Origin of the sequence: Micromonospora sp. NPDC048894 (assembly GCF_040649765.1) — a bacterium.
In the GTDB taxonomy this organism is placed as follows: domain Bacteria; phylum Actinomycetota; class Actinomycetes; order Mycobacteriales; family Micromonosporaceae; genus Micromonospora; species Micromonospora antibiotica.
The window spans coordinates 57672-115342 of sequence record NZ_JBEZFY010000010.1 but is presented as its reverse complement, the minus strand read 5'-3'; the positions used below and the strand labels follow the sequence as shown (position 1 = coordinate 115342).

The following is a 57671-nucleotide window of genomic DNA, read 5'->3' as shown; positions in this document are numbered from 1 at the left end:
GAGCCCGAGGAGGTCGTGATGAGGACATGGCAGGTGGACGACGTGATGACCCGGGAGGTCGCCACGGTGGGGGAGGAGACCCCCTACCGGGCGATCGTCGACGTGCTGATCCGGCGCGGCATCAGCGCGGTGCCGGTGGTGGACGGCTTCCGGCGGGTGCTGGGGGTGGTGTCCGAGGCGGACCTGCTGCACAAGGTGGAGCACTCCGGGGTGCAGGAGGAACGGCGGGTCTTCGCCGGGCGACGTCGTCGGGTGTCCCGGGAGAAGGCCGAGGCGCTGCTGGCGAAGGAGCTGATGACCGCGCCGGCCGTCACCACCCACCCCGGGGCGTCGCTGCCGGCGGCGGCCCGGCTGATGGACCGGGAGGCGGTCAAGCGGCTACCGGTCCTCGACGACCTGGGCCGGCTGGTCGGCATCGTCACCCGCGGCGACCTGCTGCGGGTGCACCTGCGCACCGACGCCGAGATCCGCGAGGACGTGGTGCAGGAGGTGCTGCGGCGGGTGCTGGCCGTGCGGGACGGGCTGGTCACCGTACAGGTCCGCGACGGCGCGGTGCGGTTGGACGGCCGGCTGGACCGGCGGACCGACGCCGAGCTGGCGGAGAAACTCGCCGGCCAGGTCAGCGGCGTGGTCCAGGTCACCAGCACCATCGGGTACGACGTCGACGACGCCGGCCTGGTGGAGCGGGGGATCACCCCGGTGGCCTGACCGCCACCCGAGCACCCACCCGGGACGGATGGTCAGACCGGGGTGGCGAGTTGGGCGGTGAGCAGGGCGGGCGCCTCGGCCAGCGACGGGCCGTACCAGGTGAGGTGCCGGCCGGACACCAGCGCGCAGTCGATGCCGGGGAAGGCGTCCGGCCCGTCGTCGGCGGTGAACGCGTAGGGCTCGTCGGGCAGGACCACCAGGTCGGGCCGGCGGGCCCGCAGCGCGTCGAGGTCGGGGCGCGGATAGCGCTCGGGGTCGTCGTCGTAGAGGTTGACCACGCCGAGCCGGCGCAGTACGTCCCCGGCGAAGGTGTCCCCGCCGAGCACCACCCACGGCCGTCGCCACACCGGCACCACGGCCCGGCGTGCCCCGGCCCCGACGGCGGGTGCGGCCCAGGCCCGGCGGGCGTCGGTCAGCCAGCCCGGCTCCCCGGTCACCCCCAGCGCGGCGAGCACCCCGGCCAACTCGTCCAGGGCCTGCGGCACGGTACGCGGGTAGGTGACCAGCACCGGCACCCCGGCCGCGCTGAGCGCGTCGGCGTCGGCCCGCCGGTTCTCCTCCACGTTGAGCAGCACCAGGTCCGGCCGCAGCGCCCGGACCCGATCCAGGTCGGGGTACTTGCTGCCGCCGACCCGGGCCACGTCCAGACCCGACGGGTGCACACACCAGTCGGTCGCCCCTACCAGCAGTTCCGGCACTGTCACCGCCACCGCCTCGGTCAGCGACGGCACCAGCGAGACGACCCGCATCGTGTCCCCTGCCGCGCTCAGTGGGCGGCGCTCGCGACGGTCTCCCGGGACACCGTAGCCATCGGTACGCCCTCCCGGGCCGCCCACTCGACGGCGTGCCGGACCTCGGCCACCGGCATCGGCCGCCGGTCGGTCACGGTGACCGCCGTGTGCACCGCGAAGGACACGAACGGGTACGACCGGGCCAGCCCGGCGACCGAGGTGTGCACCTGACCGGCCACCGCCAGCGCCTCCTCCCGGCTCAACGCGGGCAGGACCAGCAGGTACTCGTCGGGGGCGAGGCGGATCGCCCGGTCGAGCGGGCGCAGTGGGGCGGTCAGCGCGGCGATCACGGCCTGCGCCTCGCGGGCGGTGCTGCGGCGTCCGAAGCGTTCGGCGGCGCGGGCCGGGTCACCGATCCGGACCCCGATCAGGGCCACCGGCAGGGTGCCGGCGGCGGTCACCCCGTCCATTCCGGTCCAGCGGCGCAGGGTCGGCTCGTCCACCAGGCCCGGTGGTCCCGCGACCGGTTCGGCGGATCGTCCCGGCCCGCCACGGGGGGCCCGGTCGACGCGCTCGGCCATCAGCCGCAACGCCGCCTCCGCCCGGCTCTCACCGGGGGTCGCCGGCAGGTCCCTGACCCGGCGCAGCACCTGATCGATAGCGGTCAGCGCGGCCGGGGGGAGCCGGTCGCCGAGGTGCGCCCGCAGCCGGATCACCTCGTGCAGCGCCTCGTCCCGGCGGAACCCCCAGCGGCCGGCGAAGAGCCGGCCCTCCTCCAGCGTGTCGGCGGCCACCACCTCCCGCCGGTCCCGGGCCACCAGGCTGGCCCCGAAGCGGGGGGTCAGGGCCACCACGCTCCACTCCCGGGCCAGCTCCTCGGTCTCCTCCAGCGCCACCGGGTACGCCCCGTCGGGCAGCTCCGGCGGTGTCTGCCCGACCAGTCCGACCACGGTGACCGCCGCACCCGCGGCGATGCGTGTGTAGCGGGCCCGTTCCCGCTGGAAGTACGGCATCCGCTGGAACAGGGCGATCACCACCAGCGGGCCGTCCTCGGCGGTGGCCAGCGCCGACCGCTCGATGGCGTGGGAGACCGTGACGAGACTCCGCTTGGTCAACAGTTCCGGGGCCGGTCCGTCGTGCAGCACCCCGTGAGCGTAGAGATCCCGGTCGGGGCACACCAACCGCCTGGTGCGGGACCCGCCGCCCGCATCGACGGCCCGGATGCCGGGCTCATCGTCCGCTTCGACGGCCCAGTGCCGGCCCACCGCCCGGATCGACCGCTCGGTGCCGGGTCCACCGGCCGCACCGACGAGGCGGGCACGGGGGTCGACGTCCTAGACTCGGCCGGTCACCTCTCCTGCCACGGACGGACCGACCCGACGATGACGCGTACCGCCACCGACGACGGGGCCCGGCTGCGGCCGGTTCCGGCCGGGGCCGCGCCGCTGTTCGTCCGGGCCGGCCAGGCGGTGTACCCCGCCCGTCGGCTCGGCGACCTGGTGTCGCGGCGGCCGGCCGGGGTCACCGGGCACCAGTGGAGTTCGGCGTTGCGCGCGGAGTTCGACCACGTCGTCTGCGCTGCCGACACCGGCGTGCCGCTGTTCGCCCTGACCGTCGGCCCGACCGCGCCGGCCGGGTCGGCGGGGCAGCGGACCGAGCGGATGGTCTCGGCGGTCTGCGCCGCCGTGGGCCTGCCGGTGCTGCGGATCGGCTCGCCGACGCTGCGGGCCGCCGACCACGGCCGACGGATCATCACGTACGTCATCGACGCCCGCGCCTACGCCGCCGGTGCCGGTGGCGACGACCCGGACGACAACCCGGTCGGTTACCGGGACATCGTCGGCCGGTTGCCCGACGGGCGCACCGGAGCGGTGAACGACCTCGGCGCGCTGTCCCGGGCGGCGGCCGTCGAGGCGTACGTGTCGCGGCGGCTCAGTGATCCGATCGTGCGCGGGCTGCACGTGCGGTGGCGCGACGGGACGGCCGAGGGGTGGAGCTGGGTCGAGGTGCGGCCCGGCCGCTGCCTGGTGGAGCGGGTCACCGTGTCCGAGGCGCGGTGGCACTGCGGGGTGGACCCCGCCCGACTGGCCGAGGACCTCGCGGCGGTGGCGGTGGGCGACCGGTTGCCGGTGGGTGACCGGCCGGCGGTGGCTGTGGCCGACGAATCGGCCCTGCTCGACCGGGACGAGCTGCGCCGGCAGATCTGCGTGCTGCGGGACCGGCGCGACGAGTTGGCCACGCCGTTCGCCTTCGGTCACCTCTGCGGGGACTGACCCCTCCGGGAACGACCCGCCGTCATTTTCCGGCGACGTGTGGTGACAATCCGGCCCGGCCGAAAAATGGTCCCGGATTCCTCGATCCGCTTTGAACCTTCGTCCGGGCCGGCCCGTACCTAAGCGGGAATGGACAGGATCTTCCCAGCCGCGCCACCCGACGCGGCGGACGGTGCGGAAAGGCATCGTCGGCCATCGACGTGCGACCGGAACGTCGCAGTGACCCCGGTGGGGGAGACCGACCCGAAGGTCGTCTCCTCGTCGGGGACACGAGTCAGGTACCGGATCGAGAAGGAGAGCAATTCGATGCGCAGGTCCACAGGGGCACGCCGGTCGTCCGGTAACGCGCGGAGCAAGCGGCTGCTGGCGGCGGTCGGTGCGCTCGTCGTCTTCGGCGGCATCGCCGCCGTCACCCAGATCTCATCGGCCGGGGACAAGCCGAGGCAGCAGGCCCGCAACGTCTCGTCGGCCTGTGTCGCACCGAGCCCCGGCGCCACCTCGCCGAGCGGGCGGGGCAGCACCACCCAGACCTGGCAGAACGGCCGGTGGGTCCGCAACCACTGGGGTGACGGCCAGATGTCCGTCGCCGAGTGCCAGGCCGTCAAGGCCGGCAACGCGCCGGTGACCACGCTGGCCTCGACGGTGGCCTGCCCGGAGGTCACCCCCCGGTTGCCGCAGATCCCGGCCCAGGCCAAGGCCGAGGTGGACAAGGAACTCGCCCTACTGAAGACCCAGATCGACGACGCCAACAAGCGGCTGGCGGCCGAGGGGCGCAACGGCAAGGCGTTCATCGACAACGCGATCCTCGGCCCGCTGGCCGACAAGCGGCGGTCCGCCCTCAACCGGATCGCCACCGCGATCGGCCGGTTCGCCCAGCGTCCGCAGGGCCTGGAGCAGCTCGCCGGCTGCCAGGTCGCCGCCGCCGCCAACAACGGCGGCCAGAACGGTGGCAACAACAACGGCGGCCAGAACGGCAACAACGGCGGCCAGAACAACAACGGCGGCAACAACGGCAACAACGGCGGCCAGAACGGCGGCAACAACAACGGCGGCCAGAACGGCAACAACGGCAACGCCCTGGGCGTGCTCGCCAAGGACTGCGCCAACAGCCGGTTGCAGCCGCACGACGGCTTCCAGAACGGCAACCGCTGCGTCAGCACCGCGTTCGGCGAGGTCGGAGCGGCGGCCAACAACCCGTCGCTGCTGATCACGCAGTTCCCCAACCAGGTGCAGCGCAACCAGGCCTTCAGCCTGAAGGTCTCCACCCGCAACCTGGTCCGTGACCGGTTCCTGGCGGCCGGGCAGGGTGGCTACTACCTGGAGAGCTCGGTGCTCAACGGTCAGGGCCTCACGCGTGGTCACTTCCACACCGCCTGCCGGATGCTGCAGAACACCAACCAGGCCCCGTCGAACCCGCAGGACGTCCCGGCGTTCTTCGTGGCCACCGAGGACGGCAAGGGCGGCAACCAGTCCGACGACGTGACCATCCAGATCCCGGGCCTGCCGCAGTCGGGTACGGCGCAGTGCGCGGTCTGGGCCGGTGACGGTTCGCACCGGGTTCCGATGATGGAGCGGGCCAACCAGACCCCCGCCTTCGACGTGGTGCGCATCCGGGTCAACTGACCGGACAGACGACAACGGCCACGGGCCGCCCCGGGGAACTCCCCGGGGCGGCCCGTGGCCTTTCGGGTGGGTCCACTTCTCCGGAGGCCGACGCTGAGGTCCGGTGCGGCCGGCGGGTGGCGATCCTGTTTCGGAGGCCCCGCGTTCCGGGCGGCAAGCGAAGCGACGCATTCCACGGCCCGCGGTGCGGTGTGTTCCGGGCGGCCCGCGGTGCGGTGCGTTCCGGGCGGCCAGGGCCGGGCGGGCCGGCAAGGGTTTTCGGTGACGGCGCAGCGGGTGGAAATTGTGGACACGGCGAAAAGCGCCGGGGTCGCCGCTGTTATCTCAGCGTGACCCCGGCGCGTCCGTTCGTGACCTGACCGCCCTCAGCGGCTCTTCCACGCCTCCACGACCGAGACCGGGATGCGGCCACGCTCGGAAATCTCGTGGCCGTTCTTGGTCGCCCATTCCCGGATGGCGCGGTTCTGCTCGCGGTCCATTCCCGAGACTCCGGCGCGAGCGGGGCGGCGAGCCGGCCGACCGGTCTCGACCGCGCCCCGCCCCATTCGGCGGCCAGCGGTGATGTACGCGTCGAGCGTCTTGCGCAGCACCCCCGCGTTCTCGTCGGAGAGATCGATGGTGTACGCCGCCCCGTCCAGGCTGAACTCGACGGTCCGATCGGCCTTTCCGCCGTCGAGGTCGTCGGTCAGAACGGTGATTACTTTCCTTGCCATCGCCATTACTCCCTGTGTTGAGCGGGGTGTGCTAAGAGTTTGACGTATCTGACGGCAAATCCGCAACAATACGCCTCTCTTTCATTTGACGGGTCGGGTCAATCCTGGGAAATCCGGGTCTGGCCAATGCTGGCCGAGGGTGGAGGTGCGGGCGGGATGTGTCCTGGGTCACATCCCGGAACACGGGGCACGGTTTGTGACTTGAGTGAGACACGCTCAACCTCAAGTGATGGCAGGTGTCCGATGGCAACCCTCGCGGTACTTCCCCTGACCGACGTCGTCCTGCTCCCCGGCATGGTCATCCCGGTGACCCTCGACCCGACCACCCAGGCCGCCGTCGACGCCGCCCGGGCCGGCGGCGACAACACCCTGCTCGCCGTACCCCGTATCGACGGCGAGTACGGCCCCGTCGGCACGATCGCCACCATCGAGAAGGTGGGCCGCCTCCCCGACGGCGAACCCGCCGCCGTGGTGCGTGGCCTGGCCCGTGCCCGGATCGGCTCCGGCGTCCCCGGACCCGGCGCCGCCCTCTGGGTGGAGGCCACCCGACTCGACGAACCCGCCCCCGCCGGCCGCGCCCGCGACCTGGCCCGCGAGTACCGCGCCCTGATGACCTCGGTCCTCCAGCAGCGGGGCGCCTGGCAGGTCATCGACGCGATGGAAAGGATGACCGACCTGTCCGAGCTGGCCGACGCGGCCGGCTACGCGCCGTGGCTCAGCCTGGCGCAGAAGACCGAACTGCTCGCCGCTCAGGACGTCACCGCCCGGCTGGAGCTGCTCGTCGGCTGGGTGAAGGACCACCTGGCCGAACAGGAGGTCACCGAACAGATCACCAGTGACGTCCGGGAGGGGCTGGAGAAGTCCCAGCGGGAGTTCCTGCTCCGCCAGCAGCTCGCCGCGATCCGCAAGGAACTGGGCGAGGACGAGCCGGACGGCTCCGCCGACTACCGCTCCCGGGTGGAGACCGCCGACCTGCCGGACAAGGTCCGCGAGGCGGCGCTGCGTGAGGTCGGCAAGTTGGAACGGGCCAGCGACGCCTCACCCGAGGCGGGGTGGATCCGCACCTGGCTGGACACGGTGCTGGAGATGCCGTGGAGCACCCGTACCGAGGACAACACCGACCTGGCGACGGCGCGGGCGGTGCTCGACGCCGACCACGCCGGCCTGGCCGACGTCAAGGACCGCATCCTGGAATACCTGGCGGTGCGCAACCGCCGTGCCGAGCGCAACCTCGGCGTGGTAGGCGGGCGCGGCTCCGGCGCGGTGCTCGCCCTCGCCGGCCCGCCCGGAGTCGGCAAGACCAGCCTCGGCGAGTCGGTGGCCCGCGCGCTGGGCCGCAACTTCGTCCGGGTCTCCCTCGGCGGCGTCCGCGACGAGGCCGAGATCCGTGGGCACCGGCGCACCTACGTCGGTGCGCTGCCCGGCCGGATCGTCCGCGCGCTGCGCGAGGCCGGCTCGATGAACCCGGTGGTGCTCCTCGACGAGGTCGACAAGCTCGCCGCCGGGTACGCCGGTGACCCGGCCGCCGCCCTGCTGGAGGTGCTCGACCCGGCCCAGAACCACACCTTCCGCGACCACTACCTCGAAGTCGACCTCGACCTGTCCGACGTGCTCTTCCTGGCCACCGCCAACGTGGTGGAGGCCATCCCCGGCCCGCTGCTGGACCGGATGGAACTGGTCACCCTGGACGGCTACACCGAGGACGAGAAGGTCGCCATCGCCCGCGACCACCTGCTGCCCCGGCAGCTCCAGCGGGCCGGCCTGACCGCCGACGAGGTGACCGTCACCGACGAGGTGCTGGCGCTGATCGCCGGCGAGTACACCCGGGAGGCCGGCGTCCGGCAGCTCGAACGGGCCCTGGCGAAGATCCTGCGCAAGGTCGCCGTGACCCTGACGACCGACCCGACCCCGGTCCGGGTGGACACCGACACCCTGGCCGGCTACCTGGGCCGGCCGAAGTTCACCCCGGAGTCGGCGGAGCGCACGGCGGTACCCGGCGTGGCCACCGGCCTGGCCGTCACCGGCGCCGGCGGTGACGTGCTCTTCATCGAGGCCACCAGCATGGACGGTGAGCCCGGGTTGACCCTCACCGGGCAACTCGGCGACGTGATGAAGGAGTCCGCCCACATCGCGCTGTCCTACCTGCGCGCCAACGGGCGGCGCTACGGCCTCGACCCGAACGTCCTGGCCGGACGCCGGATCCACCTGCACGTGCCGGCGGGCGCGGTGCCCAAGGACGGCCCGAGCGCCGGCATCACCATGGTCACCGCGCTGGCGTCCCTGGTGACCGGCCGGCCGGTACGGCCCGAGTTCGGGATGACCGGCGAGGTGACGCTGTCCGGGCGGGTGCTGCCCATCGGCGGGGTGAAGCAGAAGCTGCTCGCCGCGCACCGGGCCGGCCTGACCGAGGTGATCATCCCGGCCCGCAACGAGCCGGACCTCGACGACCTGCCCACCGAGGTACGCGAGGCGTTGACCGTGCACACCCTGGCCGACGTGGCCGACGTGCTCGCCCTGGCGTTGCGCCCGGCCGAGATCGACGCGGAGACGCTCGGCGGCCGGCCGGTCGGGGCCGCCTGACCGGCCTCGCCCGACCGCTTCCACGGCCCTCGGCGTCCCACCGGGCGTCGGGGGCCGTCAGGGCCGTAGCCTGACCATCCCCGTTACCGCATCCGCCACCACGGTGGCACCCCCCGGAGGCGACCGCCGATGAACCTGTTCCTGTGGATCCTGCAGATCCTGCTCGCCGCGCTCTTCGCCGGCGCGGGGCTGACCAAGCTGACCCAGCCCAAGGAGAAGTTGCGCGACCGGATGGGCTGGGTGGAGAACGTCCCGCCCACCCAGGTCAAGGCGCTCGGCGCGGTCGAGGTGCTGGCCGCGCTGGGACTGGTCCTGCCCGGCCTCACCGGCATCGCCACCGTGCTCACCCCGCTGGCCGCCGTCGGGCTGGTGATCGTGATGATCGGCGCGATCGTGGTGCACGCCCGCGCCAAGGAGCACCCCGGCACCGCGATGACCGTGGTGCTGCTGATCCTGGCGGCGATCGTCGCCTGGGGCCGCTTCGGGCCGTACCCGCTCTGACGAACGCGACCGGCCCGCGCCCCCGTCCTGGGGTGCGGGCCGGTCGCGTGTCGGGTCAGTGCCCCTCGCCGCCACGGTCGCGCCGTACGGTCGCCTTACGGCCCTTGATGGTGCTGTTGCGCAGCCCCGCGATCACCTCGTCGGCGACGCCCTGCGGCACCTCCACCAGGGAGAACCGGTCGGCGATCTCGATCGAGCCGATGTCGCGGCCACTCACCCGAGTCTCGCCGGTGATCGCACCGACCAGGTCCTGCGGGCGGACCCCGGCGCGGCGGCCCAGGCCGATGAAGACCTGCGCGGTGCCGCCCGTGCGGGGCCGGCCGCCACCGCGCCGGTCCCCGCCCCGGCTGTCGAACCCGGGCCGGGACTCCCGGGGCGGACGGACCGCCACCTGCGGGATCTCCTCGTCGTCGTCGGAGCCGGGCAGGGCCGCCTCGTGGGCCAGCTTGACGGCTGCCAGCGCCACCTCCATCAGGTCGAACTCGTCGGACAGTGACTCGACGATCACCCGGAACGGGTCCAGGTCGTCCTCCAGCAGGCTCTCCCGCAGCGCCGCCTGGGTCAACGCCAGCCGGCGGGTCCGCAGGTCGGCCACCGTCGGGATCTTGTCGATGGTGATCCGCTGGCCGGTGACCCGCTCGATGGTCTTGAGCATCCGGTGTTCCCGGGGCTCGGCGAGGGTGATCGCCACCCCCTCCCGACCGGCCCGGCCCACCCGGCCGATCCGGTGCACGTACGACTCCGGGGCCGACGGCACGTCGTAGTTGACCACGTGGGTGAGCTGCTCGACGTCCAGCCCACGGGCCGCCACGTCGGTGGCCACCAGCAGGTCGGCGGTGCCGGCACGCAGCCGCCCCATCACCCGGTCCCGCTGCTCCTGGCTCATCCCGCCGTGCAGCGCCTCGGCCCGGTAGCCGCGCCCGTTCATCGTCTCGGTGAGCCGGTCCACCTCCTCCCGGCTGCGGCAGAACACGATCGCCGCCGTCGGCGACTCCACGTCCAGCACCCGGCCCAGCACCGCGGGCTTGTGAGCCCGGGTGACGATGTACGCGCTCTGCCGGACCCGGGGCGCCTCCCCGGCGACCGGCTGCTCCCGCCCGATCTGGATCCGCTCCGGGTCGGTCAGGTGCTTGCGGGCCAGGCCGTCGATCCGGGCCGGCATGGTGGCCGAGAAGAGCACCGTCTGGCGCTGCGCGGGCGCGTGCTCCAGGATCGCCTCGATGTCCTCGGCGAAGCCCATGTCGAGCATCTCGTCGGCCTCGTCCAGCACCACCGTGGCCAGCGCGCCCAACCGCAGGGTGCCCCGGGCGATGTGGTCCAGCGCCCGGCCGGGGGTCGCCACCACCACGTCCACGCCCAGGTCCAGGGCGCGCAGTTGACGGCCGATCGGCTGGCCGCCGTAGATCGGCAGCACCCGGGCCCCGAGGTCCTTGCCGTACCGGTGGAACGCCTCGGAGACCTGCACGGCCAGTTCCCGGGTGGGCACCAGCACCAGCGACACCGGGTCCCCGCCGGAGCGGTCGTCCGGCATCCGCTGCAACAGGGGCAGGGCGAACGCGGCGGTCTTGCCCGTACCGGTCGCCGCCTGCCCGAGCAGGTCCCGTCCCGCCAGCAGCAGCGGGATCGCCTCGCGCTGGATGGGGGTGGGCTCCTCGTAGCCGAGCGCGGCGAGCGCGCCCAACAGCTCGGCGCGCAGCCCGAGATCGACGAAGGCGGGTACGCCGTCGGAGTCGTCGGGCGCGGAGAGGTCGGTCGGTGTAGGTGCGGAACTCATGGGCAAAGTTTTCCATCATCCCCGTCGGGCCGTCGCGCCGACCGGCCCCACCGTGCCGACCGGCACAGCCGCGCCCGCCCGCCGGCTAGCCTGACGGGCGTGCGTACGGTGGAACTGCTCTGCTGCCCAGTGCTGGAGGAGACGGTCCGCACCGCGTGGGACAGGCTGGCCGGGGCGGGGCTGCCCAGCCTGGCCCGGCACGGCCACCCGACGAACCGGCCGCACCTGACGCTGGCCGCCGTCGAGGCGTTCCCGCCCGGCGCGGTCGACCGGCTCGCCGGTCTCTTCGATGCCGCGCTGCCCCTGCCGGTCCGGCTGGAACGGGTGGCGGTGCTCGACGGCAGCGCGCCGCTGGTCTGGTTGGTCCGGCCCACGGCGGAGCTGACCGCCCTGCACGGGGCCGTCTGGGCGGCACTGGACGGCGCGGACGGGCAGCGGCCCTGGCACGCCCCGGGGAACTGGGTGCCGCACCTGAGCCTCGCGCTGCGCTTCCGCGACCACGACCGGCGGCGGGCCCGCGCGGTGGTCGGCGGTGACCGGCCGGAGGGCCGGTTCGTGGCGGCACGCAGCTACGACGGCGACACCCGGACCGTCCGGCCGGTGGGCGGTGACTTCCCGGCGGACTGACGGTGGTCTATGGTGGGCGGAGCGCTCCCGTCGACGGTCCATCCGACCGCCCGGCGGGTCACTGCTGCGCCGGTCCGGCCGGGTGGTCACTGCCATCCCCACCGGAAGAGGCCCCATGCCCCACCATGTCCGACGGCGTCCGGTCGCGCTCGCGGCTGCCGCCCTGCTCGCCCTCGGCGGGCTCGCGGCCGTGCCGCAGCTCGCCTCCGCCGCCCCCGACCCCGGCTCACCGGTCAAGGTCAACCAGGTCGCCTACGTGCCGGGGCTGCCCAAGCAGGCCACCGTCGTGAACTCCGCGAACTCCCCGCTCGGCTGGACGCTGCGCAACGCCGGCGGCGCCACGGTCGCCTCCGGGCAGACCACGGTACGGGGCACCGACGCGCTCTCCGGCGACCCGGTGCACATCGCGGACTTCTCGGCCTACGACACCCCGGGCACCGGCTACGTGCTGTCGGTGGGCGGGAGCAACAGCTACCCCTTCGACATCTCGGCCGACCCGGTGCGCCGGCTGCGCGGTGACTCGCTGGCGTTCTTCTACCACCAGCGCAGCGGCACCCCGATCGACGCCCAGTACGTCGGTTCCCGCTACGCCCGCCCGGCCGGGCACGTCAACGTCGCCCCCAACCGGGGGGACAACAACGTGCCGTGCCGCACCTCCTGCGGTTACACCCTGGACGTGCGCGGTGGCTGGTACGACGCCGGTGACCAGGGCAAGTACGTGGTCAACGGCGGCCTGTCCACCTGGCAGCTGCAGAACATCTACGAGCGCACGCTGTACGTGAACGGGGCCGACAAGTCCGCCGTCGCCGACGGCACGCTGGCCATCCCCGAGCGGTCCAACGGGGTGCCGGACGTGCTCGACGAGTCCCGCTGGGAGTTGGAGTTCCTGCTCAAGATGCAGGTGCCGGACGGCCGGACCAACGCCGGCATGGTGCACCACAAGATCCACGACCAGAACTGGACCGCGCTGCCCACCCGTCCGGAGCTGGACAGCGAGCCCCGGCTGCTCTCCCCGGTGAGCACCGCCGCCACCCTCAACATGGCGGCGGTGGCGGCCCAGGCGTCCCGGCTGTGGAAGCCGTTCGACGCCTCCTTCGCCTCCCGGGCCCTGGCCGCCGCCGAGAAGGCGTACGCCGCGGCGAAGGCCAACCCGAACCGGCTCGCCCCCGCCACCGACAACACCGGCGGCGGCGCGTACGAGGACAACACCGTCACCGACGAGTTCTACTGGGCGGCTGCCGAGCTGTACGCCACCACCGGCTCGACGGGCTACCGCAACGACCTGAGCAGCTCCCCACACGCCCGGGGAGCGGGCTTCACCCGGGGCGCGTACGACTGGAGCTGGACGGCCGGGCTGGGTGACACCACCCTCGTGCTGGTGCCGACCGGCCTGGCCAGCGGCGACGTGAGCGCGATCCGGTCGGCGATCGTCGGTTTCGCCGACCGGATGCTCGCCCAGATCGCCAACCAGGGCTACCCGGCCCCGGGCAGCGGCAACGGCACGTACTACTGGGGTTCCAACGGCGCGGTCGCCAACAACGCCAATGTGCTCGCCCTGGCCTACGACCTGACCCGCACGACGCGGTACCGCAACGGCGCCTTCGCCGCCTACGACTACCTGCTCGGCCGCAACCCGCTCAACCAGTCCTACGTGGCCGGGTACGGGGACAAGCCGGTGCGCAACCTGCACCACCGGTTCTGGGCCAACCAGAACGACGGCTCGCTGCCCACCGCGCCGCCCGGCTCGCTCTCCGGCGGCCCGAACAGCGAGTTGCAGGACCCGGTCGTGCAGGCCCAGCTCGGTGGCTGCAAGCCGCAGAAGTGCTTCATCGACGACATCGGCGCGTACTCGGTCAACGAGGTGGCGATCAACTGGAACGCGGCGCTGGCCTGGCTGGTGCACTGGGCGGCCGAGCAGGCCGGCAGCGGCACCGGCCCGGACCCGACGCCGACCCCCACGGTGACGCCGCCGCCGACCACCACGCCGCCCCCGCCGACCACCACGCCCCCGCCGACCACCACGCCGCCGCCGACCACCACGCCGCCGCCGGCCGGCGGGTGCGCGGTGACCTACTCGGCGAACAGCTGGAGCACCGGCTTCACCGGCAGCGTCACGTTGGCCAACACCAGCGCGGCGGCCTGGTCGTCGTGGCGGTTGACGTTCCGGTTCACCGGTAACCAGCAGATCAGCCAGGGCTGGTCGGGCCGGTTCAGCCAGAGCGGCAGCGAGGTCACGGTGACCAACGAGAGCTACAACGGCGCGGTCGCGCCGAACGGCTCGGTCAACCTCGGCTTCAACGCCACCTACAGCGGCACCAACGCGACCCCGACCGGGTTCGCGGTGAACGGGACGGCCTGCACCCTGCGCTGACCCGCGCCCGCACCGGGCCGCCCGTCGCACGTCGACGGGCGGTCCGGTCACGGTCCCGCACGGGCCCCGGCCGGTGCGGGACCGGGCGACGCCGCCGGCCGTGTGTCGCCCTTCGGGGGCTGTGGGAGGAATGCTCGGTCTCCACCGGTTCACCACGGTTACGGTGCCCTCAGGTTCATCCGCACCGTGTCGCACCGGGAGAGGACCGACCATGCGCGTGCCCAGCCGAAGCCCCGGCCCCCAACCCGGCGTCACCCCGCCCGCCCCGGCCCGGCGGACGCCCGCCCCGACCCGTCCCGTGCGGCCGGCCGCCCCCGACCTCGACGCCTATCGGCAGGCGGTCGCCGAGCTGCTGGTCGAGGTCGGCGCGCTCGCGGGGACCGCCGGCACCGCCGCCCGTCAGGTGCTGCTCGACCAGCGGCTGCGCGAGCCGGCGATCGCCGACGTGCTCGACGCCACCGGGCAGGGGGTGCTGGGCGCCCGGGAGACCCTGCTGCTGGAGTTGGCCCGCCACCAGCCCGACCGGCCCGCCCCGGGCCCCGACCTGACCGCCCTGGTCCGGATCTACCTGCTGTCCCGCATCGACCTGATGTGGTGGCGGGACACGACGGCCCTGGCGACCGACGAGCAGGTCGACACGCACCCCGACCTGATCGACCTGGAATGGCTGCGCCGTCGTGGTCTGCTCGGCTTCCGCTACCGGGAACAACCGGGAAGCGTCCTGGGCCGGGGGGTGCGCGCCGTCCGGGGCCGGCTGCTGCCGGAGACCGCCCCGCCCACCGCCGGTGTGCCGTTGCGCCGGACCCGCCGCGAGGTCGTCGCGCTCCTCAACGACCTGGCCCGGGAGTTCGCCCGGTCCGCCCCGCCCGGCACCCCGCCGCTGTGGGTGACCAACCTGGCCCACAGCGCCGAACACCGGTACCGGCTGCGCCGGCTCGGCCAGCCGGCCATGCTGCCCAGCGGCCACTGCCTCGGCTGGGCGGTGGACCTGGAACTGGCCTGGTACGCCCGGTTCGGCGCGCGGGACGTGCTGGCCGAGATCCTGCTGGCCCGGCAGGCCGCCGGTGAGCTGAACGTCATCGACGAGGGTCCCGCCTGGCACGTCTGCCTGGCCCCCGCCGCCCGCGCCCGGCTGCGCTCGGCGTACGAGGCCGAGATGGGGATCTGAACGCCGACCGTGCCCACGCGGGCGGGACACCGCCGCCGGGTCAGCCGACGACCAGCAGGGCGAGCACCGCGGCGACGGTGCCGAGCACCGCGACCACCGCGCTGGTCGCCACGAACCGGCCCAGCGGCACGGTCACCCCGGCGGCGCGGCAACGCTCGAACCACAGCAGGGTCGCCAGCGACGCCCACGGCACCGCCAGCGGGCCGACGTTGGTGCCGATCAGCAGCGCCAGCAGCCGGGTCCCGTCACCGGGTGGGAGCACCGCCTCACCGGCCAGGTAGGCGGGCAGGTTGTTGACCAGGTTGGCCAGTAACGCCCCGGTGCCCCCGGCGCGCAGCGCCCCCACCGTGCCCCCGGCGTCCCCGAGCAGCACGGAGACCAGGTCGTCCAGCCCGTGCCGGCCGAGGGTCTGCACCACCAGGAACAGGCCGGTCACGAAGACCAGCAGCCGCCAGGGCAGCAGCGCCGGGCGCAGGGTCCGCCGGGACCGGACCGCGAAGCCGACCACCACCAGCCCGGCGGCGACGGCGGCGGCCACCCCGATCTCCACCCCGGCCAGGATGCCGGCGACGAGCAGCAGACAGCCGGCGACCGCCGTGCCGAACAGCAGCCGGTCCGCCGGCCGGTGCGGTGGGGGAGGGGTGAACCGGTCGGCGTCGCGCCGCCCCCGCCGCCAGTACCACAGCCACAACCCCGCCATGGTCACCCCGATCGCCGCGACCTGCGGCAACGCCATCCGGGCCGCGTACGCCGCCGGGGTCAGCGCGATCCGGTCGGCGGCGAGCAGGTTGGTCAGGTTCGACACCGGCAACAGCAGGCTGGCGGTGTTGGCCAACCAGACCGTGGTCATCGCCAGCGGCCCCGGGGCGGTGCCCAGCCGGCGGGCCAGCGCGATCATCACGGGGGTGAGCAGGACCGCGGTGGTGTCCAGGTTGAGGGCGATGGTGGTGAGCGAGGCGAACCCGACGCAGAGCAGGAACAGGCCGGCGAAGCTGCCCCGCGCGGCGATCGCCAGCCGGGTGGCCAGCACGTCGAACACCCCGGCGACGGCGGTCAGCTCGGCGAGCACCACGACCGCGCCGAGGAAGAGCAGCAGTGGCAGGATGCGGTGCAGGGTCGCCGCGGCGTCGGCCCGGGGCAGCAGCCCGGTGGCCACCGCGCCGAGGCCCAGCAGGGCCAGCCCGATCGCCACCCGGTCCAGCGGGTGCAGCCTCGGACGGCGGTGCCGTCGGGTCGGTACGGGCGGTGTCCCGCCGGCAGGTGTCACGGCGCACGATCCTCGCACAGCCGGCCCTGCTCCGACGCCGGTTGGCCGCAACTGCCCGCCCGACGACCCCGTACCGGCGGGCCCGACATCGACGTGCGCGGTTCCCGCCACGGTGGACATCCCGGCACGGCTGCCCTAGCGTTCAGGAGATATGCGCAGGATGCTGCTGGGGGCCGGACTGGCCCTGTCGCTCGTCGCCACCGGCTGTGCCCAGGCCACCCCGACGGATCGGGCCACCCCGACCGAATCGGACCGGACCGCCTCGGCATCGGCGTCCGCGAGCCCGCCGGTCGCCTCCCGGCAGGACCCGGAGCAGGCCCGGCGTACGCTGGACAGCCTGCGCAAGGTTGACGACCTGCCGCTCTACGAGATGACCTACGTCGGTGGCTACGACCCGACGGTGGGCACCGACGCCCGGCCGGACACCGGCCCGTTCGGCTGCTCGTTGTTCGCCGCCTCCGGTGACCCGGCCCGGCCGTTGTTCGCCCGCAACTTCGACTGGGACGCCAACCCGGCGATGGTGCTGCGCACCGACCCACCCGAGGGCTACGCCTCGGTCTCCCTGGTCGACCTGTCCTACCTGGGGGTGGGCCCGGACCCGACCGGGGACCGCCGGCTGCTCGACGCGCCGTTGCTGCCCTTCGACGGGATGAACGAGCGGGGGCTGGCCGTCGGGCTGGCCGCCGACGACAATGCCACCGCGAAGCCGGTGCCGGGCCGGCCCACCGTCGGGTCGGTGCGCATCCTGCGGTTGGTGCTGGACCGGGCGGCCACGGTGGACGAGGCGGTGGCGCTGTTCGGCCGGCACAACCTCGACTTCGACGGCGGGCCCCCACTGCACTACCTGCTCGCCGACGCGGGCGGCCGGTCGGCGGTGGTCGAGTTCGTCGACGGGACGATGCGGGTGCAGCGGGGGCAGGGGCGGTGGCAGGCGCTGACCAACGTGCCGGTGGTCGACGTACCCGAGCAGCAGCGTCGCCGCGACCGCCGCTACGGCGTCCTCGCGGCGGCGCTGGACGCGGCCGACGGCCGGGTCGACCCGACGGCGGCGCTGCGCCTGCTGGACCAGGTCCGGCAGGGGCACACCCGCTGGTCGGTGACGTACGGGCTGCGTGACGGTGAGGTCCGGCTGGTCACCGTGGCCGGCGGTGGCACGGAACGCCGTTACCAGTTGCCGATCCGCTGACCCCGCCACCCGCGCGTCCCTGTACGCACGGCGTCCCTGCACCACGAACGGCCCGGCCCCAGCGGGCCGGGCCGTTCGTCGTCGGTTGGTCGGGCTACCAGCTCAGGTAGCCGGCCTGGGTCTGCACGTTCAGCTCGGGCATCCGGACCAGGTCGGCCGTCCAGGTGCGCCAGTCGTTGAGCTTGAGCACGTCCAGCCCTTTCTGGATGTCGCTGGAGTAGATGTGCCCGTTGTAGTAGTAGGTCGACCAGGCGCCGCCGGTGGTGAGCTGGGTGTCCGACAGCGGCCCGCGCTCCCAGAAGCCGATCTCCTTCGGCCGGGTCGAGTCGGTGAAGTCCCAGACCGAGACCCCGCCCTGGTACCACGCCTGCACCATGATGTCCTTGCCGAGTACGGGGATCAGCGAGCCGTTGTGGGCCACGCAGTTCTCGGTGTCGGCGTTGGTGCGGGGGATCTTGTAGTAGCTGCGGAAGACCATCGTGCGGGCGTCGCCCCGACCGGTGATGTCGTAGACGGCGTCCGCGCCCCGGTTCGGGCCGACGATCTCGTTGCAGGTGGCCGCGCCGCCGCCGCCGAGTTCGTCGGTGAACACCACCTTGGTCCCGGCGTTGTTGAACGTCGCGGAGTGCCAGAACGCGAAGTTCGCCGTGTCCCGCACCCGGTTGATCACCCGGGGTGCCTCCCGGTCGCGGATGTCGAGCAGGACGCCGTCGCCCATGCACGCCCCGGCGGCCAGGTCCTTGGCCGGGTAGGCGGTGATGTCGTGGCAGCCGGTGGTGGCCGAGGTCTGCCCGGGGATGCCCTCGTAGCCGCCGTCGGGGAAGAGGTTCGGGGTGGCCACCACCGACGCCTCGGTGGGCTTGTGCACCGGGACCTTCACGATGGAGATCGAGTCGTGCGGCGGCTGGCAGTCGGGGAAGTCGGCCCGGGGGCTGTACGACGACACGTACAGGTAGACGGCCCTGCGGTCCTTACCGGGGACGAGGGTGTGGGTGTGTGAGCCGCAGGCGGTCTCCACCGACTTGACGTAGCGCGGGTTGGCCTTGTCGCTGATGTCGAAGACCTTGATGCCCTCCCAGGACTCCTTCACCGTCGCCGGTTGGCTCGCGCTGGCGCACGAGTCGTCGGTGCGGGACGAATCGGTGGAGAGGAAGAGCAGGTCGCCGTAGACCGAGATGTCGTTCTGCGAGCCGGGGCAGAGCACCTGCGACACGATCTTCGGCGCGCTGGGGCGGCCGATGTCGTAGACGACGAAGCCGTTGTAGTTGCCGACGAAGGCGTACCGGCCCTGGAAGGCCATGTCGGTGCCGAGCGCGCTGGTGGTGTCGAACGGCGCCTGCTTGGGCAGGTTGGCGACCTGGCGCAGGTTGGGGCTGCTGGAGATCTCGTCGACGTCGAGGCCGGGGGGCGCCGGCGTCCCGCTCTCCGTCGCGGTGGCCGGTGCGGCGTTGCCTGCCGGGCTGGTGGCGACGCTCGCCACCAGCAGGCCGGCGGCGACCACGCTGACGATCTTCAACTGCCGTGGTCGGGGCAGGGGGAACCTGATCATCGGCGGAACCCTTCGAAAGGGGACGATGCGTGCCTGACACCTTACCGGCCAGTGATGACAGTTGATGTGATTCGCGCCACATCAATCCGCGGTGATGAATGGATACGATCGCGTCGACCTCGACCGGAGGGGGAGTCGCATGACCGGCCCACGTGGACGCGTCCTGCTCGCCGTCACAGTCGCCGCCGCCGTCCTGGTGTCGGTCGGGGTGGCCCTGCGCCCCGACGACCGGCCGTCCCCGGCGGCCCAGGGCCGCACGGCCACCCCGACGCCGACCCTCCCGACGGACGCTCCGGCGGTGATCGTGCCCGGCCGGCCGGGCGAACCCGCCGTGACCCGGCCCGCACAGGAGGTCCGCGAGCCCGGCACGCCCCGGTACAACACCCTCGACGTCTGGTTCGTGCGGATGATGATCCCGCACCACCAGCAGGCCCTCCAGTTGGCCGCGCTGGCCCCCGACCGCGCCGCCAGCGCCCAGGTCAAGGCGATCGCCGCGCGGATCCGGGGTGCCCAGGCACCCGAGGTCGGGCTGCTGCGCGGCTGGCTCGACGCCCGTGGCCTGGCCGCCGAGGAACCCGGCCACGAGCACGGCCGGATGCCGGGCATGCAGAGCCCCGAGGCGATCCGGCAGCTCACCGACGCCCGGGGCGTCGCCTTCGACCGGCTCTTCGTGCGCCTGATGACCGCCCACCACGAGGGCGCGGTGACGATGGCCACCCAGTTGCTCTCCGCCGGCGCCGACCAGCAACTCAACGAGTTCGCCACCGCCGTGGCGACCGAGCAGACCGTGGAGATGACCCGGCTACGCGAGCTGCTCTGAGCCCCGGCCGGGCCAGGGCCCGCATCGACCCCGAACGGGGCACTACGCTCGGTCACCGTGAGCCGTACCCTCTTCGGTCGCCCGCTGCGCGGCGTCGCCTTCGACGTCTGCGTCAGCGCGCTGGTGGTGCTCTTCACCCTGGTCACGGCGGCAGCCCAACCCGGCCTGTCGGCCCAGCCCGGTGGCTGGCCGTCCGCGCTGGTCGGCCTGTCCATGGCGGTGGCCCTGCTGTTCCGGCGCGGCCACCCGTCGCTGGTCGCGGTGCTCGTCGCCGGGCTGGCGTTGATCCAGGTGGTCGCCGGCTGGGGTCCGCTGGCCTACGACGTCGCCGTGCTGATCGCCCTCTACAGCGTGGTCAAGTACGCCGACCGGCTGCGCGACGGCATGCTGGCCGGTGCCGTCGCCGCCGTCGGGGTGCTGCTGGCCGCCTCGCAGGCCCAGACCAACGTCGCCTGGTGGGCCCCCGCGATCTACTTCGGGCTGATCACCGGCGGGGTGTGGCTGGCCGCGTTGAACGTCCGCACCCGCCGCCTCTACGTGCTCAGCCTGGAGGAACGGGCCGCCACGCTGGAACGCGAGCGGGAGGCCGAGGCCCGCGCGGCGGTGGTCGGCGAACGGGCCCGGATCGCCCGCGAGCTGCACGACGTGGTGGCCCACAGCATGGCGGTGATGATCGTGCAGGCCGACGGGGCCCGCCTGCTGTTCGACCGGGAGCCGGAGACCGCCCGGCAGGCGGTGAAGGTGGTCGCCGACACCGGCCGGCAGGCACTGGAGGAGATGCGGCGGTTGGTCGACGTGCTGCGCGAGCCCAGCCCACCGGAGCCGACCACCGGCCCGGGCGCGGTCACCCCGAGCACCGAACCGGAACGCCGCCGCGCCACCGTCGCCGAGCTGCCCGCACTGGTGGGCCGGTTCCGCGACGCCGGTCTGCGGGTCGAGTACCTTGCCAGGGAGGTGCCGGCCACCCTGCCACCCGGGCTCGACCTCACCGTCTACCGGGTGGTGCAGGAGGCCCTCACCAACGCCCTCAAGCACGCCGGGGTCGGCGCGCACGCCACGGTCGCGCTGGGCGTCGACGACGGGCTGGTGGTCCGGGTGAGCGACGACGGGCGCGGACGCCCGCCGACCCGGCCGGCGCCCTCCGGCGGCCACGGCCTGGTCGGGATGCGCGAGCGGGTCGGCGTGTACGACGGCCGGCTCACCGCCGGACCCCGTACCGGTGGCGGGTGGCAGGTCGAGGTACGGCTGCCGCTACCGTCGACCCCGGACCCGGAGGTGATCGCGGCATGACGGTACGAGTGGTGATCGTGGACGACCAGGCGCTGGTGCGGGCCGGCTTCCGGATGGTGCTGGACTCCCAGCCTGACCTGACGGTCGTCGGCGAGGCGATCGACGGGGCGGACGCGTTGCGGGTGCTGGCCGGGGTCCAGGCCGACGTGGTGGTGATGGACCTGCGGATGCCGACCATGGACGGGGTGGAGGCGACCCGCCGCATCTGTGCCGCCTCCGCCGACGGCCGGCCCCGGGTGCTGGTGCTGACCACCTTCGACACCGAAGCGGACGCGTTCGCCGCGCTGCGCGCCGGGGCCAGCGGGTTCCTGCTCAAGAACGTGCCACCGGAGGAGTTGCTGGCGGCCATCCGGGTGGTCGCCGAGGGCGACTCGGTGGTCGCCCCGTCGATCACCCGCCGGCTGCTCGACCGGTTCGCCGACCGGCTCGGCCCCGCCCCCACCGAGGACCCGCGCCTGGCCCAGCTCACCGACCGGGAGCGGGAGATCCTGCTGCTGGTCGCGCAGGGCCTGGCCAACGCCGAGATCGCCGCCCGGGTGCACGTCGCCGAGGCGACGGTGAAGACCCACGTCGGCCGGATCCTGGCCAAGCTCCAGCTCCGCGACCGGGTCCAGGTGGTGGTCCTGGCCTACGAGAGCGGCCTGGTCACCCCGGGCGGCTGAGCCCGGGTACGACCTGGGGCGTACGGGTGTCCCGGTTCGGGGCGACCTGTGGCGGAGTCGGCCCGAGCGGGCGGGTGGACGCCGGGCGGCGGGCCGCTGCCTAGCGTCGGAGGGGACCGCACCACGCCGACCGGGAGTGCCCATGTCCGTGCCCACCGTCGCCCACCCCGCGCCCCACCCACCCACCGTCGCCGGCCGTCGCCCCACCGGCTGCCGCCCGCCCGTGGGGTCCACCGCCCGCCGTCCGCCCGTGGAGTCCGGGGCCGTGCCGCGCCGGGCCGTCGGCCGGGACCGGCGGTGACCGGGATGTGGCGGCTGACCCTGCGTACGCTGCGCGCCGACGCCCTGCGTCTGCTGCTCTCCTCGGTGGCGATCGTGCTCGGGGTCGCGTTCGTCGCCGGCACGCTGATGCTCACCGACGGCATGCAGGCCGGGGCGTACGAGCGGGCCGGTGCCTTCGACCGGCACACCGACCTGGGCGTCTACGCCGACCGGACCACCCTGCCGCCGTCCCTGGTCGACCGGGTGCGCACGGTCGACGGGGTGGCCGAGGCCGCCGGGGAGCTGACCGCCCTCGTCGGGGTGGTCGGCGTCGACGGCCGGCCGGTGCTCGGCGTCGGGTTGCTCGCCGCGATCCCCACCGGGCCCGCGTTGCGCTCCTACGACGTGATCGCCGGCCGGCTGCCCGACCGGCCCGGCGAGGTGGTCCTCGACGCGCCCACGGTCGCCGCGCAGGGGTTCACGCTCGGTGGCCCGGTCGGCGTCGGCGGCGCGACCGGCCCGGCCCGCCCGTACACCCTGGTCGGCACCGTCGACGTGGCCGGAACCACACGCGACGTCGGCGGCCCGTTCGTCGGGTTGGTCGGCGCGGACGCGCTGGCCGTCAGCGGGCGGCCGGGCTACGACCGGATCATGGTGGCCGCCGCGCCGGAAACGGCGGGGGCAGCCCTGGCCGGCCGGGTGGCCGCCGTGGTCGGTGGGGACGCCATGGTGAAGTCGCGGCAGAGCATCCTCGACGAGGCCGTCGAGGACGGGGTGCGTGACCTGGACCAGTTCCGCCTGGTGCTGCTCGTCTTCGCCGGGGTGGCGGTGGTGGTGGCCGGGTTCGTCATCGCCAACACCTTCGCCATCGTGCTCGCCCAGCGGACCCGGCGGACCGCGCTGCTGCGGCTGGTCGGGGCCCGCCGGGGGCAGGTCTTCCGGGCCGCCGTGCTGGAGGCGGCGGTGCTCGGGCTGGCCGGCTCGGCCCTCGGGGTGGCGCTCGGTGTCGGGCTGGCCGCCGGGGCGGCGGCCCTGACCCCCCGGCTCGACCTGCCGCTGTCCGTCGCCGGTCTGACGGTGACCGCCCGGACGGTCGGGCTCAGCCTGCTGCTCGGCACCCTGGTCACCGTCGGGTCCGCACTGCTGCCCGCCTGGCAGGGCACCCGGGTGCCGCCGATGGCCGCCCTCACCGACGCCGCCGGGCAGCCGGCCCGGGGTGCCGGGCGGGCCCGGCTGACCCTCGGCGCGCTGGTCGGCGTCGCCGGCATCGCCGCGTTGGCCGGGGCCGCCGCCGTCGGGCAGATCGCCCTGGTCGCCGTGGGTGGGGTGCTGTCCTTCTTCGGGATAGTCATGTTCGGTCCGCTGCTGGTGCCGGTGCTGGTCCGGTTGCTCGGCCGGCCGTTGCGACCGGTGTTCGGGGCCACCGCCGCGCTCGCCGTGGCCAACGCGGCCCGCAACCCGCGCCGGGTGTCGGCGACCGCCACCGCCCTGGTGATCGGCATCGGCCTGGTCTCGGCGTTCGTGGTCGGTGCCGGCAGCGTCAAGGTGGGCGTCGAGCGGGCGGTCGACGCTCGCATCGGTGTCGACTTCGTGGTCACCGGCGTCGGTGTCGGGCTGCCCGCCCCGCTCGCCGGGGAACTGGCCGCCCGACCCGAGGTGGGGGTGGTGCACGAGCACCGTAACCGGGTCGTCGACGGCGTCGAGCTGCGGTCGGCGCACCCGGCGCTGGCTCGGCGTACCCTCGACGCGGTCGACGCCGGGGACGTCGCGGACCTGGGGCCGGGGACGGTGCTGGTGCACCGGGAGCTGGCCGCCGCCCGGGGCTGGCGGGTGGGGTCGACGGTCACCGTCGCCGGGCGTCCGTTCCGGGTGGCCGCCGTGGTCACCGCCGACGGCCCGACGTCGCAGGGGGTGCCCGCCGGGCACGTGGTCGACCTGGCCGACGCCGACTTCACCGCGCTCTACCCCGACGAACGCGGCCAGCTGGCCGAGGTCGAGCCGGCCGACGGGGTGTCCGCCGAGCGGGCCCGCGCCGCCATCGGGGCGGTGGTCGCCCGGTACCCGACGGTGAACCTGCTGGACCAGGCCGCCTACAAGAAGACGCTCACCGGCACGGTGGACATGCTGCTCGCCTTCGTCACCGCGCTGCTCGGCCTGGCCGTGGTGATCGCCCTGGTCGGCGTGGCGAACACGCTCAGCCTGTCGGTGGTGGAGCGGAGCCGGGAAAACGCCGTGCTGCGTGCCGTGGGGCTGTCCCGGGGACGGATGCGCCTGCTGCTGGCCGTCGAGGCGGTGCTGACCGCCCTGGTCGGTGCGTTGCTCGGCACCGCGTTGGGCATCGCGGTCAGCGCCGGGACGGTGGCCTTCGTGGCCCGGCTGGGTGGCGGCTTCACGCTGGTGCTGCCCTGGGGGCGGCTCGGGCTGATCCTGGCCGTGGCCGTGCTCGCCGCGCTGGCCGCCTCGGTGCTGCCGGCCCGCCGTGCCCTGGCCCGTCCGGTGGTGGAGGCGCTCGGCGCGGAGTGACCCCGTAGTCGCCCGCCGGCCCCGGCGTCGTCGCCGGCCGGCGGGCCGCTGCGCCCCGGGCGGGGGCGTCGCGCGTCCCGGGGCAGCGGTCAGAGGCGTTCCACCATGTCACCCCGGCACCGGTCCCGGGTGTCGAAGACGTACCGGGCGTGCCGGGTGACCAGGTCGTAGTCGAAGCTGTCGTGGTCGGTCACCAGGACCACCGCGTCGGCTGCGGCGATCTCCCGCGCGGTCAGCTCCACGACCAGCACCCCGCCCGGGATGTGCTGCGGCTCCGCGTACGGCTCGACCGCGCGTACGTCCGCGCCGAGCGCCTGCAACCGCCGGGCCACGTCCACCGCCGGCGAGTCGCGCATGTCCCCGGTGTTCTTCTTGTACGCCAGCCCGAGCAGCAGCAACCGGGCCCCGTTGACCGGCCGGCCGATCCGGTTCAACCCGGCCATCACCCGCTGGGCCACGTGCTCGGGCATCTGGTGGTTGATGTCGTCGGCCAGCTCGATGAACCGGAACGGTCGGCCCAGGGTGCGCTTGACCTGCCAGGACAGGTAGCACGGGTCGATCGGCAGGCAGTGCCCGCCGACCCCTGGGCCGGGGCGGAACGGCATGAACCCGAACGGTTTGGACGACGCGGCCTCGATGGCCTGCCAGGCGTCGATGCCCAGTTGGTGGGAGGCCATCGCCAGTTCGTTGATCAGCGCGATGTTGACCTGGCGGAAGGTGTTCTCGATCAGTTTGGTCAGCTCGGCGACCCGGGTGGAGTCCACCGGCACCGTCCGTTCGACCAACCGCCGGTAGAAGCCGTCCACCCGCGCCAGCGACGCCGCGTCCACCCCGGACACCACCTTCGGGGTGTTCTCCAGCCGCCAGGTGGGGTTGCCCGGGTCGATCCGTTCGGGGCTGTAGCCGAGGTGGAAGTCACCCGGGCTGCGCAGCCCGCTCGCCGCCTCCAGCAACGGCCGGAGCAGGTCCTCGGTGGTCCCCGGGTAGGTGGTCGACTCCAGTACCACCGTGCAGCCGGGCCGGACGTACGGGCCGACGGCGGTGCCGGCCTGCTCGACGTAGCTCAGGTCGGGGGCTCCGTCGCGCAACGGGGTGGGTACGGTGATCACGCAGATGTCGAAACCCTCGGCGTCCGGGTACTCGGTGCTCGGCCGGTACCGGCCACTGGCGAGGGCGCGGCCGAGCCGGTCTGCCCCGATGTCCTCGACGAAGGATTCGCCGGAGGCGAGCCGCTTGACCCGGTCGGCGTCGACGTCCAACCCGACCACGTCCAGTCCGGCTTCGACGGCGCGCATGGCCAGCGGCAGTCCGACGTATCCCTGGCCGATGACGACGAGTTTCTCTGCGTTCACCCGGGCTCCCTGCAAGCGTGTCCTTGCACGGAGCCTAGATGGCGATATAGCGATCTACGCCCGTTTTGGCGTTCCTGGGGTCTCTAGGGGCGTTCCTGCCCAAACGAGAGGATCGTTCAGTTGTCGGCCGGCGGCATGCCGTCGCCGCCCCCGCCACCCGCGTCGGGCGTGGGCGGCGTCGTCTCCGGCGGGGTCGGCCCGGCGGGGGTCGTCGGAGCCGGGGTGGTCCCGGCGGGGGTCGTCGTCTCCACCGGCGTGGCCGGTGCGGACTTGGTGGGCAGCGACTGCGACGAGCCGTTCGGCAGCGGCGTCGGACTGACCGAGGCCGACGGCGACGGCTTCGCAGTCTGGTTGCCCGGCCGGTTCGGCCGCTCCGTCTCCTGGGGGCCGGTCTGCTCAACGACCGCCGGGAGCTCGCTCTGCTCGGTGGGCGCCACCGCCGGACCGGTGCTGCGGATGTTCGGCACGCCGTTGTCGAGCGACTTCGCGGCACCCAGGGCGGCACCGAGCGCGGTCAACGCGACCAGTACCGCGGCCAACGCGCCGACCAGCGAGCCCCGACGGGTCCGTCCCGACCCCGCCCCGACCACCGTCCTGGGCGTCTGCGCCCCGACGAGGCGGGGGGTGTTCGCCCCGGACGGGTCGCGCAGCGGCGGTGTCACCAGGGCGGTCATGGCGGTCGCGGTGCCGTCGCCACTCGCGGCGCGGGCGGCGGCGGCCATCTCGGCGCCGGTGGCGAAGCGGTCCGCGGGGTCCTTCTCCAACGCCCGGGCCACCAGGGCCCGCACCGGAGCCGGGATGTCCGCCGGCAGCTCCGGCGGCTCGTCGTCCAGATGGCGTACGGCCACCTGGAGCGGGTTGTCCCCGGTGAACGGCGGCTGCCCGGTCAGGCAGCAGTGGGCCACCGCGCCCAGGGCGTAGATGTCGGTGGCGGCCGAGACCGGCCGACCGGACGCCTGTTCGGGTGCCATGTAGAGGGCGGTGCCCGGCACCGCGTTCGTGCTGGTGATACTGGTCACATTGGTGGAGCGGGCGACGCCGAAGTCGACCAGCACCACCGTGCCGTCCTCCTGCACCAGCAGGTTGCTCGGCTTGACGTCGCGGTGCACGATCCCCCCGGCGTGCGCCGCGTGCAGGGCCTGGGCGACCTGGGCCACGACCGACATCGTCTCGGTCACGTCTAGGTGGCCGGCCGACTCGATCCGGCGCGACAGCGGCTCGCCCTCGACGAACTCCATGACGAGGTAGTCGGCCCGGGTGCCGTCGGCGAGCCGGTCCTCACCGCAGTCGAAGACCTGGACGATGCCGGGGTTGCGCAGCGCGGCCATGATCCGCGCCTCGGAGCGGAACCGGGCGATGAAATCGGGGTCCGAGACGAGCGCCGGCAGCAGCACCTTCACCGCGACCTGGCGACCGAGAACCAGGTCGGTGGCACGCCAGACATCGCCCATGCCGCCGGTGGCGACACGTTCGTCCAGGCGGTAGCGACCGCTGAGCACGACCTCGGATGACAACACCCCCATACCGTACCCAGGGTCCTCCCGTCCGGCAGACGGCGATATCCCTTCCGGGATTTCGGGGGGCGGCCCAATGGAGGTCACCCCTGACCGGCGGTGACCGGCACCCCACCCAAGGTCACCGGTGACGGGTCGTCGACGTCGTCCGCCCGATGGGATGACCCGGGGTGTCGAGAGCCAGGTGTCCCGGCGGCGATGCGGGCACGGCGACGCGCCACCAGGGAGTTGATCTATCTCACCCTTTCCGGCCCGATGTCCGCTTGCCTCCGCCGCCTCCGGCTCCTAATGTTGCCCACTCTGGCCCGTCCCGGCGCCGGTACCGCGCGCAGACCGACGCCGTACCCCGCGCGGCGGTGGCAGAGAAGTCATCCGGCGTGAGGTGCGATCGGGTCAGCGGGGGGCTGAAGGTGCGCGAGGTGGTCCGCTGGGCTGGCCGGGGCTGCGGCACGCGTCCGCCCGCCACCGGCCCGGGTCGTCCGCTGGGAACGACGCGGCCGTGACCGGTGACCTGACCGAAGCGGTCGTCGCGGCGCAGGCCGGTGACGAGGAGGCGTTCCGCATCCTCTACCGCAGCCTCCAGCCGGGTCTGCTGCGCTACCTCACCGCGCTCGTCGGCCCCGACGCCGAGGACGTGGCCTCCGAGACCTGGTTGCAGATCTCCCGGGACCTGTCCCGGTTCACCGGCGGCGAGTTCCGTGCCTGGGCGGTGACCATCGCCCGGAACCGGGCCATGGACCACCTGCGCCGTCAACGTCGCCGCCCGTCCCTGCCGGTGCCGGTGCAGGAACTCAACGACCTCGCCGGGGACGCCGACACCGCCGAGCGGGCCGGCGAGACGATCGGGACGGAGTCCGCGCTGGCGCTGATCGCCACCCTGCCACCCCGGGAGGCGGAGGCGGTGCTGCTGCGGGCGGTGATCGGGCTCGACGCCGAGACCGCCGGGCGGGTGCTCGGCCGGCGACCGGGTGCGGTCCGTACGGCCGCCCACCGGGGGTTGCGCCGGCTGGCCGCGTTGCTGGACCGTGGCGATGAACCCGAGCCGTCCGACGGCGAGCGGGTCGCCCCGCCCCGCCCCCGCCCGACGCCCCAGGTGTCCCGGGCCGAGCCGGCGGACGGCTGACATGAGGGGAGACTGGATGAACGTCGGCCGGTCGGCCCGAGCCGGCCGGACGGTGGACCGGGCCGAGGCCGAGCGGCTGCTCGACCAGGCCGGTGTCGACGCCCCGCCGGCCACCGCCGAGCCGCTCGCCCGGTTGCTGGCCGCTGCCGCCGCCCCGGCCCGGCCCGGTGAACTCGCCGGCGAGCAGGCGGCGGTCGTGGCCTTCCGGGCCGCGCGGGCCGCCGGGGTTCCCGCCCCCGCCGTGGTCGCCCGCCGGGGCCGCCGGTTGACCACCGGCGTGGTGACGTGGATCGCCGCGCTGGCCGCCACCGCCACCGCCGGGGTGGCCTTCGCCGCCGTCACCCGGGACGGGCCCGCCGAGCGGGTGCCCGGCCCGGCTCCGTCGTCCACCACCGCCACCCCCACCGCCGCCGGGTCGGCACGGCCCACCCCGCAGCGGTCCGGCCCGGTCCGGCAGGACCCGACGCGACGTCCCCCCTCGGGCCCGGGCGGTGCCCCCTCCGCCCCCGGGACGGTCCCCGGCCCCGGAGGTCCGGCCGGGACCGCCAAGGTGACCGGGCAGTGCCGGGCCTACCTGGCCAAGTCGCCCGAGCAGCGGGAGAAGGCGTTGACCAAGCCCGGCTTCGCCGAGGTGGTGGCCGCCGCAGGCGGGGCGGACCGGGTGGAGGCGTACTGCCGCCAACTCGTCCCGGGACGCCCACCGGGGGCACCCTCCGCCGGTCCCGGCGGAGGCCCCGGCCGTAAAAATTAGTCGAAAAGGCTTCACAAAAATTTCTTCCCGTCCGGTCTGCGAGATCGGTCCGGGAGAAAGAGGATGGAGGCACGACAGGGTCGGCCGCCACGGCCGTTCCCGACCGGTCGGCGCGGCCGGATCCCAGCGTCGGAGAGGGGCCGTCTCGTGGTGACATCGCCGGAACTGGACCACACGAGCGTGCTCGGCGAGATCGCCGGTGCCGCCGGCCACCTCGCCCGGATCTGCTTCAAGACCGGGCCACCCACCCTCACCGGCGTCGAACTGGAATGGACCGTCCACGACGCCGCCGACCCCGCCCGACCGTTGAACCGGGCGAGGCTACGAGCGGCACTCGGGCCACACAGCCCACCCACCCTGGACGACACCAGCCCCGCCCACCCCCTGCGGCACGGCAGCACCGTGACCGTCGAGCCGGGTGGGCAGGTGGAGGTGTCCACCGCGCCGCGATCCTCGGTCGCCGCGCTGGTCTCGGCCACCCAGGCAGACATCGACGAACTCGACGCGCTGCTCGCCCGTGCCGGGCTGGTGCTCGGGCGGACCGGCATCGATCCGTGGCGGGCCCCGAGCCCGGTGGTCGACACCCCGCGCTACCGCGCCATGCGCTGCGTCTTCGACCGCCGTGGTCCGGCCGGGCAGACCATGATGTACAGCACCGCCGGCCTCCAGGTCTGCCTCGACATCGGTGAACCCGCCGGACTGGCCGACCGCTGGGCGGCGGTACACGCGGTGGGGCCGGCACTGGTGGCGGCCTTCGCCACCGCCGACCGGCACGCCGGCCGACCCACCGGCTGGGCGTCCGCCCGGATGGCCGCCTGGCTGGACATCGACCCGGCCCGCACCGGTCCCGTCTGGTCGGCCCAGCAGCCCGACCAGGACCCGGTGGCCGCCTGGATCGACTACGTGCTGGCCGCGCCGCTGCTCTGCCTGCGCCACGACGGCCCGGACTGGACACCACCACCGGGGATCACCTTCGCCGACTGGATCGCCGGGGCGCTGCCGCGCCCACCGACCACCGACGACCTGGACTACCACGTCAGCACGCTCTTCCCGCCGGTCCGCCCGCGTGGCTACCTCGAGGTCCGCTACCTCGACGCCCAGCCCGGCCGGGACTGGACCCTCCCGCTGGCCGTGCTGACCGCGCTGCTGCACGACGACCACACGGTCCGGGCGGCCCGGACGATCGCCGCACCGGTGGCCGACCGCTGGCACCCCGCCGCACGGCACGGACTTGCCGACCCGGCCCTGGCCACGGCCGCCGCGGCCCTGCTCGACCTGGCCCGGCAGACGCTGCCGGCGCTGGACCTGCCGACCGAGACCCAGCACGAGATCGACCGCGGAATCCGTCGACGGATCGTCGCCGCACAGAAGGGGGACCGGTGACCACCACCGAAGAACCGGGCACGGGGACCGAGTCGCTGCGCAGCCGGATCGCCGCCGAACTCGCCCGGACCCGGGCCCGCACCGACGCGCTCACCGCCGCCGTCGACGACGACGACCTGGTCCGTCAGCACTCGACGCTGATGTCACCCCTGGTCTGGGACCTCGCCCACGTGGGCAACCAGGAGGAACTCTGGCTCGTGCGCGACGTCGGCGGGCGGGAGCCGGTGCGGCAGGACATCGACGACCTGTACGACGCCTTCAAGCAGCCCCGCAAGGACCGGCCCGCGTTGCCGCTGCTGCCACCGGCCGAGGCGCGGGCCTACGTGGCGACCGTCCGCGACAAGGTCCACGACCTGCTCGACGGGATCCGGTTCACCGACCGGGCGCTGGTCGCCGACGGGTTCGTCTTCGGCATGATCGTGCAGCACGAGCAGCAGCACGACGAGACCATGCTCGCCACCCACCAGCTGCGTTCCGGCCCACCGGTGCTCGACGCGCCCCCGCCCCCCGAGCCACGGGCACGGGTCGCCGCCGAGGTGCTGGTGCCGGCGGGACCGTTCACCATGGGCACCTCCACCGATCCGTGGGCGCTGGACAACGAACGCCCCGCCCACACCGTCGAGCTGCCCGCGTACGTCATCGACGCCACGCCGGTGACCAACGGGGCGTACCGGGAGTTTCTCGCCGACGGCGGGTACGACGACCCGCGCTGGTGGAGCGCGGCCGGCTGGCGGCACCGCACCGAGGCCGGCCTGACCGCGCCGATGCACTGGCGACGCGACGGCGACGGCTGGGCCTACCAGCGGTTCGGCAGGTGGGCGCCGGTCCGTGACGACGAGCCGGTGGTGCACGTCTGCTGGCACGAGGCGCAGGCGTACGCCCGCTGGGCCGGCAAGCGGCTGCCCACCGAGGCGGAGTGGGAGAAGGCGGCCCGGTGGGACCCGTCGACCGGCCGGTCCCGGCGCTGGCCGTGGGGCGACGACGAGCCGACCGCCGAGCACGCCAACCTGGGGCAACGGCACCTGTGGCCGGCACCGGTCGGGGCCTACCCGGCGGGCGCCTCGCCGCTCGGTGTGCACCAGCTGATCGGCGACGTCTGGGAGTGGACGGCCAGCCCCTTCCACGGTCACCCCGGCTTCGCCGTCTTCCCCTACCGGGAGTATTCGGAGGTGTTCTTCGGCGGCGACTACCGGGTGCTGCGTGGCGGCTCGTTCGGCACCGACCGGGCGGCCTGCCGGGGCACCTTCCGCAACTGGGACCACCCGATCCGGCGGCAGATCTTCAGCGGCTTCCGCTGCGCCCGTGACGCCCGGCCCGAGGAGGCCCACGGGTGACCGGCGGTGTCGCCTGATGTGCCGGCACCTGGCGTACCTCGGCCCCCCGGTGACCCTGCGGTCGCTGCTGTACGACCCGCCGCACTCGCTGGTGCGGCAGTCCTGGGCCCCCCGGGACATGCGTGGCGGCGGCACGGTCAACGTCGACGGCTTCGGTGTCGGCTGGTATCCCGGCACCGGCCGGCCGGGCGGGGACGACGGTCGCGGCGGGGATCCGGTGCGGTACCGCCGGGCCGGCCCGATCTGGTCCGACCCGACCCTGCCCGAGCTGGCCGGGGTGACCACCTCCGGCGCGGTGCTGGCGGCGGTGCGCTCCGCCACGGTCGGCATGCCGGTGCAGGAGAGCGCTGCCGCGCCCTTCGCCGAGGGGCGCTGGCTGTTCAGCCACAACGGGGTGGTGCGCGGCTGGCCGGACTCGGTCGTCGAACTGGCCGGGGGACTGCCGGTGCGGGATCTGCTCACCCTCGACGCGCCGACCGACTCGGCGCTGCTGTGGGCGCTGGTCCGGCACCGGTTGCGGGCCGGCGCGTCGCTGGCCGAGGGGGTCACCGCGACCGTCCGGGAGGTGGCCGCCGCAGCCCCGGGATCACGGCTGAACCTGCTGCTCACCGACGGCGTGTCGGTGGTGGCGAGCGTGTGGGGGCACGCGTTGTCGGTGCGCGCCGACGACGGCACGGCGCTGCTGGCCTCCGAGCCGGTGGACGACGCGCCCGGCTGGCGGGAGGTGCCCGACCGGCGGTGGGTCCGGGCGGGACCGGACGGGGTGCACGTCGGCGAGCTGGAGTGACCCGACGGAACAGGACGTTTTCGGTGCAGGAGAGGACGACATGAGCGCGGAACCGCTGGAGATCTACCTGGAGGAGCGGGACCTCGACCGGGCGCTGCGGTCCGATGTGCGGACCGGGCTCGCGGCCGACCCGAAGTGGCTGCCACCGAAGTGGTTCTACGACGCCCGGGGCAGCGAGTTGTTCGAGGAGATCACCCGGCTGCCGGAGTACTACCCGACCCGGGCGGAACGGGCGGTGCTCGCCGAGCGGGCGGCCGACATCGCGGCGTCGACCGGGGCGAAGACGTTGATCGAGCTGGGCTCCGGTTCGTCGGAGAAGACGCGGCTGCTGCTGGACGCGTTCACCCGGCACGGCGGGCTGGGCACCTTCGTGCCGCTGGACGTGTCGGTGAGCGCGCTGCGGCAGTCCACCGCGCAGATCGCCACCGACTATCCGGCGTTGCGGGTCCGCGGCATCGTCGGTGACTTCACCCGGCAGCTGGACCGGTTGCCGACCGGTGGCCGACGGCTGGTGGCCTTCCTGGGCGGCACCATCGGCAACCTGCTGCCGGCCGAGCGGGTCGGCTTCCTGGCCGCCATGCGGGCGGCCCTGGAGCCGGGCGACCACCTGCTGATCGGCACCGACCTGGTGAAGGACCCGGCGGTGATCGTGCCCGCCTACGACGACGCGGCCGGGGTCACCGCCGAGTTCAACCGCAACGTGCTCCGGGTGATCAACCGGGAGTTGGCCGCCGACTTCGATCCGGACGCGTTCGCCCACGTCGCCCACTGGGACCCCACGCAGGAGTGGATCGAGATGCGGCTGCGGGCCCGGCACCCGATGCGGGTACGGATCGGGGCGCTCGATCTGACGGTCGACTTCGCCGCCGACGAGGAGATGCGCACCGAGGTGTCGGCGAAGTTCCGGCCGGCGGGGGTCGCCGCCGAGCTGACGGCGGCCGGTTTCCTGCCCACCCGGTTCTGGACCGACCCGGACAGCCTGTTCGGGGTGACGTTGGCCCAGGCGGCGTGACCCGCCCCGGCCGTTCGGGGTGAGCCGGCCCAGGTGGCCTGACCCGCCCCGGCCGTTCGGGGTGACGTCGGCCCCGCCGGCCTGACCCGCCCCGGCCGTTCGGGGTGACGTCGGCCCCGCCGGCCTGACCCGCCCCGGCCCGTCGGCCGGCGGGGCGTCCGGGTGACGATGTGCACCCGACGTCCCGTCGGCCGGGCCGCTCGGCTAGGCTGGTGGACGCGAAGGGGAGTAGCCCCCAATGTCGTGGTCGACACACTGGTGCGTTCCGCACCCGGCCACGCGGCCCCACCTCACGGTGGGGCGGGCGAGACCTTCGACTCAGGCTGTCACAGCCGGGTCGAGGGCGCCCCACACCTCCTCCCGGCCTGATCGGGAAGGTTCTCATGGACGGTTTCCTCGTCGCGCTGGTGGTCAGCTTCGGCGTCATCTTCGTCGCCGAGCTGGGGGACAAGTCCCAGCTCATGGCGCTCACGTTCGCCACCCGCTTCAAGACGGTCCCGGTGCTGATCGGCATCACCGTCGCCACCGCGATCGTGCACCTGGCCTCGGTGGCCATCGGGGTCGGCCTGAACGCCGCGCTGCCCACCGGGTGGATCTCGCTGGTCGCCGGCCTGGCGTTCCTCGGCTTCGGGGTCTGGACGCTGCGCGGGGACAAGCTCACCGAGGAGGAGAAACGCAAGGCGGAGAAGACCGGCAAGTCCGCCGTCTTCGCCGTCGGTGTCGCCTTCTTCCTGGCCGAGTTGGGCGACAAGACGATGCTGGCCACCATCACCCTGGCCACCAAGTACGGCTGGTTCGGCACCTGGCTCGGCTCGACCCTCGGCATGGTGGCCGCCGACGCCCTGGCCATCCTGGTCGGCCGGTTGCTCGGTCGGCACCTGCCGGAGAAGACCATCCGGTACGGCGCGGCGGTGCTCTTCGCCATCTGCGGCCTGTGGTTGATCCTGGAGGCGGTGCGGGAGCTGTCCTGACCGTGCGGCTGGCCGGGTCCTCCGACTAGCCGGTCCGGGGGCGGGTAACGCCACCCGGTGAGGGTGGACGAGTTGCTGCGCCACGGCGACACGGTCGTGGTGGGCGTGGTGGAGACCTTCGGTGCGACGGTCATCGTCGTCGGCGCGCTCTGGGCGGCGCTGCGGTTCGTGGTCGAGGGGCTGCGACACCGCAGCGCCGCCGTGTTCACCCCGATCCGGCTCTCCCTCGGCCGGTTCCTCACCCTCGGCCTGGAGTTCCAGTTGGCGGCGGACATCCTGCGTACCGCGGTGTCGCCGACCTTCGCCCAGCTCGGTCAGCTGGCCGCGATCGCCACCATCCGGACCGCGTTGAACGTCGTGCTGCGCCGGGAGATCGCCCAGGAGCAGCGGCAGGTGGGCGCCGACGCGGGTGGTCGACCGCACCCCGACCCGCAGCCGACGCCGACCGGGGCCGCAGGTGGCGGGTCGCCCGGATGAGCGGTCTCGCCGCCCCGCTCGCCGCCGTGGTGAGCGCCCTCGCCCTGGGTGTCGGTGGTGTGGTGCTGCTGACGGTGCGGTCCTGGCGGACCGCCCTGGGGGTGCTGCTCGAACTGCTGGTAGCTGCGGGTCTGCTCCGGCTGCCGGGTGGGCGGAGCTGGCCGGCGTTGGCGACGACGGTGGCGGTCATCGTGCTGCGCCGGGTGCTCTGGGCCGGCCTGGGCACGCCGGCCCCCGCCGACCACCAGCCCTCTGGCGGCCCGGGTCCCCCGGGCGGGCCACCGCCCGCTGGCTGACTTCCACCCGCTGGCGGACTACCGACCCGTCGGGACGGGTAAGCCGTGCCACCCCCACCGGGGGTGGCACGGCACGAACCGAAGGTGACGGGAAGGATTCCCCTATGAGCCGGCACGACGAGCCCAACGAGTACGGCTTCGCGGGCGGGGCCACCGCCCCCCAGCCCCAGCCGGGCGGTCGCCCCGACGAGCAGGACCGGGCGGAGGCGGTCGCGGTGCCGGGCGACGACCTGACCGAGGCGGTCGCCGAAGCGTTGGAGGAGACCGAACCGGACGGGCGGGACCGTACGGCGCACCGCGGTCGTTGACCGTCACGACCGTCCGCCCGGTGGTCCCCGGCTGGGGACGGCACCGGGCGGACGGTGGGCTCAGCGGGGGGACGGCAGCGCGGAGAGCCGGGTGGTGTCGCCGAGCCGGGCGAGGTTGTCGTCGCAGCACGCCGCCAGCCGTTTGACCATCTCGTCGGGGTCGCCGTACGGGTCGAGCCCGGCCAGTTCCTCGGGGGCCAGCGCGGGCACCCGGACGTGGGAGATGAGCGGGTGCAGCGGTCGGCTGTCGATCTCGTCGACGCCGAACAGGTCCTCGTGCAGTTTCTCCCCGGGGCGCAGACCGGTGTAGACGATCTCGGGCGGCGGGGACGCCTCGGCGGCCAGCCGTTGGGCCACCTCGGCGATGCGTACCGGCTCGCCCATGTCCAGCACCAGCGCCTCGCCGCCCCGGCCCAGGACGGCGGCCTGGAGCACCAGGTGCACCGCCTCCTGCATGGTCATGAAGTACCGGGTCACGTCCGGGTGGGTCACGGTGATCGGGAGCCCGGCCCGGACCTGGGCCTGGAAGGCGGTGAGCACCGAGCCCCGGCTGCTGAGTACGTTGCCGAAGCGGACGCTGAGGAACTTCGCGCCGTACCGGTCGGCGTAGTGCGCCATCAGCCGCTCGGTGATCCGCTTGGAGTAGCCCAGCACGCTGATCGGGTTGGCCGCCTTGTCGGTGGAGATGTTCACGAACTCGGCGACGTCCCGGCATGCCTCCAGCACGTTGAGGGTGCCCTGGACGTTGGTCTTGACCGCCTCGCCGGGGTGCCGTTGCAGCAGCGTGAGGTGCTTGAGTGCGGCGGCGTGGAAGACGATGTCGGGCCGCCGGTCGGCGATGATCCGGGCGATGCCGTCACCGTCGCGGATGTCGGCGAGGATCAGCTCCGGCCCGTCCAGCAGCGCCCGGCCGTGCAGGGACATCTGCAGGGCGTGCAACGCGGACTCGTCCCGGTCCAGCATCATCAGCTCACCGGGGTCGCAGCGGGCGATCTGCCGGCACAGCTCCGAGCCGATCGACCCTCCGGCCCCGGTGACCAGGACCCGGCGTCCGGCGAGACCGTTGCGTTCCACGGTCAGTTCGGCGACCCGTTGGGCCCGGCCGAGCAGGTCGGTGAGTTGCAGGTCGCGTACGGCGTCGGCGGTGACCGGGCGGTCGAGCAGTTCCCGTACCGGCGGGAGCACCTTGAACGCGGCACCGGCCTGCAGGGTGCGGCTGCGCACGTCGCGCATCAACGCCGCGTCCGAGCCGTTGATCGAGAAGATCACGGTGCTGGCCCGGGTGTCCCGGACCGCCTGGGTGAGCCGGTCCCGACCACCGAGCACCCGCAGCCCGGCCACCCGCAGCCCCTGTTTGTCGGGGTCGTCGTCGAGCAGTCCCACCGGCAGGTATCCGCTGGCCGGGTCGCCGAGCAGCACCCGGACCAGGCGTTCGCTGGCGGCGTCGACACCGTAGATGAGGGTCCGGTCGGCGGAGCGGGCCGGTCGGGCGTCCCGGTCGCGTCGCCACCGGTAGGTGACCCGGCCGGCCCCCATCATCAGCAGCGCCACGGCGGCACCGAGGACCGGCACGCTGGCGGGGACCGGTCGGTCCGTCATCGGCAGCAGCGCGGCCAGGGCCACGGCGGCGGCCAGCACCACGGTGCCACCCAGGTCACGGGCCTCGCCGACGCTGCCGACCGGGTGCCGGCCCCGGGCGGTGAACCGTACCTGTTCGAGGGCGGCGTGGATGACCGCGCACACGCCGGCGGCCCCGAGGGCGAGCGCGCACTGCCGGGGCGTGATGCCGAACTCGTAGCGCGCCCAGGAGGCGATCAGAAAGCCCGCGCACCAGGAAGCGGTGTCGAGCGTTAGCAATGACAGGGCCTTCGCGCGTCGGGTCACCCAATCGCGCCGCTGGATGGGGGCGTCGTCGGGCAGGGGGTCTACGTGGTTCATTGGCGTCCTCTGCGTTTTGTTTCGCTATTGCGAGGATTCGGCACTGCTAAGAGGTTTGCATCGTATACGTTGCTTTTGCCGTCTAACGGACTACATGCAGGGTTTAGATACTCTCACGCTGTTATGGGAACCTAGGGAGACTTCGTGCTTTTTCACCAGCTGACCGTTCCGCCGGAACGGAGGGCGTGATGGACGTCCGCACCTGCCTGCGCCTGGTCCGCCGACACTGGTGGATCGTCCTGGTCACCCTGATGCTCACGGTCGGCTCGGCGGCGCTGGTCACCGTCCGTACGGCGCCCCGGTACGTGGCCTCGGTGACCTTCTTCGTCACCGCCCCCAACCAGGGCGTCAGCAACGCCTACCAGGGCGAGCTGTTCCTCCAGCAACGCGTGAAGTCCTACGCCGACCTGCTGCGCAGTGACCGCCTGGCGCAGGCCATGGTCGCTGAGACCGCCCTCGGCCTGACCGCCGACGACGTCCAGCGGCGGGTCGCCACCTCGACCGAGCCGGGCACCGTGCTGCTGCGTGCCACCGTCACCGACACCGACCAGGCCCGGGCCATGAAGGTCACCGAGGCCCTGTCGGCGAAGTTCGTCGAGCTGGTCAAGAAGATCGAGACCACCTCGGACGGCAAGGCCGGTCCCACCCGGATCGAGGTGGTGGGTGGCCCCCGGGTCAGCGCCAGCCCGGTCTCCCCGCAGCCCAACCGCAATCTCGCCCTCGGTGTCCTGGTCGGGCTCCTGCTCGGCGTGGCGCTCGCGGTGCTGCGCGGCATGGTCGACGTGCGGCTGCGCGACGCCGCCGGGTTGCAGCGGGCCACCGGTAGCCCCCTGCTCGGCGACATCCCCTTCGACCAGGGCGCCAAGGCGGCACCGCTGATCGTCGGGGACGCGGCGACCTCGGCCCGCGCGGAGGCGGTCCGGAAACTGCGGACCAACCTGCGCTTCGTGGACGTGCACGAGCCCGCCCGGGTGATCGCGGTGACCAGCGCGTTGCAGGGGGAGGGCAAGACCACCCTGTCCTGCAACCTGGCGATCGCGTTGGCCGAGGCGGGTTGGCGGGTGCTGCTGGTCGACGCCGACCTGCGTCGCCCGAAGGTCGCCGACTATCTCGGGGTCGACGGCGGCGTGGGCCTCACCGACGTGCTCGTCGGCGACGTCCAGGTGGGCGACGTGGTGCAGCGTTGGGGCGACAAGTCGCTGCTGGTGCTGCCCAGCGGCTCGACCCCCCCGAACCCCAGCGAACTGCTGGGCTCGAAGGCGATGGCGGACCTGCTGCTCGCCCTGCGCGAGTCGGCGGACATCGTGGTGATCGACACCGCACCGCTGCTGGCCGTCACCGACGGCGTGGTGGTGGCCGTGCAGGCCGACGGCGCGTTGCTGGTCACCCAGCAGGGGCGTACCTCGCGTGCCCAGGCCGCCGCGGCGGCCCGCTCCCTGCACTCCGTGTCGGTGCGGCTGCTCGGCTGCGTGCTCAACATGGCCAAGGTGGCCCGGGCGGACGCCTACCAGTACGAGGCGTACCGGATCGCCACCGCGACCGGGGCGTCGGTCCCGGCCGATCGGGCCACCGCCGCCCAGCGCGGCGATCAGGGGCTGCCCCCCGTCGGCGACCGGACGCAGGAACTCACCCGGCTGCCGCGATGAGTGCTGCTCCGGGTCCGGCAGCGCGGGGATGCCCCGGGTCGGGGGCGGCGGTTCGCCGCCGCCCCCCGGCGCCGGCCGACCGCGTGCGCCGGTCGGCCGGCGGCGGTACGGGCGGGGGAGCGCGACGATGAAGGTCGGGATCCTGTCGTACCACTTCCCGCCGGAACCGGCCTTCATCCCCGGCAGCCTCGCCGAGGAGCTGGCCCGGCGCGGACACGAGGTGCGGGTGCTGACCGGCTTTCCGGACTATCCCGGCGGCCAGGTCTATCCGGGCTGGCGGCAACGCTTTCGGCACGTGACCCGCAGCGAGCGGTTGACCGTGCGTCGGGTGCCCCGCTATGCCGGCGGGGACGCCTCGCCCGTCGCCCGGATGGCCGGCTATCTCTCCTTCGCCGGCAGCGCCGCGTTGGCGGGCCGGCGGTACCTGGCCGACGTCGACGTGCTGTACGTCTTCCAGTTTCCCGCGACCACCTTCGCCACCGCCGGGTTGCTGCGGCTGCTCGGCCGGGTGCCCACCGTCCTGCACGTGCAGGACCTGTGGACCGGGGAGGTCGCCCCGGGGCAGGCCGCGCAGGCCCGGCCCGGCCGGATCGCCACCACCATGCGCCGGGTGCTGCGGGAGGCCGACGCGGTGGCGGTCACCGCCCCGTCCATGCGGGAGCTGGTGGTCGCCGACGGGGTGGCCGAGGCGCGGGTGCGCACGGTGCTCAACTGGACCGACGAACGGATCTTCCAGCCGGTGCGACCGGGCCGCGACGCCCAGGCGCTGGTTCGCCGGGACGCCCGCTGCGTGGTCATGCACGCCGGCACGATCGGCGTACGCCAGGGCCTGGAGACCGCGGTACGGGCGGCGGCGGCGCTCGACGACCGGATGGACCTGGTGCTGGTGGGCTCCGGGGCGCAGGAACGGCGGGTCCGGGGGCTCGCCACCGAGTTGGGCGCCGACAACGTGCGCTTCCTCGAGCGGCGGTCTCCGCTGGACATGCCCGAGCTGTACGCCGCCGCCGACTACCAGCTGGTGACCCTGCGCGACCTTCCCGAGCTGAGCGGGACGGTGCCGAGCAAGGTGCAGTCCGCGCTGGCCTGCGCCGCCCCGATGGTGGCCTCGGCCGGTGGGGACACCGCGGCCCTGGTGGAGCGGGCCCGCGCCGGGCTCTCCTGCCCACCCGAGGACTGGGCCGCGTTGGCCGACCGGTTCTGGCTGGCCACCACCATCCCCGCGCCGGCCCGGGTCGAGATGGGCCGGCGGGGGCGGGAGACCTATCTGCGGGAGATGTCGTTGCGGGCCGGGGTGGACCGGATCGAGGCGTTGCTTCGGGAGATCGCGGTCCGCCGCTGACGATCGGCCGGGCCCGGTCCACCAACTAGTAAAAAGCCCGTACAAGCATCAGAACATCGCCAATCATGCTAGAAAACCCACTGATGGTCATATCGCCCCAGGCGAGAGTGGAGCACGGCGTGGCGGAGAACGGTGGGTCGCGCAGCGGCCGACGAAGACTGCGACGGCGGACCCGGCGGCGGGTCCGGCGGGCCCTGTTGGTCGCCCTGGTCGTCGGGTCGGTGCTGTTCGGCGCGGCCGGGTGGGTGGGCTTCCGTGGCTGGCAGGCACGCGCCCACCTGGTCAACGCGGCCGGGCTCGCCCGCGAGCTGAGCACCCAGGTGCTCGGCGGCGACCTCGACCGCGCCCAGCGCACGCTGGCGGCGTTGCAGGAGCAGGCCGGTGCGGCCCGGACCGCCACCGGTGACCCCGGGTGGTGGCTCGCCCGGCACGTCCCCTACGCCGGCGACGACGTGGCGGCCGTACGGACCATCGCGGTGGCCATCGACGACCTGGCCCGGCAGGCTTTCCCGGCGTTGCTGCGTACCGACCTGACCACGTTGGTGCCGTCCGGGGGGCGGCTGGACCTGGCCCGGCTGCGGGCCGCCTCGGCGGACCTGAGCGCGGCGGACGCCGCCGTCCGCAGGTCCCGGGCCGGCCTCGACGCGGTGCGCGCCGAGGATCTGGTCAGTCAGCTCGGCACCGCGTTGGCGGAGCTGCGTACGGAGATCGACCGGCTGGCCGGACTGACCGGTGCGGCCGATCGGGGCGCCCGGGTGCTGCCCGCCCTGCTCGGCGCGGACGGGCCCCGCAGTTACCTGCTGCTGTCGCAGAATCTCGCCGAACTGCGCGCCACCGGCGGGATGTTCGGCGCGTACGCGGTGATCCACGCCGACGACGGGCGGATCCGGATGCGCGAGCAGGGCACCAGCGCCCAGTTCGGCCGGTTCACCCCCGCGCTGCGGGTGGACGACGAGGTACGCCGGCTCTACACCGACCTGCCGGGCATCTATCCGGCGGACGTCAACCTGAGCCCGAACTTCCCTGCCGCGGCGAAGCTCTACCGGGAGATGTACCGGCGGCACAGCGGGGTGACCGTCGACGGGGTCCTGACCGTCGACCCGGTGATGCTGTCCTACCTGCTCCAGGCCACCGGGCCGGTGCAGGTGCCGGGCGACGCGACCCTGGTCAGCAGTCAGGTGGTGCGCACCCTGCTCAGCGACGCCTACCAGGGGCGGGACGACAACGGCCAGGATGCCTTCTTCGCCGCGTCGGCGTCCGCCGTGTTCGACGCCTTCCTCACGAAGAAGGTCAACCCAAGAGTGCTTTTGTCGGCTTTAGACCGCTCCATCACGGAAAGACGGATACTGTTCTGGAGTGCCCGATCCACGGAACAGCGGACGTTCGCCGACACCCGGCTCGCCGGTGCCCTCCCCGAACAGGAGGCCGCCCCGACCGTCGGGGTCTTCCTCAACGACGGCAGTGGCGCGAAGCTCGGCTACTACCTGCGGCCGACGGCGACCCTCACCGCCGGTGACTGCGCCGACGAGGGGCGGCGGCAGCTCAAGCTGCGCTTCACCCTGCACTCGTCGGCCCCCGACTCGGGTCTCGCCAAGTCGGTGCTCGGCCTCGGCATGGCCGGCGACCCGTACACGGCCCGGACCCTGATCTCCATCTACAGCCCGGCGGGCGGCACGGTGCTCAGCGCCCGGGTCGACGGAAAACCGACCCCGCTGGGCAGTGGGATCGAGCGTCGCCGGCAGGTGGTCATCGCCACCGTCGACGTCGCCCCCGGCACCACCCGGACCCTCGACGTGGACCTGCTCACCGGCAGGAACACCACCGGCACCCCCGAACTCTGGCACACACCGACCGCCACCCCATGGACCACCCAAGTAGTTCCCGCACCTAGCTGCAAACAGTAGGAGGAGACCATCATGCGGCTATCCCGCATTCTCATGGCGCTGACGGTCGGTCTGGCCATCGTGGCCGTGCCGACCGCCGCGGGGGCTGCTCAGCCGCAGCCACCCGCCACCACCAGCACCCCGCAGCCGCCACCGGACTATCCGCCCACCACGCCCTCGCTGACGGCCAACCCGACGACCATCTTCCTCGGCGAGACCGTGGTGCTCACCGGCACCGGCTTCGGGCCGAACGAGATCGTCGACATCGACGTCACCGTGGCGCCCCTCGCTGCGGCCGTTCCGGGGCAGGCGCCGGCCCGGCGCAGCGACGGCACCACCGTCGCGATGGTGAAGGTCGACTATTCGCAGCCGCAGCCCGCGCCGCGGCACTTCACGGCGCAGACCGACGCGAATGGCAACTTCACCGTGAGCTACCGGCCGAGCGACGTGGGTCGGCTCACCTTCACCGCGACCGGGCGTACGTCGGGCCGTACGGCCAGCACGACGATCACCGTGCTGCCGAAGAAGAAGCCGCACCCGCACCTGCCGGTCACCGGTGACAACCTGAGCACGCCCCTGAAGGTCGGCGGCGGGCTGGTCGGCGCCGGTGTGGTGCTGATGCTCACCGCGTTCGGCTGGCGGCGTCGCCAGCGGTTCGGTATGACCCGCTGACCCGGATCGCACCGGTACGCACAGGTGCCCGTCGGACCCATGGTCCGACGGGCACCTGCCGTCGGGCGGCAGGTGTGGCCCCGCCGCCACCCACCGACGTCGGGGCGTGTGCCGTCGGGCGGCCGGGGTGGCCCGCCGCCGCCCACCGACGTCGGGCGTGTCGACCGCCCCCGGACGCGGATCGTCATCCCCGTCCGGTTCACTGGCGGGATGGACGAGTCGATCTGGAACGCGGCCCGGTCCGCACGCGCCTGGCTGGACGCCGCGAACGGCACCGACCAGACGGAGCTGACCTGCCGGATCCTCAAACTCACCGAGGAGGCAGGTGAGGCGGCCGGGGCGTGGATCGGGGCGTTGGGCCAGAACCCGCGCAAGGGAGTCACGCACACTCACGCGGAGGTGGCCGCCGAACTCGCCGACGTGGTCTTCACCGCCCTGGTCGCCATCGAGAGCCTGGGCCTGGACGCCCGTTCGGTGGTGACCGCCTGCGCCGCGAAGGTCGAGTCGCGGATCACCCCGTGACGCCTCCGGGCCCCGATGGGTGGTGTGGTGTCGCGGGCACGCGCCGATTGTCCGCCTTGTCTGCATCGGCTCTCCTCCACGGTGACCGCCGGCACCCCCGGGCCGGAATCCGGGCCGGCCCGCAGGCGTTACACCCTGCGTACGACCGCAGCAGCACCCCCCGGCGGCCCGGCCGACGCCCCCCGGCGGAATGAGCGGGCACCGACGGTCGTTACACCCCCCACGGACGACCGCAGCAACACCCCGACCGGCCCGCCTCCGCATCCGTGCGGGAATGGCCCCGGCACCCCGGTCGTTACACCTGACCCCGGCACGAGCGGCCCACCTCCCCGGCCGGGACCCCCGAACTCCCCCCACCTGAGCGCCCCGACGTGGTGCCCACGCCCGCTACGCCTGCCCCCCCCGGCAGGCACACCGGCCCCCCCGGTCGGTCCCCGGGCGTCAACCCCGAAGGAGCTACCCCCATGAACACCACCATCCTGCGTAAGACCGCCCTCGGCATCGCCGGCCTCGCCTTCACCGGCGGCATCCTCGCCGGCCCCGCCACCCACGCCCACGCCGCCACCGACACCCACCCCGCCGCCGCCGCCACCACCGTGCAGGCCGACAAGCCCGCCGTGGACAAGACCAAGCTGATCCCCCACGGCGTCCAGGGCGACCAGTCCCGCATCGACCTGAACGACGAGCAGACCGGCAACGCCAAGGCCATCATCGCCGCCACGAAGAAGGCCGGCATGGACGAACGCGCCGCCGTGGTCTCCATCGCCACCGCCCTACAGGAGTCGAAGCTGGAGAACCTCGGTCACCTCGGCGACCGCAACGACCACGACTCGCAGGGTCTGTTCCAGCAGCGCCCGTCGTCCGGTTGGGGCACGGTGGAGCAGATCACCGACCCCGAGTACGCCACCCTGGCGTTCCTCAAGGGCCTCAAGCAGGTCGACGGCTGGCAGGACATGCCCCTGACCAAGGCCGCCCAGACGGTCCAGGTGTCGGCGTACCCCGACCACTACGCCCAGTGGGAAACCCAGGCCGCCGACCTCGTCGCCCACCACTGGAACAGCTGACCCACCCGCAACCACGCCACGACACCGTTGGCCGGCACCCCACACCCGGGGTGCCGGCCAACACCACGCCCACCGACAGCCCGGCGTGCCGTCATGCCGGCACGTGGTCATGCCGGCGGACCGGGAGGCCGACGGAAGCGGCCGAAGATCGTGGAGAGTTGTCGCTGCCCCAGGCACCACAACTCTCCACGCAAGGTTCCTTCGTGCATGGAGACCCTCGTTCTCGGCACTGCTGTCGTGGCCGGCGGCGGGTGGCGACCTCGGCCAGCCCGGTGCCGTGGCTGTGCGGCGTCGTAGCGGGGCGGCCACATGAGAGTGACGGGGGTCACTGGAGGGTGGGGAAGGGGGAGGTGGGGTCCCGCGTTGTGGAGGGTGTCGGTGTGTTCGGTGTCCCCGGGCCTCACCTGAAATGCCGTCGCGGAGTTCCGTTCGGCTGGAGCCGCGTTGCGCCACGCGCCGAGAGGCGACCCGCACATCGACACGCGCCGCCCCCGACCCACCCGGGTCGGGGGCGGCGCGCTGTGTGCGTACCGGGCAGAATCGCGGTGTGGACTGGTCCAGTTCGACCGGCGTGGTCACCCTGCCCAGCGGCGCGACCGTGCGCGGGCGGCGGGTGGCCGACGCGGTGTCACCCGCCGACTTCGCCCTGATCCTGGCGCCCGGCCCGGCCCCGGCCTGGCCGTACCGGCGCATCCGGTGGCCCGACTTCTGGCTGCCCGTCGACCGCGCGGACGCCCTGGACGCCCTGCGCGAGGCGTTGCGGCGCGCGCAGGGCGGTGCCCGGGTGGAGGTGGCCTGCCGGGGCGGGATCGGCCGGACCGGCACCGCCCTCGCCGCCCTGGCGATCCTCGACGGACTGCCGGCCCGACAGGCGGTGGGTTGGGTCCGCGACCACTACCACCCGAAAGCCGTGGAGACCCCCTGGCAGCGGGCCTGGTTGCGGCGACTTCCCGGCCGCTGACCGCACCGCGTCCCGTGCTCGCGGCCCGCCGGTCAGGGGCGTCCGTGGGCGTCGGCCACGGGCTGGCGGTGATCCGGGGTCACCGGGGTGCGACGTACTCCCGCAGGTGGCTGGCGGTCAGGGTGTCACCGTGCGCGACCAGGTCGGCGGGGGTGCCGGTGAAGACGATCCGGCCGCCGTCGTGTCCGGCACCGGGACCCAGGTCGATGATCCAGTCGGCGTGCGCCATCACCGCCTGGTGGTGCTCGATGACGACCACCGTGTTGCCCGCGTCGACCAGCCGGTCCAACAGGGCCAGGAGTTGGTCCACGTCGGCCAGGTGCAGACCGGTGGTCGGCTCGTCCAGCACGTAGGTGGCGGCCTTCTCGGCCATGTGCACGGCGAGCTTGAGCCGCTGGCGTTCCCCACCGGAGAGGGTGGTCAGCGGTTGCCCCAGGGTCAGGTAGCCCAGCCCGACCTCGGCCAGTCGGTCCAGCACCACCCTGGCCGGGCCGGACGGGAAGAACTCCCGGGCCTCGGTGACCGACATGCCGAGCACCTCGCTGATGTTGCGGCCGCGCAGCGTGTATCTCAGCACCTCGGGGGTGTAGCGCCGCCCCTCGCACGCCTCGCACACGGTGGCGACGGCAGCCATCGTGGCCAGGTCGGTGTAGACCAGTCCGATTCCCTTGCAGGTCGGGCAGGCGCCCTCGGAGTTGGCGCTGAACAGCGCGGCCTTCACCCCGTTGGCGCGGGCGAACGCGGTGCGGATCGGGTCGAGCAGGCCGGTCCAGGTCGCCGGGTTGCTGCGTCGGGAGCCCCGGATGGCGGACTGGTCGACCACCACGACCCCGTCCCGACGGGGCAACGAGCCGTGGATCAGTGAACTCTTGCCCGAGCCGGCTACGCCGGTGACCACGGTCAGCACCCCCAGCGGCAGGTCCACGTCGACGTCGCGCAGGTTGTGCAGGTCGGCGCCCCGGATCGGCAGGTGACCGGTGGGTGTGCGGACGACGGTCCGCAGGGTGACCCGGTGGTCGAGGTGCCGGCCGGTCAGCGTGCCGGAGCGCCGTAGCCCGGTCACGTCCCCGGTGTAGCAGATCCGACCGCCCGCCGCGCCGGCTCCCGGGCCGAGGTCGACCACGTGGTCGGCGATCGCGATGGTCTCCGGCTTGTGTTCCACGACCAGCACCGTGTTGCCCTTGTCGCGTAGCCGCAACAGCAGGTCGTTCATCCGGTTGATGTCGTGCGGGTGCAGCCCCACCGTCGGCTCGTCGAACACGTACGTCACGTCGGAGAGACTGGACCCGAGGTGGCGGACCATCTTCACCCGCTGCGCCTCGCCGCCGGAGAGGGTGCCGGACTCCCGGTCCAGGCTGAGGTAGCCGAGGCCGATCTCCACCAGCGAGTCCAGGGTGTCGCGCAGGTCGGCCACCAGCGGCGCCACCGACGGGGCGTCGATCCCGCCGACGAACTCCGCCAGGTCGCTGATCTGCTGGGCCGCGCACTCGGCGATGTTGTGCCCGGCGATCCTCGACGACAGGGCCGCCGCGTTGAGCCGGGCACCGCCGCAGGCGGCGCAGGTGGCGAAGGCGACCGCCCGGTCCACGAAGGCGCGGATGTGCGGCTGCATGGACTCCCGGTCCTTGGCCAGGTAGAGCCGGCGGACCTTCACCACCAGCCCCTCGTACGTCCAGCTGTTGGTCCCGACCTTGATCTTGGTGGCCGGCTTGTGCAGGAAGTCCGCCCACTGCTGCGCGGTGAAGTCCTGGAGCTTGACGTCCGGGTCGAACAGGCCGGACCCGACGATGGTCTGCCAGTACCAGGAGTCGACGGCGAAGTTCGGCACCAGGATCGCCCCGTCGTTGAGCGAGCGTTCCACGTCCACCATGGCCGACACGTCGAGGTCGGAGACCCGGCCCAGCCCCTCACAGGTGGGGCACATGCCCTCGGCGAGGTTGAAACTGAACGCCCCGGCCCCGCCGACGTGTGGCTCGCCGAGCCGGCTGAACAGGATCCGCAGCAGCGCGTACGCGTCGGTCGCGGTGCCCACGGTGGAGCGGGAGTTCGCCCCCATCCGTTCCTGGTCGACCACGATCGCCGGGGTCAGGTTCCGCAGCGAGTCGACGTCGGGGCGGGACAGGTTCGGCATGAACGACTGGAGGAAGGCGCTGTAGGTCTCGTTGATCAGGCGGCGGGACTCGGCGGCGACGGTGCCGAACACCAGGGAGGACTTCCCCGACCCGGAGACCCCGGTGAAGACCGTGAGTCGTCGCTTGGGTATGTCGACGGAGACGCCGGTGAGGTTGTTCTCCCGGGCGCCCCGTACCTCGATCATGTCGTGGTGGTCGGCGGTGGACCGTGCTGATTGCTCCATACCTTCGATTTTCTCATTCATGCTCCTGTTGAGACTTCTGTCGGAGCACGCCGAGCCGACCGGGTGCAGGTGGGTGGAAAGTCTCAAACCACGTGGCAACCACTAGGCTGGACGGGGGCGAGCGGAGGGGCCGGATGGGGGAGCGACGGTGGCGGTTGGTCGACGTCGCGGCCAGTGCCGGGATCTCCACCCAGCAGGTGCGCAACTATCTGGCCGACGGACTGCTACCACCGGCCGACCGCACCCCGAGCGGCTACCGGATGTTCACCGAACGCCACGTCCGGGCGCTGGCCGTGGCCCGGCGGATGGCCGAGGGGCACGGCTGGGCGCGTACCCGGGAGGTGTTGGCCGCCGTGCACCGGGGTGAGCTGCCGGCGGCGCTCGCCGCGCTCGACGCCGGGCACGCCGAGCTGGACCGCGAACGGGCCGAGATCGCCCGGGTGCTGGGCGCCTTCGAGACGGTGCTGGACAGTCCGGCGGCGGCTGTGCCCCGCCGGGACGCCCGGATCGGTGTGGTGGCCGCCCAGGTCGGGGTGCGGACCTCGCAGCTGCGCCTGTGGGAGCAGCGCGGCCTGCTCCGCCCGCACCGGCAGCGGGGCACCGGCTACCGGGTGTACGACGTGGCCGAGTGGCGGGCGGCGCAGGTGGTGGCGCTGCTGCGTCGGGGCGGGTACCCGTTCGACATCATCACCGCGGTCCTCGACGAGTTGCGCAGCACCGGCCGACCGGACCGGGTGCGGGCCGAACTCGCCCGGCGGGAGCAGGACCTGCACGTCCGCAGCGTGCGTCGGCTGCGAGGCTCCGCCGCGTTGGCCGACTACCTCGCCGAAACCGGCCCGGCCGGGACGCACTGAGCCGACCGAGGCGCGCTGGAGTCGGCCGAGGCGTACCGGGTCGGTCGGGACGCACTGAGCTGGATGGGGGAGCGCTGACCACGGCGGGGGTGTGCTGAGCCGGGTGGGACGTCGGGTGTGCCGGGGTGGGTGCGCACAGCCGGACGGCCCGGCGGATGATCCGCCGGGCCGTCCGTGAGTGACCGGTCAGTTGAGGCCGCAGGCGGCGAAGTTGTCGAGGTTGGGGCGTTGTGCGCCGACGCGGTTGAAGGCGATCTCGATGCGGTCGAGGGCGGCTTGGCGCTTGTCCTTCAGCGGGCCGAGGATGGCGTTGTTGATGAAGTTGGCGCCGCCCTGGGGGTTGGCGGCCTGCTGGGCGAGGCGGGCGTTGGCTTCGCCGATCTGCTTGTCGAGGTTGGCCAGTTCGGCCTGGACGTTCGCGGCGGCCTGGGCGGGGACGGCGGGGATCTGCGGCGTCGGGCAGTTCACCGTCCGGGCGTTCCCCGCGTTGCCGGCACCGTTGTTGCCCGCGCCGTTGTTGCCGGCACCGTTGTTACCCGCGCCGTTGTTCCCGGCACCGTTGTTGCCCGCGCCCGCGTTCCCGGCACCCGCGCCGTTGAGGCCGCAGGCGGCGAAGTTGTCGAGGTTGGGGCGTTGTGCGCCGACGCGGTTGAAGGCGATCTCGATGCGGTCGAGGGCGGCTTGGCGCTTGTCCTTCAGCGGGCCGAGGATGGCGTTGTTGATGAAGTTGGCGCCGCCCTGGGGGTTGGCGGCCTGCTGGGCGAGGCGGGCGTTGGCTTCGCCGATCTGCTTGTCGAGGTTGGCCAGTTCGGCCTGGACGTTCGCGGCGGCCTGGGCGGGGACGGCGGGGATCTGCGGCGTCGGGCAGTTCACCGTCTGGGCGGCGGCAGTGGTGTTGTTCCCGCCGGTGGCGGCGTTGCCGGCCTTGACGGAGCTGTTCAGCACACTGGCGACGCCCGGGGCGTTCAACCCGCACGTGGCCAGGCTGTCCAGATTGGGCCGCTGCGCACCGACCCGGTTGAAGTTGATCTCGATGCGGTCCAGCACCGCGACGCGCTTGCTCTTCAGCGGGCCGAGGATGGCGTTGTTGATGAAGTTGGCGCCGCCCTGAGGGTCGGCGGCCTGCTTGGCCAGCCGCTCGTTCTGCCGGGCGATCTCCTCGTCCAGGTTGGCCAGTTCCCGCTCCACCCCGGCGGCGGCCGCCGCCGGGACCGCCGGCAGCTTGTCCCGTACGGTGGGGCAGTTCACGGTCTGCGCGGCGCTGCTGCCGGTGTTCTCGGCGGCGGAGGCGAGCTGCAGGCCGCCACCCAGGAGCAGCACCGCCAGGGCGCCCACTCCGCCGAGCTTGAGAACGGAATTCTTCCGCATTGGCCTGGCCATGTACCTCTCCTCTGATCTCCGGCGGACCGTCGACGGGTGTCGCGTCCGGTCGGTCCGACGGTGGCTGGGGTGAAGGTGGGCCGTCGTCCGCCGCCTCGTACTCGGCAGCGCCCCGGTCCGTCCTTGCGGCGATGGATACGGGGACCACTCGGAGATCGTTCAAGAATTTCGGTGAGCTTCCGGTCGCACTCCGTGGTCGTCGGTAAAACCGCAGCTCAGAGCGCATGGGAGCGATCCCGCCCGTGCCCTGCGGCAGCAATTTCGGTAACGTGGAGTAATGCTGTGATCATCGACAGTGAGGCGACCCGCTCCCGTCGGGCCGGTCGCGCCCCCTGGGAGAGCGACGCCCCGCCTCGGTAGGGTGCCTGACCATGAGAGCCCGGGTCCTGGCCGCCGCCGTCGCGGCCGTACTCCTCACCGTGGCACTGCCGGTCCCCGCGCACGCGGGCGTCGCGGGCCGCGCCGGCTCGGCCCGCGCGACCGTCGTGCCGTGCCCGAAGCTGCCGACGCCGAAGGTCACCCGGCCTCCCCGGCCCGCGCCGCCGCCGGCGGTGCCCGAGCAGCAGACGGTGGGCGGAGAGTCGTTGGCCACCCCAGGGTTGACCGTTCCCCCGGGCACGCCCGCGCCACCGCCGGTCACCGCGACGTCGTGGCTGGTCGCCGACCTGGACACCGGAGCGGTCCTCGGCGGCTGCGGCCCACACGCGTACGGCACCCCGGCCAGCGTGCAGAAGTTGCTCCTCGCCGCCACCATGCTGCCGAAGCTGAACCCGAAACAGGTGGTCACGGTGACCCGCGCCGACCTGGACATCGAGCCCGGCAGCTCCGCCGTCGGCCTGCTCGACGGTGGCCGCTACTCGGTCGAGACCGCCTGGCTCGGCCTGCTGCTGCAGTCCGGCAACGACGCGGCCAACCTGCTGGCCCGGCTGGGCGCGGGCAGCTCCGCCGCCGGGGTCCGCGAGATGAACGCCGAGGCCCGTCGGCTCGGCGCGTGGCAGACCCGGGCGGTGACCCCGTCCGGGTTGGACGGGCCGGGCCAGTTCACCAGCGCGTACGACCTGGCGCTGATCGCCCGGGTCTGTTTCGCCGACCCCACCTTCCGCCGGTACGCGCTGACCGAGCGGACCCAGATCCCGGCCCAACCCGCACTGCGCAAGCCCGGCTTCCAGATCCAGAACGAGAACCAGTTGATCTACCGGTACCCGGGGGCGTTGGGCGGGAAGACCGGCTTCACGGATCTGGCCCGGCACACCTACGTCGGAGCCGCGCAACGCGGTGGGCGTCGGCTGGTGGTGACCCTGCTCGGTGCGGAGGCCCGCCCGGTGCGTGGCTGGGAGCAGGGGGCGCGGCTGCTCGACTGGGGCTTCAGCCTGCCCCGGGACGCCTCGGTCGGGCGGCTGGTCGAGCCGGGGGAGGTGACCACCCCCCGCGCGTCGGTGTCGCCGTCCGCCCCGGTGGCCGCCGCCCCGGGTCCCGCCGGTGCGGCGGTGGGCGCACCGCACTGGCTCGGCACGGCGGTGATCGGCGGTGCGGCGGCCCTGGTCGGGGTGTTGGCCGTCCTGTTCGCTGTCGGTCGTCGGCGGACCCGTCGCCGGGTCCGCCGACGCGTCGCCTGGGACTGACCGCCGGCACTGCCGGCTGCGGCGCGCGGAGACCCGCGGCGGCCCGCCCGGGGGACCGGCGGTGCCGCCCCGCCCGGTGTCGATCAGCGTCGACAACCGGGCCGGCCCTCCATAGACTCCGGTCGTTGCGGTACCGCCCGCCTCTCCGGTACCACGAGTCCAGGAGGACCACAGTGTCGAGTGAACCCCGACCGTTCGCCGCCGGGTCGCGTCCGGCCGGCCGGCTGACCCGCCTCGCCGGGGTGGCGCTGGCCTCGGCGGCACTGGTCGTCGCCGGTGGCACCGCCGCCGTCGCCGCGCCCGCCGACGGGCCGAGCGCCGCCCGGACCACGAAGGGGCCGTGCGCGTACACCTCCACGCCCGACGAACCACCGGCCCGGCCGGTGCCGCTGCCGCGGGACCCGCGCCGGACGCCGGACGAGGGCACGGTCCGGGTCACCCTGCGCACCAGCCACGGACCGATCGGCCTGACCCTGGACCGGGAGCAGGCCCCGTGCACGGTGCAGAGCTTCCTGCACCTGGCGCGGCACCGGTTCTACGACTGGACGCCCTGTCACCGGTTGACCGCCTACCCGACGCTCAAGGTGCTCCAGTGCGGTGACCCGTCCGGCACGGGTGAGGGCGGGCCGGGCTACCGCTACCGCGACGAACTGCCCACCGACCTGCCGCCCGCGCCGACCGACCCGACCGGCGTGCGCCGGCTCTACGCCCGGGGCACGCTCGCGATGGCCAACGCCGGGCCGGACACCAACGGCAGCCAGTTCTTCCTGGTCCAGTCGGACTCGGCGCTGCGCCCCAACTACACCGTCTTCGGCACCATCGACGTGGCCGGGCTGAAGACCCTGGACAAGATCGCCGCCGGTGGCATCGCGCCCACCCCGGAGGACCCCGCGCCGGTGGACGGTGCCCCGGCCCTGCCGGTGCAGATCCACCGCGCGATCCGAGGCCACTGAGCAGTCCGGCCCCGGCGGCCCGGGCCACCGCACCCTCCGGTGCGGGCACCCCGGGTCGCCGGTGAGCCGGCCGGTGCGGGCTCAGCCCGACGGGCCGGCGCACCTGCCGGGCGGGGGCGGGCGACCACCCCCGCCCGACGGTCAGCCCTGCTCGCCTGCCGCCCGGGTCCGGTCGGCGTCCGCGTCGGCCGTACCGACCGGCACGCCGTCGCCGTCCCGGGTGCCGTCGGACAGGTCCACCTCCGCGCCGGCGCGGGCGGCGTCGGCGCGGGCGTCGTCCGCACCCACCACGGGACGGGTGTCGACGTCGTCGACGTCGACCAGGTCGTTACCGACCGCGAGGCCGATCGGGGCGTAACGGGGATCGGTCATGGTCTCCTCCTTCACCGGTGCCTACCCTCCGCTACCCCCATCCACCGTCGTCGACACCTCCCGCCGCCGTCCGGCTGCTGGCAGCTGCCACGGCCCATCGGCCCCGACCCGGGTCCGACCGGCGGCGCCACCCCGTCGACCGGCGCATGCTAGCGACCCGGCCGCCCCACCGGGTGGGATTCGCCGGATCACCGGACCGGCGGGGCGGGTGTCACTACCTTCGTCAGCGTGAGAGTTCGGGGACGTACCGCCGCCGTCATCGCCGTCGTGCTGCTGTCGCCGGTCGTCGCACCCGCCGGTGTGGCGGACGCCGCCGGGGCGGTGACCACCGGTCCGTGTGCGCCGGTGCCGGCGGTGTCCCGGCCGCCCCGACCGGTCCCGCCCCACACGGAGGCCGCCGACCGGGCGGTCGGCGGCCCCGCCCTGGCCACCACGGGCCAGGTCCGGCCGGCCGGGACACCCAGGCCGCCCGCCGTACCGGCCACCTCCTGGCTGGTCGCCGACCTGGACAGCGGCGACGTGCTCGGCGGCTGCGGCCCGCACGAACACGGCACCCCGGCGAGCGTGCAGAAGCTGCTGCTGGCCGCCACCGTGCTGCCGACCCTCGACCCCCGGCAGGTGGTCACCCTCACCCCCGGCGACCTCGACATCGAGCCCGGCAGCTCCGCCGTGGGCTTCGCCGAGGGTGGCCGGTACCGGATCGAGACCCTCTGGTTGGGCCTGCTGCTCAAGTCCGGAAACGAGGCGGCCAACGCGCTGGCCCGCCTCGGCGGTGGCCCCGACGGGCTGCCCGGTGGGCTGCGGGCGATGAACGCGCACGCCCGGCAGCTCGGCGCGTTGCAGACCCACGCGGTGACCCCGTCCGGGTTGGACGGGCCGGGCCAGTTCACCAGCGCGTACGACCTGGCGCTGATCGCCCGCGCCTGCTTCGCCGACACCACCTTCCGCCGCTACGACACCACGCGGGAGGCGATGATCCCGGCCCAGCCGGCGTTGGGCGAGAAGGCCTTCCCGATCCAGAACGACAACCAGCTGCTCTACCGCTACCCGGGGGCGTTGGGCGGCAAGACCGGCTACACCGACCTGGCCCGGCACACCTACGTCGGGGCCGCCGAGCGGGGCGGACGGCGGCTGGTGGTCACCCTGCTCGGCGCGGAGGTCGTCGACAAACGGGGCTGGGAGCAGGGGGCGGCCCTGCTGGACTGGGGGTTCGGGGTGCCCCGGGGTGCGGCCGTGGGTCGACTGGTCAACCCGGGTGAGCTGACGGCGGGCCCGTCCGGGACCGCCGTCCCCCCGCCCCCGCTGGCCGCCGCCGGTGGTCCGGGCCGGCTCGACCCGCCCGGTCACCCCTGGTCACGTCCGCTGGTCGCGGTCTCCCTGGCCGCCGTCGTGGCCGGGCTCGCCGGGCTGCTGCTCGCCCTGCGCCACCGACCACACGACGTCCGCCGACGGCGGTGAGACGCGGGGCGGAGCACCCCCGGTGGGTGCTGGCCCGGTTGCTGGTCGTCACGGTGCTGCTCGTGGCGGTGGGCTGCGACCGGCCACCGCAGCCCGCACCGCAGGCGGACGCCGCGACGCCCACCCCGACCGGACCACGTGCCCCCACCGACGTGGTGTTGCTGTCCGAGGTCGACCCGAGCATCGTCGTGGATATCCGCTACGCCGGCCCGCACAACTTCGTCGGCCGCCCGGTGGACGGCTACGACGAGCCGTTGTGCCTGCTCACCCGTACCGCCGCCGAGGCGTTGCGCCGGGTGCAGGACGCCGCCCGCGCCCAACGGCTGAGCCTGCGGGTGTACGACTGCTACCGGCCGCAGCGCGCCGCCGACGAGTTCGTCCGCTGGGCGAAGGACCCCGCAGCGCAGCAGACGAAGGCGGAGTTCTATCCCCGGGTGGCCAAGTCGAAGCTGTTCGCCGACGGCTACCTCGGCGCCCCCACCGCGCACAGCCGGGGCAGCACCCTCGACCTGACCCTGGAGCCCCGCCCGGCCCCGCCCCGCGCCTCGTACGCCCCGGGCCAGCCGCTGGTGGCCTGCACCGACCCGGCCGACCGACGGTTCGCCGACGGCAGCCTCGACATGGGCACCGGTTTCGACTGTTTCGACCCGCTGGCGCACACCGCCGACGCCCGGGTCACCGGGGCCGCCCGGACCCACCGGCAGCTGCTGGAACGCCTGATGACGCAGGAGGGTTTCGTCAACTACGACCGGGAGTGGTGGCACTACCGGTACGCCGACGAGCCCTACCCCGACACCTACTTCGACTTCCCGGTGGCCCGGGCGTCCCTGCCCCGCTGAGCGGCCCGGTCGCCGGCCCGGGACGGACGTCGCCGGGACGCCCACCACCGGCACCACCCGACGGTGTGATCCGCGCCCGCCGCGTCACCACGCCGGCCGGGTGACCAGCACCCGCACGTCCGGTCGGCACGAACTTCGGCGGGTCGGGCAGCCATCGGCCGCTAGGCTGCCCGACGGCTCCCGGCCGCCCGCCCGGGGCGGTCCCGTCCCGTGAAGGACCCGACATGACCACCGAACGGATCGGCCCGCCGCTGCTCGCCGGGGAGCGGGAGACGCTGCGTGCCTTCCTCGACTTCCACCGGGCCACCCTCGCCATGAAGTGCGAGGGCCTGACCGACGAGGAACTGCGCCAGCGGGCCGTGCCGTCGTCGCAGCTGACCCTGCTCGGCCTGTTGCGGCATCTCGCCGAGGTGGAGCGCGCCTGGTTCCGGCGGGTGATCGACGCGCAGGACGTGCCGCTGCTCTGGTCGGACACCGGCGACTACCAGCAGGCGTACGACCCGACCGGGTCCACCGGAGCGGAGGCGTTCGCGGCGTGGCAGCGGGAGGTGGCGCACTCCCGACGTATCGAGTTGGCGGCGTCCTCGCTCGACGTCACCGGCCACCAGGCACGCTGGGGTGAGGACGTGTCGCTGCGGCTGGTGATGCTGCACATGATGCACGAGTACGCCCGCCACAACGGCCACGCCGACCTGCTGCGGGAGGCGGTCGACGGCAGCGTGGGAGTCTGACCGCCCACCGTGGCGCCCCTGCGCCGTGCGGCCCGGTGGCGGTGCCGCCGTCGGTGGTGCCGCGCCCGTCGGCTCAGCTGACGGGGGGCCGGGTGCGCAGCGGCAGCCAGGCCAGCACGTCGCGGATCGTGGCGTCCCAGTACGGCCAGTCGTGGTCGCCGGGGGAGAAGTCCACGGTCACCGGCACGCCCCGGTCCCGGGCGGCGGCGACGAAGCGCTCGTTGTCGTCGTAGAGGAAGTCCTCGGTGCCGCAGGCGACGTAGAGCGGGGGAGTGTCGGGTCCGGCCCGGCCGACCAGCGCCACGGTGTCGTCGTCGGGGCCGGCGGTCGGGGCGTCACCCCAGACGGTGTGCCAGACGTCCGGGTCGAGCGGCCGGTCGGGGCTGTAGCGGCGGTGGGCGACGTTGAGCGCCCCCGACAGGCTGGCTGCGGCGGCGAAGCGTTCCGGCTGCCGCAGCGCCCACTTCACCGCCCCGTAGCCGCCCATCGACAGCCCGGCGACGAAGGTGTCCTCCCGGCGGTCGGAGAGCCGGAAGAACGACCGGCAGACCTCGGGCAGTTCCTCGGTGAGGAACGTCCAGTACCGGTTGCCGTGCGTCTCGTCGGTGTAGAAGCTGCGGCCGACCTGGGGCATCACCACGGCCAGACCCAGCGGGGCCACGTAACGTTCGATCGAGGTGTGGCGGGTCCAGGCGGTGTCGTCGTCGCTGAGCCCGTGCAGCAGGTAGAGCACCGGCGGGCCCGCGTCGGCCGGCCCCGTGGGCGTCGGCCGTGCCGGGTCGGGTTGCGGCAGGATCACCGTCATCGACGTGTTCATGCCCAGGGCCTCGGAGTCGAACTCGCACCGCATCAATGCCATGGCCATGGACCGTACCGCGTGCCGGCCCTGCCGGACACGACGTCGCCGCCGTCGGCCCTAGGCTGTCGCCATGCCCACCGAGGACGCCGTGATCGACCTCGACACCCCCGGGCGCGGGCCGGTCGACGCATCCACTCTCCGTGCAGACCGCCGACGGGCAGGTCCGGGAGGCGGCCTACCCGGTCGCCATCGTGGGCAGCGTCTGGCTCGACATCCTGTCCAGGATGTGCGAGCCCCGATAGCCGGCAGCTACCGATATCTGTTGCGGCCCGGGTGGGTGCGCGCCT

General features: G+C 73.7%; 49 protein-coding genes. 36 read left to right on the top strand and 13 right to left on the bottom strand.

Features of this window, described 5'->3' with window-relative positions; genetic code table 11:
• Positions 1-18 precede the first annotated feature (18 nt).
• Entirely contained in the window at positions 19-708 is a 690-nt protein-coding gene (locus AB0C22_RS21900) for a CBS domain-containing protein (protein WP_219462383.1), read from the top strand.
• A gap of 32 nt (positions 709-740) precedes the next feature.
• On the opposite strand, the gene AB0C22_RS21895 is transcribed toward AB0C22_RS21900, so the two are convergent.
• Both AB0C22_RS21895 and AB0C22_RS21890 read right to left on the bottom strand, forming a co-directional pair.
• Entirely contained in the window at positions 741-1457 is a 717-nt protein-coding gene (locus AB0C22_RS21895; protein ID WP_219462379.1) for a helical backbone metal receptor, read from the bottom strand.
• Positions 1458-1474: 17 nt separating this feature from the next.
• Complete coding sequence (locus AB0C22_RS21890) at positions 1475-2584, bottom strand: DICT sensory domain-containing protein (protein ID WP_357536723.1); 1110 nt, start codon at positions 2582-2584, stop codon at positions 1475-1477.
• 3 nt (positions 2585-2587) lie between these two features.
• On the opposite strand from AB0C22_RS21890, the gene AB0C22_RS21885 reads away from it, so the two are divergent.
• Together AB0C22_RS21885 and AB0C22_RS21880 are read left to right on the top strand one after the other, a co-directional pair.
• Positions 2588-3712 carry a hypothetical protein gene (locus AB0C22_RS21885; protein ID WP_357536721.1) on the top strand — a complete coding sequence of 375 codons (1125 nt, stop codon included), beginning with the start codon at positions 2588-2590 and terminating at the stop codon, positions 3710-3712.
• Positions 3713-4018: 306 nt separating this feature from the next.
• Positions 4019-5335: a hypothetical protein gene (locus AB0C22_RS21880; RefSeq protein ID WP_219462377.1), complete on the top strand. Its 1317-nt coding sequence runs from the start codon at positions 4019-4021 to the stop codon at positions 5333-5335.
• 365 nt (positions 5336-5700) lie between these two features.
• Here the strand turns inward: AB0C22_RS21880 and AB0C22_RS21875 are convergent, their stop codons facing one another.
• Complete coding sequence (locus AB0C22_RS21875) at positions 5701-6048, bottom strand: Lsr2 family protein (protein ID WP_208570699.1); 348 nt, start codon at positions 6046-6048, stop codon at positions 5701-5703.
• A 243-nt stretch (positions 6049-6291) separates the two neighbouring features.
• Between AB0C22_RS21875 and lon the strand changes: the two genes are divergently transcribed.
• A complete protein-coding gene (gene lon, locus AB0C22_RS21870; protein ID WP_357536719.1) occupies positions 6292-8628 on the top strand; it encodes an endopeptidase La in 2337 nt (778 codons plus the stop codon).
• Positions 8629-8757: 129 nt separating this feature from the next.
• A complete protein-coding gene (locus AB0C22_RS21865) occupies positions 8758-9129 on the top strand; it encodes a DoxX family protein (protein ID WP_208570701.1) in 372 nt (123 codons plus the stop codon).
• 55 nt (positions 9130-9184) lie between these two features.
• On the opposite strand, the gene AB0C22_RS21860 is transcribed toward AB0C22_RS21865, so the two are convergent.
• Positions 9185-10903: a DEAD/DEAH box helicase gene (locus tag AB0C22_RS21860; RefSeq protein WP_219462374.1), complete on the bottom strand. Its 1719-nt coding sequence runs from the start codon at positions 10901-10903 to the stop codon at positions 9185-9187.
• Between the two features lie 99 nt (positions 10904-11002).
• Between AB0C22_RS21860 and AB0C22_RS21855 the strand changes: the two genes are divergently transcribed.
• The 3 genes from AB0C22_RS21855 (at position 11003) to AB0C22_RS21845 (ending at position 15069) form a co-directional block, all read left to right on the top strand.
• The gene (locus tag AB0C22_RS21855) at positions 11003-11530 is read left to right on the top strand and encodes a 2'-5' RNA ligase family protein (protein WP_357536717.1); all 528 of its coding nucleotides are present in this window, start codon (positions 11003-11005) and stop codon (positions 11528-11530) included.
• Between the two features lie 115 nt (positions 11531-11645).
• A complete protein-coding gene (locus AB0C22_RS21850; protein ID WP_357536715.1) occupies positions 11646-13901 on the top strand; it encodes a glycoside hydrolase family 9 protein in 2256 nt (751 codons plus the stop codon).
• Positions 13902-14112: 211 nt separating this feature from the next.
• Positions 14113-15069 carry a hypothetical protein gene (locus tag AB0C22_RS21845; protein WP_357536713.1) on the top strand — a complete coding sequence of 319 codons (957 nt, stop codon included), beginning with the start codon at positions 14113-14115 and terminating at the stop codon, positions 15067-15069.
• Between the two features lie 40 nt (positions 15070-15109).
• On the opposite strand, the gene AB0C22_RS21840 is transcribed toward AB0C22_RS21845, so the two are convergent.
• Positions 15110-16336, bottom strand: a complete 1227-nt coding sequence (locus AB0C22_RS21840; protein WP_308290766.1) for an SLC13 family permease — start codon at positions 16334-16336, stop codon at positions 15110-15112.
• Positions 16337-16487: 151 nt separating this feature from the next.
• Between AB0C22_RS21840 and AB0C22_RS21835 the strand changes: the two genes are divergently transcribed.
• On the top strand, positions 16488-17522 hold the full coding sequence (locus tag AB0C22_RS21835) for a linear amide C-N hydrolase (RefSeq protein ID WP_357536710.1): 1035 nt from the start codon (positions 16488-16490) through the stop codon (positions 17520-17522).
• Between the two features lie 94 nt (positions 17523-17616).
• Here the strand turns inward: AB0C22_RS21835 and AB0C22_RS21830 are convergent, their stop codons facing one another.
• A complete protein-coding gene (locus AB0C22_RS21830; RefSeq protein WP_357536708.1) occupies positions 17617-19071 on the bottom strand; it encodes a hypothetical protein in 1455 nt (484 codons plus the stop codon).
• Positions 19072-19210: 139 nt separating this feature from the next.
• On the opposite strand from AB0C22_RS21830, the gene AB0C22_RS21825 reads away from it, so the two are divergent.
• From AB0C22_RS21825 to AB0C22_RS21810, 4 genes are all read left to right on the top strand, one after another.
• Positions 19211-19891: a DUF305 domain-containing protein gene (locus AB0C22_RS21825; RefSeq protein ID WP_357536706.1), complete on the top strand. Its 681-nt coding sequence runs from the start codon at positions 19211-19213 to the stop codon at positions 19889-19891.
• A 57-nt stretch (positions 19892-19948) separates the two neighbouring features.
• The gene (locus AB0C22_RS21820; RefSeq protein WP_357536704.1) at positions 19949-21181 is read left to right on the top strand and encodes a sensor histidine kinase; all 1233 of its coding nucleotides are present in this window, start codon (positions 19949-19951) and stop codon (positions 21179-21181) included.
• Positions 21178-21843 (top strand): response regulator transcription factor, encoded by a 666-nt coding sequence (locus AB0C22_RS21815; protein ID WP_219462358.1) that lies wholly within the window; start codon positions 21178-21180, stop codon positions 21841-21843. Before AB0C22_RS21820 ends, AB0C22_RS21815 begins: the two co-directional genes overlap by 4 nt.
• A 306-nt stretch (positions 21844-22149) precedes the next feature.
• On the top strand, positions 22150-24627 hold the full coding sequence (locus AB0C22_RS21810; protein WP_357536817.1) for an FtsX-like permease family protein: 2478 nt from the start codon (positions 22150-22152) through the stop codon (positions 24625-24627).
• Positions 24628-24716: 89 nt separating this feature from the next.
• Here AB0C22_RS21810 and AB0C22_RS21805 read toward each other — a convergent pair whose 3' ends face one another.
• Both AB0C22_RS21805 and AB0C22_RS21800 read right to left on the bottom strand, forming a co-directional pair.
• On the bottom strand, positions 24717-25979 hold the full coding sequence (locus tag AB0C22_RS21805; RefSeq protein WP_219462351.1) for a nucleotide sugar dehydrogenase: 1263 nt from the start codon (positions 25977-25979) through the stop codon (positions 24717-24719).
• 116 nt (positions 25980-26095) lie between these two features.
• Positions 26096-27502, bottom strand: a complete 1407-nt coding sequence (locus AB0C22_RS21800) for a protein kinase (protein ID WP_357536702.1) — start codon at positions 27500-27502, stop codon at positions 26096-26098.
• Positions 27503-27992: 490 nt separating this feature from the next.
• Here AB0C22_RS21800 and AB0C22_RS21795 point away from each other — a divergent pair, with 490 nt between their 5' ends.
• The 10 genes from AB0C22_RS21795 to AB0C22_RS21750 all read left to right on the top strand — a co-directional run bounded on the left by AB0C22_RS21795 (position 27993) and on the right by AB0C22_RS21750 (position 35935).
• Complete coding sequence (locus tag AB0C22_RS21795) at positions 27993-28616, top strand: RNA polymerase sigma factor (protein ID WP_357536699.1); 624 nt, start codon at positions 27993-27995, stop codon at positions 28614-28616.
• Between the two features lie 16 nt (positions 28617-28632).
• Complete coding sequence (locus AB0C22_RS21790) at positions 28633-29367, top strand: hypothetical protein (protein ID WP_208570715.1); 735 nt, start codon at positions 28633-28635, stop codon at positions 29365-29367.
• 147 nt (positions 29368-29514) lie between these two features.
• Positions 29515-30750: an ergothioneine biosynthesis glutamate--cysteine ligase EgtA gene (gene egtA, locus AB0C22_RS21785; protein WP_357536697.1), complete on the top strand. Its 1236-nt coding sequence runs from the start codon at positions 29515-29517 to the stop codon at positions 30748-30750.
• On the top strand, positions 30747-32084 hold the full coding sequence (gene egtB, locus AB0C22_RS21780) for an ergothioneine biosynthesis protein EgtB (RefSeq protein ID WP_357536695.1): 1338 nt from the start codon (positions 30747-30749) through the stop codon (positions 32082-32084). Before egtA ends, egtB begins: the two co-directional genes overlap by 4 nt.
• A 16-nt stretch (positions 32085-32100) precedes the next feature.
• Positions 32101-32871 carry an ergothioneine biosynthesis protein EgtC gene (gene egtC, locus AB0C22_RS21775; protein WP_357536693.1) on the top strand — a complete coding sequence of 257 codons (771 nt, stop codon included), beginning with the start codon at positions 32101-32103 and terminating at the stop codon, positions 32869-32871.
• 40 nt (positions 32872-32911) lie between these two features.
• Entirely contained in the window at positions 32912-33883 is a 972-nt protein-coding gene (gene egtD / locus AB0C22_RS21770; protein ID WP_357536691.1) for an L-histidine N(alpha)-methyltransferase, read from the top strand.
• A gap of 383 nt (positions 33884-34266) precedes the next feature.
• Positions 34267-34854: a TMEM165/GDT1 family protein gene (locus tag AB0C22_RS21765; RefSeq protein ID WP_208570720.1), complete on the top strand. Its 588-nt coding sequence runs from the start codon at positions 34267-34269 to the stop codon at positions 34852-34854.
• Between the two features lie 57 nt (positions 34855-34911).
• Entirely contained in the window at positions 34912-35331 is a 420-nt protein-coding gene (locus tag AB0C22_RS21760) for a DUF1622 domain-containing protein (RefSeq protein ID WP_357536689.1), read from the top strand.
• On the top strand, positions 35328-35627 hold the full coding sequence (locus tag AB0C22_RS21755; RefSeq protein ID WP_357536687.1) for a hypothetical protein: 300 nt from the start codon (positions 35328-35330) through the stop codon (positions 35625-35627). Before AB0C22_RS21760 ends, AB0C22_RS21755 begins: the two co-directional genes overlap by 4 nt.
• 104 nt (positions 35628-35731) lie before the next feature.
• Positions 35732-35935, top strand: coding sequence for a hypothetical protein (locus tag AB0C22_RS21750; protein ID WP_357536685.1), 204 nt, complete (start codon positions 35732-35734; stop codon positions 35933-35935).
• A gap of 60 nt (positions 35936-35995) precedes the next feature.
• Here AB0C22_RS21750 and AB0C22_RS21745 read toward each other — a convergent pair whose 3' ends face one another.
• Positions 35996-37873, bottom strand: coding sequence for a nucleoside-diphosphate sugar epimerase/dehydratase (locus AB0C22_RS21745; RefSeq protein WP_357536683.1), 1878 nt, complete (start codon positions 37871-37873; stop codon positions 35996-35998).
• A 188-nt stretch (positions 37874-38061) separates the two neighbouring features.
• Between AB0C22_RS21745 and AB0C22_RS21740 the strand changes: the two genes are divergently transcribed.
• From AB0C22_RS21740 to AB0C22_RS21710, 7 genes are all read left to right on the top strand, one after another.
• Positions 38062-39519 carry a polysaccharide biosynthesis tyrosine autokinase gene (locus AB0C22_RS21740; protein ID WP_208570725.1) on the top strand — a complete coding sequence of 486 codons (1458 nt, stop codon included), beginning with the start codon at positions 38062-38064 and terminating at the stop codon, positions 39517-39519.
• 127 nt (positions 39520-39646) lie between these two features.
• Positions 39647-40858, top strand: coding sequence for a glycosyltransferase family 4 protein (locus tag AB0C22_RS21735; protein WP_208570726.1), 1212 nt, complete (start codon positions 39647-39649; stop codon positions 40856-40858).
• 119 nt (positions 40859-40977) lie between these two features.
• Complete coding sequence (locus tag AB0C22_RS21730; RefSeq protein ID WP_357536681.1) at positions 40978-42762, top strand: DUF4012 domain-containing protein; 1785 nt, start codon at positions 40978-40980, stop codon at positions 42760-42762.
• Between the two features lie 12 nt (positions 42763-42774).
• Positions 42775-43413: a hypothetical protein gene (locus AB0C22_RS21725; RefSeq protein ID WP_219462317.1), complete on the top strand. Its 639-nt coding sequence runs from the start codon at positions 42775-42777 to the stop codon at positions 43411-43413.
• Between the two features lie 210 nt (positions 43414-43623).
• A complete protein-coding gene (locus AB0C22_RS21720; protein WP_219462314.1) occupies positions 43624-43935 on the top strand; it encodes a MazG-like family protein in 312 nt (103 codons plus the stop codon).
• A gap of 464 nt (positions 43936-44399) precedes the next feature.
• Entirely contained in the window at positions 44400-44999 is a 600-nt protein-coding gene (locus tag AB0C22_RS21715) for a hypothetical protein (protein ID WP_357536678.1), read from the top strand.
• Between the two features lie 547 nt (positions 45000-45546).
• Entirely contained in the window at positions 45547-45960 is a 414-nt protein-coding gene (locus AB0C22_RS21710; RefSeq protein ID WP_308290762.1) for a protein-tyrosine phosphatase family protein, read from the top strand.
• A 79-nt stretch (positions 45961-46039) separates the two neighbouring features.
• Here the strand turns inward: AB0C22_RS21710 and AB0C22_RS21705 are convergent, their stop codons facing one another.
• On the bottom strand, positions 46040-48316 hold the full coding sequence (locus AB0C22_RS21705) for an excinuclease ABC subunit UvrA (RefSeq protein WP_357536676.1): 2277 nt from the start codon (positions 48314-48316) through the stop codon (positions 46040-46042).
• A gap of 134 nt (positions 48317-48450) precedes the next feature.
• Here AB0C22_RS21705 and AB0C22_RS21700 point away from each other — a divergent pair, with 134 nt between their 5' ends.
• Positions 48451-49170: a MerR family transcriptional regulator gene (locus AB0C22_RS21700; RefSeq protein ID WP_219462307.1), complete on the top strand. Its 720-nt coding sequence runs from the start codon at positions 48451-48453 to the stop codon at positions 49168-49170.
• 186 nt (positions 49171-49356) lie between these two features.
• Here the strand turns inward: AB0C22_RS21700 and AB0C22_RS21695 are convergent, their stop codons facing one another.
• Complete coding sequence (locus AB0C22_RS21695; protein ID WP_219462305.1) at positions 49357-50550, bottom strand: hypothetical protein; 1194 nt, start codon at positions 50548-50550, stop codon at positions 49357-49359.
• Positions 50551-50921: 371 nt separating this feature from the next.
• On the opposite strand from AB0C22_RS21695, the gene AB0C22_RS21690 reads away from it, so the two are divergent.
• Together AB0C22_RS21690 and AB0C22_RS21685 are read left to right on the top strand one after the other, a co-directional pair.
• The gene (locus AB0C22_RS21690) at positions 50922-52172 is read left to right on the top strand and encodes a D-alanyl-D-alanine carboxypeptidase (RefSeq protein WP_357536673.1); all 1251 of its coding nucleotides are present in this window, start codon (positions 50922-50924) and stop codon (positions 52170-52172) included.
• Between the two features lie 173 nt (positions 52173-52345).
• A complete protein-coding gene (locus AB0C22_RS21685; RefSeq protein WP_308290761.1) occupies positions 52346-53125 on the top strand; it encodes a peptidylprolyl isomerase in 780 nt (259 codons plus the stop codon).
• 141 nt (positions 53126-53266) lie between these two features.
• Here AB0C22_RS21685 and AB0C22_RS21680 read toward each other — a convergent pair whose 3' ends face one another.
• Complete coding sequence (locus tag AB0C22_RS21680; RefSeq protein ID WP_219462300.1) at positions 53267-53497, bottom strand: hypothetical protein; 231 nt, start codon at positions 53495-53497, stop codon at positions 53267-53269.
• Between the two features lie 228 nt (positions 53498-53725).
• On the opposite strand from AB0C22_RS21680, the gene AB0C22_RS21675 reads away from it, so the two are divergent.
• From AB0C22_RS21675 to AB0C22_RS21665, 3 genes are all read left to right on the top strand, one after another.
• Positions 53726-54955 (top strand): D-alanyl-D-alanine carboxypeptidase, encoded by a 1230-nt coding sequence (locus AB0C22_RS21675; protein WP_308290760.1) that lies wholly within the window; start codon positions 53726-53728, stop codon positions 54953-54955.
• Entirely contained in the window at positions 54952-55794 is an 843-nt protein-coding gene (locus AB0C22_RS21670; RefSeq protein WP_308290759.1) for a M15 family metallopeptidase, read from the top strand. The genes AB0C22_RS21675 and AB0C22_RS21670 overlap by 4 nt, the downstream gene beginning before the upstream one ends.
• A 224-nt stretch (positions 55795-56018) precedes the next feature.
• The gene (locus tag AB0C22_RS21665; protein WP_219462299.1) at positions 56019-56525 is read left to right on the top strand and encodes a DinB family protein; all 507 of its coding nucleotides are present in this window, start codon (positions 56019-56021) and stop codon (positions 56523-56525) included.
• A gap of 73 nt (positions 56526-56598) precedes the next feature.
• On the opposite strand, the gene AB0C22_RS21660 is transcribed toward AB0C22_RS21665, so the two are convergent.
• On the bottom strand, positions 56599-57384 hold the full coding sequence (locus AB0C22_RS21660; protein WP_357536670.1) for an alpha/beta hydrolase family protein: 786 nt from the start codon (positions 57382-57384) through the stop codon (positions 56599-56601).
• Between the last annotated feature and the right edge of the window lie 287 nt (positions 57385-57671).

Bases quoted from the DNA above. Each gene is read 5' to 3' on its own strand.
- AB0C22_RS21695 (WP_219462305.1), bottom strand. From the start codon at position 50,550: ATGGCCAGGCCAATGCGGAAGAATTCCGTTCTCAAGCTCGGCGGAGTG.
- AB0C22_RS21830 (WP_357536708.1), bottom strand. From the start codon at position 19,071: ATGATCAGGTTCCCCCTGCCCCGACCACGGCAGTTGAAGATCGTCAGC.
- AB0C22_RS21800 (WP_357536702.1), bottom strand. From the start codon at position 27,502: ATGGGGGTGTTGTCATCCGAGGTCGTGCTCAGCGGTCGCTACCGCCTG.
- AB0C22_RS21745 (WP_357536683.1), bottom strand. From the start codon at position 37,873: ATGAACCACGTAGACCCCCTGCCCGACGACGCCCCCATCCAGCGGCGC.
- AB0C22_RS21860 (WP_219462374.1), bottom strand. From the start codon at position 10,903: ATGAGTTCCGCACCTACACCGACCGACCTCTCCGCGCCCGACGACTCC.
- AB0C22_RS21835 (WP_357536710.1), top strand. From the start codon at position 16,488: ATGCGCAGGATGCTGCTGGGGGCCGGACTGGCCCTGTCGCTCGTCGCC.
- AB0C22_RS21755 (WP_357536687.1), top strand. From the start codon at position 35,328: ATGAGCGGTCTCGCCGCCCCGCTCGCCGCCGTGGTGAGCGCCCTCGCC.
- AB0C22_RS21825 (WP_357536706.1), top strand. From the start codon at position 19,211: ATGACCGGCCCACGTGGACGCGTCCTGCTCGCCGTCACAGTCGCCGCC.
- AB0C22_RS21700 (WP_219462307.1), top strand. From the start codon at position 48,451: ATGGGGGAGCGACGGTGGCGGTTGGTCGACGTCGCGGCCAGTGCCGGG.
- AB0C22_RS21715 (WP_357536678.1), top strand. From the start codon at position 44,400: ATGAACACCACCATCCTGCGTAAGACCGCCCTCGGCATCGCCGGCCTC.
- AB0C22_RS21875 (WP_208570699.1), bottom strand. From the start codon at position 6,048: ATGGCAAGGAAAGTAATCACCGTTCTGACCGACGACCTCGACGGCGGA.
- AB0C22_RS21720 (WP_219462314.1), top strand. From the start codon at position 43,624: ATGGACGAGTCGATCTGGAACGCGGCCCGGTCCGCACGCGCCTGGCTG.
- AB0C22_RS21815 (WP_219462358.1), top strand. From the start codon at position 21,178: ATGACGGTACGAGTGGTGATCGTGGACGACCAGGCGCTGGTGCGGGCC.
- AB0C22_RS21705 (WP_357536676.1), bottom strand. From the start codon at position 48,316: ATGGAGCAATCAGCACGGTCCACCGCCGACCACCACGACATGATCGAG.
- AB0C22_RS21765 (WP_208570720.1), top strand. From the start codon at position 34,267: ATGGACGGTTTCCTCGTCGCGCTGGTGGTCAGCTTCGGCGTCATCTTC.
- lon (WP_357536719.1), top strand. From the start codon at position 6,292: ATGGCAACCCTCGCGGTACTTCCCCTGACCGACGTCGTCCTGCTCCCC.
- AB0C22_RS21895 (WP_219462379.1), bottom strand. From the start codon at position 1,457: ATGCGGGTCGTCTCGCTGGTGCCGTCGCTGACCGAGGCGGTGGCGGTG.
- AB0C22_RS21880 (WP_219462377.1), top strand. From the start codon at position 4,019: ATGCGCAGGTCCACAGGGGCACGCCGGTCGTCCGGTAACGCGCGGAGC.
- AB0C22_RS21690 (WP_357536673.1), top strand. From the start codon at position 50,922: ATGAGAGCCCGGGTCCTGGCCGCCGCCGTCGCGGCCGTACTCCTCACC.
- AB0C22_RS21850 (WP_357536715.1), top strand. From the start codon at position 11,646: ATGCCCCACCATGTCCGACGGCGTCCGGTCGCGCTCGCGGCTGCCGCC.
- AB0C22_RS21810 (WP_357536817.1), top strand. From the start codon at position 22,150: ATGTGGCGGCTGACCCTGCGTACGCTGCGCGCCGACGCCCTGCGTCTG.
- AB0C22_RS21735 (WP_208570726.1), top strand. From the start codon at position 39,647: ATGAAGGTCGGGATCCTGTCGTACCACTTCCCGCCGGAACCGGCCTTC.
- AB0C22_RS21665 (WP_219462299.1), top strand. From the start codon at position 56,019: ATGACCACCGAACGGATCGGCCCGCCGCTGCTCGCCGGGGAGCGGGAG.
- AB0C22_RS21680 (WP_219462300.1), bottom strand. From the start codon at position 53,497: ATGACCGATCCCCGTTACGCCCCGATCGGCCTCGCGGTCGGTAACGAC.
- AB0C22_RS21660 (WP_357536670.1), bottom strand. From the start codon at position 57,384: ATGGCATTGATGCGGTGCGAGTTCGACTCCGAGGCCCTGGGCATGAAC.
- AB0C22_RS21740 (WP_208570725.1), top strand. From the start codon at position 38,062: ATGGACGTCCGCACCTGCCTGCGCCTGGTCCGCCGACACTGGTGGATC.
- AB0C22_RS21900 (WP_219462383.1), top strand. From the start codon at position 19: ATGAGGACATGGCAGGTGGACGACGTGATGACCCGGGAGGTCGCCACG.
- AB0C22_RS21865 (WP_208570701.1), top strand. From the start codon at position 8,758: ATGAACCTGTTCCTGTGGATCCTGCAGATCCTGCTCGCCGCGCTCTTC.
- AB0C22_RS21725 (WP_219462317.1), top strand. From the start codon at position 42,775: ATGCGGCTATCCCGCATTCTCATGGCGCTGACGGTCGGTCTGGCCATC.
- AB0C22_RS21750 (WP_357536685.1), top strand. From the start codon at position 35,732: ATGAGCCGGCACGACGAGCCCAACGAGTACGGCTTCGCGGGCGGGGCC.
- egtC (WP_357536693.1), top strand. From the start codon at position 32,101: ATGTGCCGGCACCTGGCGTACCTCGGCCCCCCGGTGACCCTGCGGTCG.
- egtD (WP_357536691.1), top strand. From the start codon at position 32,912: ATGAGCGCGGAACCGCTGGAGATCTACCTGGAGGAGCGGGACCTCGAC.
- AB0C22_RS21790 (WP_208570715.1), top strand. From the start codon at position 28,633: ATGAACGTCGGCCGGTCGGCCCGAGCCGGCCGGACGGTGGACCGGGCC.
- AB0C22_RS21845 (WP_357536713.1), top strand. From the start codon at position 14,113: ATGCGCGTGCCCAGCCGAAGCCCCGGCCCCCAACCCGGCGTCACCCCG.